50 protein-coding genes (2 of these 50 only partly in view) are annotated in these 56,731 nt (G+C 69.2%); 31 read left to right on the top strand and 19 right to left on the bottom strand.

Annotated features, from left to right (window positions below):
• The 12 genes from GNX95_RS12295 to cydD form a co-directional block, all read left to right on the top strand.
• Positions 1-1,823, top strand: partial view of a proton-conducting transporter transmembrane domain-containing protein gene (locus tag GNX95_RS12295; protein WP_163507222.1) — the 3' portion only. 187 nt of this gene lie to the left of the window's left edge; 1,823 of the gene's 2,010 nt are visible here — the last part of the coding sequence; its start codon lies off the left edge, out of view; its stop codon occupies positions 1,821-1,823.
• Positions 1,820-2,767, top strand: a complete 948-nt coding sequence (locus GNX95_RS12290; protein ID WP_163507221.1) for a respiratory chain complex I subunit 1 family protein — start codon at positions 1,820-1,822, stop codon at positions 2,765-2,767. Before GNX95_RS12295 ends, GNX95_RS12290 begins: the two co-directional genes overlap by 4 nt.
• Before the next feature lie 25 nt (positions 2,768-2,792).
• A complete protein-coding gene (locus GNX95_RS12285; protein WP_163507220.1) occupies positions 2,793-3,467 on the top strand; it encodes a hypothetical protein in 675 nt (224 codons plus the stop codon).
• A complete protein-coding gene (locus GNX95_RS12280; RefSeq protein ID WP_163507219.1) occupies positions 3,467-4,939 on the top strand; it encodes a proton-conducting transporter transmembrane domain-containing protein in 1,473 nt (490 codons plus the stop codon). The genes GNX95_RS12285 and GNX95_RS12280 overlap by 1 nt, the downstream gene beginning before the upstream one ends.
• Positions 4,936-6,408, top strand: a complete 1,473-nt coding sequence (locus tag GNX95_RS12275) for a hydrogenase large subunit (RefSeq protein WP_163507218.1) — start codon at positions 4,936-4,938, stop codon at positions 6,406-6,408. The genes GNX95_RS12280 and GNX95_RS12275 overlap by 4 nt, the downstream gene beginning before the upstream one ends.
• Positions 6,409-6,860: 452 nt before the next feature.
• Positions 6,861-7,280, top strand: a complete 420-nt coding sequence (locus tag GNX95_RS12270) for a pyridoxamine 5'-phosphate oxidase family protein (protein WP_246281577.1) — start codon at positions 6,861-6,863, stop codon at positions 7,278-7,280.
• A gap of 12 nt (positions 7,281-7,292) precedes the next feature.
• On the top strand, positions 7,293-9,047 hold the full coding sequence (locus GNX95_RS12265; RefSeq protein ID WP_163507216.1) for a GAF domain-containing sensor histidine kinase: 1,755 nt from the start codon (positions 7,293-7,295) through the stop codon (positions 9,045-9,047).
• 130 nt (positions 9,048-9,177) lie between these two features.
• Positions 9,178-11,541 carry a phosphoketolase family protein gene (locus GNX95_RS12260; RefSeq protein ID WP_163507215.1) on the top strand — a complete coding sequence of 788 codons (2,364 nt, stop codon included), beginning with the start codon at positions 9,178-9,180 and terminating at the stop codon, positions 11,539-11,541.
• A complete protein-coding gene (locus GNX95_RS12255) occupies positions 11,538-12,020 on the top strand; it encodes a DUF1003 domain-containing protein (RefSeq protein WP_222853534.1) in 483 nt (160 codons plus the stop codon). The genes GNX95_RS12260 and GNX95_RS12255 overlap by 4 nt, the downstream gene beginning before the upstream one ends.
• 107 nt (positions 12,021-12,127) lie before the next feature.
• Positions 12,128-13,519, top strand: a complete 1,392-nt coding sequence (locus GNX95_RS12250) for a cytochrome ubiquinol oxidase subunit I (RefSeq protein WP_163507213.1) — start codon at positions 12,128-12,130, stop codon at positions 13,517-13,519.
• A gap of 25 nt (positions 13,520-13,544) precedes the next feature.
• Complete coding sequence (cydB, locus tag GNX95_RS12245; RefSeq protein WP_163507212.1) at positions 13,545-14,552, top strand: cytochrome d ubiquinol oxidase subunit II; 1,008 nt, start codon at positions 13,545-13,547, stop codon at positions 14,550-14,552.
• Complete coding sequence (cydD, locus tag GNX95_RS12240) at positions 14,549-17,869, top strand: thiol reductant ABC exporter subunit CydD (RefSeq protein ID WP_163507211.1); 3,321 nt, start codon at positions 14,549-14,551, stop codon at positions 17,867-17,869. The genes cydB and cydD overlap by 4 nt, the downstream gene beginning before the upstream one ends.
• Positions 17,870-18,060: 191 nt before the next feature.
• On the opposite strand, the gene GNX95_RS12235 is transcribed toward cydD, so the two are convergent.
• Positions 18,061-20,484 carry a cation-translocating P-type ATPase gene (locus GNX95_RS12235; protein WP_163507210.1) on the bottom strand — a complete coding sequence of 808 codons (2,424 nt, stop codon included), beginning with the start codon at positions 20,482-20,484 and terminating at the stop codon, positions 18,061-18,063.
• A 205-nt stretch (positions 20,485-20,689) separates the two neighbouring features.
• Between GNX95_RS12235 and phoU the strand changes: the two genes are divergently transcribed.
• Entirely contained in the window at positions 20,690-21,346 is a 657-nt protein-coding gene (phoU, locus tag GNX95_RS12230; protein ID WP_163507209.1) for a phosphate signaling complex protein PhoU, read from the top strand.
• A gap of 54 nt (positions 21,347-21,400) precedes the next feature.
• Here the strand turns inward: phoU and GNX95_RS12225 are convergent, their stop codons facing one another.
• The 3 genes from GNX95_RS12225 to GNX95_RS12215 form a co-directional block, all read right to left on the bottom strand.
• A complete protein-coding gene (locus GNX95_RS12225) occupies positions 21,401-22,009 on the bottom strand; it encodes a DoxX family membrane protein (RefSeq protein ID WP_163507208.1) in 609 nt (202 codons plus the stop codon).
• A 12-nt stretch (positions 22,010-22,021) separates the two neighbouring features.
• A complete protein-coding gene (locus tag GNX95_RS12220) occupies positions 22,022-22,285 on the bottom strand; it encodes a DUF1876 domain-containing protein (RefSeq protein ID WP_163507207.1) in 264 nt (87 codons plus the stop codon).
• Positions 22,286-22,462: 177 nt separating this feature from the next.
• Positions 22,463-23,320, bottom strand: coding sequence for a universal stress protein (locus GNX95_RS12215; protein ID WP_163507206.1), 858 nt, complete (start codon positions 23,318-23,320; stop codon positions 22,463-22,465).
• A gap of 157 nt (positions 23,321-23,477) precedes the next feature.
• Between GNX95_RS12215 and GNX95_RS12210 the strand changes: the two genes are divergently transcribed.
• The 7 genes from GNX95_RS12210 to GNX95_RS12180 all read left to right on the top strand — a co-directional run bounded on the left by GNX95_RS12210 (position 23,478) and on the right by GNX95_RS12180 (position 30,743).
• A complete protein-coding gene (locus GNX95_RS12210) occupies positions 23,478-24,392 on the top strand; it encodes a universal stress protein (protein ID WP_163507205.1) in 915 nt (304 codons plus the stop codon).
• Positions 24,393-24,418: 26 nt separating this feature from the next.
• Positions 24,419-25,072, top strand: coding sequence for a response regulator (locus tag GNX95_RS12205; RefSeq protein WP_163507204.1), 654 nt, complete (start codon positions 24,419-24,421; stop codon positions 25,070-25,072).
• A gap of 117 nt (positions 25,073-25,189) precedes the next feature.
• Positions 25,190-26,218: an Acg family FMN-binding oxidoreductase gene (locus GNX95_RS12200; protein ID WP_163507203.1), complete on the top strand. Its 1,029-nt coding sequence runs from the start codon at positions 25,190-25,192 to the stop codon at positions 26,216-26,218.
• On the top strand, positions 26,218-27,099 hold the full coding sequence (locus GNX95_RS12195) for a universal stress protein (RefSeq protein WP_163507202.1): 882 nt from the start codon (positions 26,218-26,220) through the stop codon (positions 27,097-27,099). Before GNX95_RS12200 ends, GNX95_RS12195 begins: the two co-directional genes overlap by 1 nt.
• Positions 27,096-29,036 carry an ATP-dependent zinc metalloprotease FtsH gene (gene ftsH / locus GNX95_RS12190; protein ID WP_163507201.1) on the top strand — a complete coding sequence of 647 codons (1,941 nt, stop codon included), beginning with the start codon at positions 27,096-27,098 and terminating at the stop codon, positions 29,034-29,036. The genes GNX95_RS12195 and ftsH overlap by 4 nt, the downstream gene beginning before the upstream one ends.
• 43 nt (positions 29,037-29,079) lie before the next feature.
• Entirely contained in the window at positions 29,080-29,790 is a 711-nt protein-coding gene (locus GNX95_RS12185; protein ID WP_163507200.1) for an Rv1733c family protein, read from the top strand.
• Between the two features lie 35 nt (positions 29,791-29,825).
• On the top strand, positions 29,826-30,743 hold the full coding sequence (locus GNX95_RS12180; RefSeq protein ID WP_163507199.1) for a universal stress protein: 918 nt from the start codon (positions 29,826-29,828) through the stop codon (positions 30,741-30,743).
• Positions 30,744-30,787: 44 nt separating this feature from the next.
• Here the strand turns inward: GNX95_RS12180 and GNX95_RS12175 are convergent, their stop codons facing one another.
• Positions 30,788-31,663 (bottom strand): universal stress protein, encoded by an 876-nt coding sequence (locus GNX95_RS12175; protein WP_163507198.1) that lies wholly within the window; start codon positions 31,661-31,663, stop codon positions 30,788-30,790.
• Between the two features lie 163 nt (positions 31,664-31,826).
• On the opposite strand from GNX95_RS12175, the gene gap reads away from it, so the two are divergent.
• The 4 genes from gap to GNX95_RS12155 all read left to right on the top strand — a co-directional run bounded on the left by gap (position 31,827) and on the right by GNX95_RS12155 (position 36,928).
• Positions 31,827-32,825 carry a type I glyceraldehyde-3-phosphate dehydrogenase gene (gene gap, locus GNX95_RS12170; protein ID WP_163507197.1) on the top strand — a complete coding sequence of 333 codons (999 nt, stop codon included), beginning with the start codon at positions 31,827-31,829 and terminating at the stop codon, positions 32,823-32,825.
• A 14-nt stretch (positions 32,826-32,839) separates the two neighbouring features.
• Positions 32,840-35,509: a bifunctional acetate--CoA ligase family protein/GNAT family N-acetyltransferase gene (locus tag GNX95_RS12165; RefSeq protein ID WP_222853533.1), complete on the top strand. Its 2,670-nt coding sequence runs from the start codon at positions 32,840-32,842 to the stop codon at positions 35,507-35,509.
• Positions 35,510-35,525: 16 nt separating this feature from the next.
• Positions 35,526-36,002, top strand: a complete 477-nt coding sequence (locus GNX95_RS12160) for a universal stress protein (RefSeq protein WP_163507196.1) — start codon at positions 35,526-35,528, stop codon at positions 36,000-36,002.
• A 95-nt stretch (positions 36,003-36,097) separates the two neighbouring features.
• Positions 36,098-36,928, top strand: coding sequence for a universal stress protein (locus GNX95_RS12155; RefSeq protein WP_163507195.1), 831 nt, complete (start codon positions 36,098-36,100; stop codon positions 36,926-36,928).
• Positions 36,929-36,985: 57 nt separating this feature from the next.
• On the opposite strand, the gene GNX95_RS12150 is transcribed toward GNX95_RS12155, so the two are convergent.
• Positions 36,986-37,537 (bottom strand): CBS domain-containing protein, encoded by a 552-nt coding sequence (locus GNX95_RS12150; protein WP_163507194.1) that lies wholly within the window; start codon positions 37,535-37,537, stop codon positions 36,986-36,988.
• A 188-nt stretch (positions 37,538-37,725) separates the two neighbouring features.
• Between GNX95_RS12150 and GNX95_RS12145 the strand changes: the two genes are divergently transcribed.
• From GNX95_RS12145 to GNX95_RS12125, 5 genes are read left to right on the top strand one after another with little or no spacing between them, the layout of a single operon-like run.
• Positions 37,726-38,136 carry an Hsp20/alpha crystallin family protein gene (locus GNX95_RS12145; RefSeq protein WP_163507193.1) on the top strand — a complete coding sequence of 137 codons (411 nt, stop codon included), beginning with the start codon at positions 37,726-37,728 and terminating at the stop codon, positions 38,134-38,136.
• Positions 38,137-38,188: 52 nt separating this feature from the next.
• A complete protein-coding gene (locus GNX95_RS12140) occupies positions 38,189-38,461 on the top strand; it encodes a DUF1918 domain-containing protein (RefSeq protein WP_163507192.1) in 273 nt (90 codons plus the stop codon).
• Positions 38,462-38,472: 11 nt separating this feature from the next.
• Entirely contained in the window at positions 38,473-38,832 is a 360-nt protein-coding gene (locus tag GNX95_RS12135; protein WP_163507191.1) for an HPF/RaiA family ribosome-associated protein, read from the top strand.
• Positions 38,829-39,083 carry an SHOCT domain-containing protein gene (locus GNX95_RS12130; protein ID WP_163507190.1) on the top strand — a complete coding sequence of 85 codons (255 nt, stop codon included), beginning with the start codon at positions 38,829-38,831 and terminating at the stop codon, positions 39,081-39,083. The genes GNX95_RS12135 and GNX95_RS12130 overlap by 4 nt, the downstream gene beginning before the upstream one ends.
• A 38-nt stretch (positions 39,084-39,121) precedes the next feature.
• A complete protein-coding gene (locus GNX95_RS12125) occupies positions 39,122-41,785 on the top strand; it encodes a cation-translocating P-type ATPase (RefSeq protein WP_163507189.1) in 2,664 nt (887 codons plus the stop codon).
• Here the strand turns inward: GNX95_RS12125 and GNX95_RS12120 are convergent.
• Both GNX95_RS12120 and GNX95_RS12115 read right to left on the bottom strand, forming a co-directional pair.
• Entirely contained in the window at positions 41,756-42,652 is an 897-nt protein-coding gene (locus GNX95_RS12120; protein WP_163507188.1) for a carbamate kinase, read from the bottom strand. The two genes, GNX95_RS12125 and GNX95_RS12120, sit on opposite strands and share 30 nt — an antisense overlap.
• A 33-nt stretch (positions 42,653-42,685) precedes the next feature.
• Positions 42,686-44,044: an amino acid permease gene (locus GNX95_RS12115; protein ID WP_222853532.1), complete on the bottom strand. Its 1,359-nt coding sequence runs from the start codon at positions 44,042-44,044 to the stop codon at positions 42,686-42,688.
• Between the two features lie 307 nt (positions 44,045-44,351).
• Between GNX95_RS12115 and GNX95_RS12110 the strand changes: the two genes are divergently transcribed.
• Both GNX95_RS12110 and GNX95_RS12105 read left to right on the top strand, forming a co-directional pair.
• The gene (locus GNX95_RS12110; protein WP_163507187.1) at positions 44,352-46,058 is read left to right on the top strand and encodes a sensor histidine kinase; all 1,707 of its coding nucleotides are present in this window, start codon (positions 44,352-44,354) and stop codon (positions 46,056-46,058) included.
• A gap of 93 nt (positions 46,059-46,151) precedes the next feature.
• On the top strand, positions 46,152-46,604 hold the full coding sequence (locus GNX95_RS12105) for a pyridoxamine 5'-phosphate oxidase family protein (protein WP_163507186.1): 453 nt from the start codon (positions 46,152-46,154) through the stop codon (positions 46,602-46,604).
• On the opposite strand, the gene GNX95_RS12100 is transcribed toward GNX95_RS12105, so the two are convergent.
• The 11 genes in view from GNX95_RS12100 to ppsA are tightly spaced (at most 30 nt apart) and all read right to left on the bottom strand, a layout consistent with a single transcriptional unit that may run on beyond the window.
• Positions 46,578-47,048, bottom strand: coding sequence for a hydrogenase maturation protease (locus GNX95_RS12100; RefSeq protein ID WP_163507185.1), 471 nt, complete (start codon positions 47,046-47,048; stop codon positions 46,578-46,580). The two genes, GNX95_RS12105 and GNX95_RS12100, sit on opposite strands and share 27 nt — an antisense overlap.
• Positions 47,045-48,337: a Ni/Fe hydrogenase subunit alpha gene (locus tag GNX95_RS12095; RefSeq protein ID WP_187369625.1), complete on the bottom strand. Its 1,293-nt coding sequence runs from the start codon at positions 48,335-48,337 to the stop codon at positions 47,045-47,047. The genes GNX95_RS12100 and GNX95_RS12095 overlap by 4 nt, the downstream gene beginning before the upstream one ends.
• Positions 48,334-49,092, bottom strand: a complete 759-nt coding sequence (locus GNX95_RS12090) for an NADH-quinone oxidoreductase subunit B family protein (RefSeq protein WP_163507183.1) — start codon at positions 49,090-49,092, stop codon at positions 48,334-48,336. The genes GNX95_RS12095 and GNX95_RS12090 overlap by 4 nt, the downstream gene beginning before the upstream one ends.
• Positions 49,092-49,922, bottom strand: coding sequence for an FAD/NAD(P)-binding protein (locus GNX95_RS12085; protein WP_163507182.1), 831 nt, complete (start codon positions 49,920-49,922; stop codon positions 49,092-49,094). The genes GNX95_RS12090 and GNX95_RS12085 overlap by 1 nt, the downstream gene beginning before the upstream one ends.
• Positions 49,912-50,325 (bottom strand): Crp/Fnr family transcriptional regulator, encoded by a 414-nt coding sequence (locus tag GNX95_RS12080; protein WP_163507181.1) that lies wholly within the window; start codon positions 50,323-50,325, stop codon positions 49,912-49,914. Before GNX95_RS12080 ends, GNX95_RS12085 begins: the two co-directional genes overlap by 11 nt.
• Positions 50,318-51,388: a 4Fe-4S dicluster domain-containing protein gene (locus tag GNX95_RS12075; protein WP_246281576.1), complete on the bottom strand. Its 1,071-nt coding sequence runs from the start codon at positions 51,386-51,388 to the stop codon at positions 50,318-50,320. Before GNX95_RS12075 ends, GNX95_RS12080 begins: the two co-directional genes overlap by 8 nt.
• Positions 51,389-51,418: 30 nt before the next feature.
• Complete coding sequence (gene hypE, locus GNX95_RS12070) at positions 51,419-52,477, bottom strand: hydrogenase expression/formation protein HypE (RefSeq protein WP_163507179.1); 1,059 nt, start codon at positions 52,475-52,477, stop codon at positions 51,419-51,421.
• A 16-nt stretch (positions 52,478-52,493) separates the two neighbouring features.
• A complete protein-coding gene (gene hypD / locus GNX95_RS12065) occupies positions 52,494-53,576 on the bottom strand; it encodes a hydrogenase formation protein HypD (RefSeq protein WP_163507178.1) in 1,083 nt (360 codons plus the stop codon).
• Positions 53,573-53,824, bottom strand: a complete 252-nt coding sequence (locus GNX95_RS12060; RefSeq protein ID WP_163507177.1) for a HypC/HybG/HupF family hydrogenase formation chaperone — start codon at positions 53,822-53,824, stop codon at positions 53,573-53,575. The genes hypD and GNX95_RS12060 overlap by 4 nt, the downstream gene beginning before the upstream one ends.
• A gap of 5 nt (positions 53,825-53,829) precedes the next feature.
• Entirely contained in the window at positions 53,830-56,127 is a 2,298-nt protein-coding gene (gene hypF / locus GNX95_RS12055) for a carbamoyltransferase HypF (RefSeq protein ID WP_163507176.1), read from the bottom strand.
• Positions 56,124-56,731: the 3' end of a phosphoenolpyruvate synthase gene (gene ppsA, locus GNX95_RS12050; RefSeq protein WP_163507175.1), read on the bottom strand. It continues 1,663 nt past the right edge of the window; only the last 608 of its 2,271 coding nucleotides appear in the window; the start codon falls outside the window, past its right edge; its stop codon occupies positions 56,124-56,126. The genes hypF and ppsA overlap by 4 nt, the downstream gene beginning before the upstream one ends.

The raw sequence follows: 56,731 nt of genomic DNA, 5'->3' as shown, positions 1-56,731 counted from the left end.
CGGGATTGCTGCCGCTGGCCGGAGTGCGGCTGGGGTTGGATCCGCTGGGTGGGTTGTTCGTCGCGGTGACCGGTGGGGTGGCGGTGGCGGCCGCGGTGTACGGGATCTCGTACGCCGGTCACGGGGTGGACGGCCGGCCGGTGCAGGCGGTTTTCCCGTTGTTCGTGGCCTCGATGCTGGTGGTGCCGGCGGCCGCGAACGTGAGCACGTTGCTGGTCTGCTGGGAGTTGATGGCGCTGACGTCGCTGCTCCTGGTGCTGGCCGAGCATCGGCTGCGGCCGAGCGTGGCGCGTGCGGGCCTTTGGTATGCGGTCATGACCCAGCTCGGCCTGGTCGCGATCCTGGCCGGCCTGATGGTGCTGGTCGGCCGCGCCGGCGACGACTCGTACGCGGCGCTGCGGGTCGCCGGCCGGCAGCTGCCGCCCACGCTGGCGGCGATTGTCTTTGTCGCGACGTTGGCCGGGTTCGGGTCGAAGGCGGGGATCGTGCCGCTGCACGCGTGGCTGCCGCGCGCGCATCCGGAGGCGCCGAGTCACGTGTCGGCGTTGATGTCGGCGGCGATGGTGAATCTCGGGGTGTACGGGATCGTGCGGGTCGGGGTGGATCTGCTCGGTGGCGGGCCGGCGTGGTGGTGGCTGGTGGTGCTCGTGCTGGGTGCGGTGTCGGCGGTGTACGGGATCCTGCAGGCCGCGGTGAGTACGGATGTGAAGCGGTTGCTGGGATATTCGACGACCGAGAACCTCGGCCTGGTGCTGGTCGGGGTCGGTGCGGCAGGCCTGTTCGCGGCGACCGGACATCGCGAGTTGGCCGGCTTGGCGATGGCGGCCGCGCTGCTGCACGTGGTGAACCATGCCGCGTTCAAGACGTTGTTGTTCCTGGCGGCCGGTTCGGTCGTACGCGCCGCCGGCACGCGTGATCTGGATGCTCTTGGCGGACTGCGAACCGGGATGCCGGTCACGACGGCGGCTTTCGGGTTGGGTGCGCTGGCCGCGTCGGCGTTGCCGCCGGGTACGGCGTTCGTGAGCGAATGGCTGCTGTTGCAGGCATTGATCCACGGCCTGCCGTCATCCGGCGTGGCCACCGCGATCATGCTGCCGGTCGCGGTCGCCGCGGTGGCGCTGACCGCCGGGTTGGCGGTGGCCACGTTCGTCAAGGCGTTCGGCGTCGGCTTCCTTGCCAAGCCTCGAAGTCCGGCCGCCGCGGCGGCCTCGGAGAGCCCGCCGAGCATGCTCGCCGGGATGGCGCTGGCCGGCATCGGCTGTGTCGTACTGGCGCTGGCACCGGGCCTCGTACTTCCCGCGTTGGGGCCGGTCGCGGCGCCGGCCGCCGGTGGCCTGCTGACCCTGCGGTTGGCTGCGGTGGCCGGCTCACTTTCCCCGTTTCTGCTGGCCATCGCGCTGCTCGCCGGTGCGCTCGCGGTGGTCGGCGCCGTACGGTCGCTGACCGGTTGGCGGGCGCAGCGTCATCGTCGGGTAGCCGCGCGGTTGTGGGATTGCGGTGGCGGACCGTTGTCGGCGCGGATGGAGTACACCGCGACCTCGTTCGCGGAGCCGTTGCAGCGGGTGTTCGACAACGTGCTGCGGCCCGAGGTGGACGTGGACGTCACCCACCACCTCGAATCCGCGTATTTGGTGCGAGCGGTGGAGTTCCGGCGGCGCGTGCCGGACCGGATCGAGCATCGGCTGTACGAGCCGGTCATCGCCGCCGTACGCGCGTGGGGACGGGCCGGCCGGCGGTTGGCGACCGGCAGCGTGCACCGCTATCTCGGCTACGGGTTCTACGCGGTGACCGGGCTGTTGATCGTCCTGGCGGTCACCCGATGAGCGCGTTGGGGGTCCTCGGAGGAGTGCTGCAGGTGGCCGTCGTGGTCGCCGGCTCGCCGCTGCTGGTCGGGGTGATGCGTCAGGTACGGGCCCGGATGGAGGGCCGCGCCGGCGCCGGTGTAGGGCAGCCGTGGCGCGACATCCGGAAGCTGCTGGGAAAAGAGCCGATCCGGCCGCGCGGCACCAGCGTCCTGTTCGTCGCGGCGCCGGTGGTGTTGATGGCCAGCACGTTGGTGGTCGCGGCGGTGGCCCCGTTCGTGACGGTGGCCTCCGCGCTGGATCCGGTCGCGGACTTGTTCGCGGTGGTCGCGTTGCTGGCGGCTGGAACGGTCGCGCTGGCGCTGGCCGGGCTGGACACCGGCACGGCGTTCGGCGGGATGGGCGCCAGCCGGGAGATGACGATCATCGCGCTGGTCGAGCCGACCCTGTTGGTGGCGATTTTCGCGCTGTCCGTACGGATCGGGTCGACCAACCTGGCGACGATCGTGTCCGGGACGCTGGCCGACCCGGCCAAGGTGGTGTCGCCGGCCAGCCTGCTCGCCGCGGTGGCGCTGGTGGTGGTGATCATCGCCGAGACCGGCCGGCTGCCGGTGGACAACCCGGCCACGCACCTGGAGCTGACGATGGTGCACGAGGCGATGATCCTGGAATACGCCGGCCCCGATCTGGCGCTGGTGGAGCTGGCCTCGGCGATGCGGCTGACCGTCTTCCTGGGGCTGCTGGCCAATCTCTTCCTGCCGGCCGGTATCGCCACCGGTCTGGCGCCGCTGGCCCTGGTGGTGGGGATGGCCGCGTTCGCGGCCAAGGTGACCGCGCTCGGCGTGCTGCTGGCCGCGGCCGAGGTTTTCTGGGCCAAACTGCGGCTTTTCCGGGTCCCTGAGCTGCTGGCCGGGTCGTTCCTGCTCGCGCTGCTTGCCGTCGCCGCGTCGTTTTTCCTGACATGACCACGATCCTGAGGAGGAGCGCGCGGTGAGCGACGCGCTGTACGTGCAGCTGCTCGACCTGGCCTGCGGCGGGTTGTTGCTGACCGCGGTGCTGGTGCTCTGGCGCCGCGAGCTGCCGGTGATCATCCGGGTGTTCGCCGCGCAAGGCGTCGCGCTGGCCGGCGTCGTCGCCGTTCTGGCCGGCCGGCAGCGCTCGCTGGAGCTCGGACTTTTGGCCGCTGGCCTGCTGATTCTGCGCGCCGGCGTGCTGCCGTGGTTGCTCCGCCGCGCGCTGGTCACCGGTGACAGCAACCGCGACAGGGCCGCGCGCGAGACCCGGCCGCTGGTCAACGTGGCCGCCTCGCTGTTGGCCGCGGCGGTGCTGACGATGATCGCGTACGCGGTGTCGCAGCCGCTGGTCGCGTTGGCGCCGTCGCCTGCCACCCGCGCCGCTCCGGTCGGGCTGACCGTCGCGCTGATCGGGTTCTTCGTCCTGGTGACCCGCCGTCGCGCGCTGTCGCAGCTGGTCGGCTTTCTGTTGATGGACAACGGAATCACCGCGATCGGGTTCCTCACCACCAGCGGCGTGCCGCTGCTGGTGGAGCTGGGCGTCTCGCTGGACGTACTGATGGCCGTGCTGGTCCTGCAGATCCTGGCGACCCGGATGCGGGACACCTTCGGCGATACCGATCTGGACGAGTTGCGGGAGCTGCACGACTGATGATCAGCCTGCTGTATCTCGCCTTTCCGCTGCTGGGGTGCCTGACGTACGCCGCGGCGGGGTGGCGCCGGTGCACCGCGCCGGTCGGCGCCGTCGCCGCGGCCGGCATGCTGGCGACCGGAATCGCGGCCGCTGTGCTGGTCGCTCGGACCGGCCCGCGGATGGCGGTAGCGGGGTTGCTGCGGGTGGACGCGTTGAGCGCGCACATGCTGATCGTGATCGGCGCGGTCGCGCTGCTGGCCACCGCGGCCAGCCCGGCCTGGCTGCGAGCCGAGATCGCCGCCGGACGTGCCACGGCCCGTACGGCCAGCCGGCATTCGTTGCTGGTGCAGGCATTTCTGGCCGCGATGGCGCTGGCGGTGGTGGCGGCCAGCCTCGGCATGCTGTGGGTGGCGATCGAGGCGACCACCATCGTGACCGCGTTTCTGGTGGGACAGCGGCGAAGTCGGGCCGCGGTCGAAGCCGCGTGGAAATACGTGGTGATCTGCTCGGTCGGCATTGGCTTGGCGTTGCTGGGAATTATCCTGCTCAATTACGCCTCTGGGCACACCGGTCATCCGGCCGGACTGGACTGGGTCGGGCTCGCCAGCAGTGCGCATTCGCTGGATCCGGGGGTGACACGGATCGCGGCTGCGTTGCTGATCGTGGGTTTTGGCACCAAAGCCGGGTTGGTGCCGCTGCACGCCTGGCTTCCGGACGCGCACAGCCAGGCGCCGGCACCGGTGTCCGCGTTGATGTCCGGCGTCCTGCTGTCGGTCGCTTTTTACGCGATTCTGCGGGTAAAAGTCGTCGCCGACGGCGCACTCGGCGTCGCGTTCACCCGTACGCTGCTGGTGGTCATCGCGCTGCTGACGCTCGCCGTCGCCGCGTCGCTTTTGCTCGCACAGCGGGATTACAAGCGGATGCTGGCCTATTCCAGCATCGAACACCTGGCGATCCTCGCGCTCGGCGCGGCGGCCGGCAGCCAGCTCGCGTTGGCCGCCGTACTGCTGCACATTCTCGGACACGGGCTGGCCAAGTCGGTACTTTTCCTTGCCTCCGGCCACATTCTGCAGTCGACCGGCACCAGCCTGGTTGACCGCGTACGAGCATTGGCGGCCCGGCAACCGCTGGTCGCCGGTTGCGTCGGGCTCGGCGTGCTGGCACTGGTCGGGTTCCCGCCGTTCAGCCTGTTCGCCAGCGAGCTCGGCATCGTACGGGCCGGATTCGGCAGCGGCCTGGCCGTACCGATCGCCATCGCCTTGGTGCTCGTACTCGTCATCGCCGCGGCGCTTTTCGCTCACACCGGCCGAATGCTGCTCGGCGCCGCACCGGCCGGTCCCGGCGCGGCGACCCTACCCGTACGGACACCGGCTGGTACGGCCGTCCCGCTGGTCGCCGGCCTGCTCGCTTGCGCGGCACTCGGCATCGCCGCCGGACCGCTCGGATCGCTGCTGCGGCTGGCCGCCACGGTCGCCGGGGGCACCGGGTGACTCGCCTTGTATCGCAGGAAATCCGGCCGGACGACCTGGTCGGGACGGCCGGCGAGCTGCTGGCCGGCGGATTCCGGGTCGCCTTGATCGCCGGCCACGACGACGGTCCGTTCGGCCTGCGCGCGGTTTACCTGTTCACCGCGGCCGCGGGGGATCGGCGGGTCGAATTGCACGTACGGCTGGACCGTACGCACCCGCACCTGCCAAGCCTGGCCGCGCTGTCGTTTCCGGCCGGCCGGTTCGAGCGGGAGATGCACGACCTCTACGGGATCGTCCCGGACAACCACCCGCTTCCGCAGCGGTTGGTGCGACATTTCCATTGGCCGACCAATTGGCATCCGATGCTGGCCGACGCCGGCGAGCCACCGGAATTCGGCGACCAGGACGGTCCGTACCCGTTCCGGACGGTGGAAGGCCCCGGTGTCTACGAAATTCCGGTCGGTCCGGTGCATGCCGGGTTGATCGAGCCGGGTCATTTCCGGTTCTCCGTCGTCGGCGAAACCATTCTCAACCTCAAGGCCCGGCTCTGGTTCGTCCACAAAGGACTGGAGAAACTGTTCCACGGCCGCCGGCCCGAGCACGGCATCGAGATCGCCGAACGGGTCAGCGGCGACACCTCGGTCGGCCACACGCTGGCGTACTGCCTGGCCGTCGAGGACGCGCAAGGCATCCCGGTGCCGGTGGCGCATCGGCGGACCCGCGCGATCCTGCTGGAACTGGAACGCATTTACAACCACGTCACCGACATCGGCGCCATCTGCAACGACACCGGCCACGGCATTCTCAACGCACACGCCGGGCGGATCCGCGAACAACTGTTGCGGCTCAACGACACCGTCACCGGTCACCGGCTGCTGCGCGGCGCGATCCATCCCGGCGGCGCCACCGTCCAGCAATCGCCGGACGTCGCCGTCCTGCGGGCCATCGGCGCCGATGTCGCCGAGGTCGTCGACCTGGCGCTCGGTCACAGCGTCGTACGTGACCGGCTCGCCGGCACCGCCGTACTGACCGGCCAGCAGGCGGCCGACCTCGGCGCGCTCGGCTATGTCGCGCGGGCCAGCGGCCTGGCCGTCGACGCTCGTCGCGACCATCCCGTAGCCGGCCTGGAATTCCGGCCGGCGACGCACACCCAGACCGGTGGTGACGTGCTGGCCCGTTTTACCGTACGCGCCGAGGAAATCAGCGCCTCCATCGACTACATCGGGCAACTGCTGGACGAACAACCTCCAGACCTGGATCGCGCCGATCGGCCGGCACGGTCAGGAGTCGGAATCGTGGAGGGTTGGCGCGGCACCATCGTGCACCGCGTCGAACTCGACGAGGAAGGGACGCTGACCCGGGTCAAGATCGTCGACCCGAGCTTCTTCAACTGGCCGGCGCTGCCGGTCGCGCTGACCGACACGATCGTCCCGGACTTTCCGTTGACCAACAAGAGTTTCAACCTCTCGTACGCGGGGAACGACCTCTGACACGTTGCGGCGGCCCGACTCCTGCCGCGGAGTTGGTCGCTTCATTGACCGCGGACATGGTAGGTGCCCCATGACAAGGATCACGGTCGCGTACCGGCGGCGAGCGGGCGGTCGTCGCGATCCTCCGCGACCGGGCCGTTGCAAACACGCGCCGCGCATACCTTGTCGTATCGCTACCCGTCACCACATAGCATGACAGAACGCGTTGGCGCCGGCAGGCCGAGACGGACATCGCTGCGCACGTGTCGGTCGGGACGTGGGTCCCGGTGTCGTGGGACCACGTGCTCTGTCGTCCGTGATGGGGTTGGCGGATGGTGGTGGCAACGAAGTCGCGTCGCCGTCAGACGGTGGGAATTGTCATGGTGATCTTCGGGACCTTCGTCCCTGGCTGTCGGGATCGTGCTGTCCGAGACTCTGCTGACCGGATCGCCGTGACAGAAGGAGCGAGGCGGGTGCTCGACCCGAAAAGGTTGGAAGTGCTGGATAGGGCCGAGTGCATGGCGTTGTTGCGGTCGGTGCCGGTCGGTCGGATCGTCTTCACCGATCACGCGTTGCCTGCGGTTCAGCCAGTGGGATTTGTCGTCTACGACGACGCGATCGTCTTTCGTACGGCGGTGGACAGCCGGTTGGCCGCGGCGTCGCGCAACGCCGTCGTCGCCTTCGAGGTCGACGAGATCGACGCGGAACGCGCGACGGGCTGGAGTGTCGTGGTGGTCGGACACGCCAACGAGGTCGTGGACGAGATCGATCTGCGTATGCTGCGAGACACCGAGATGTCGTGGAGCCCGGCGACCGGCTGCTTCATCCGAGTGACGACCGAGAAGGTGACCGGTCGGCGGCTGGTCCCGGGTCTGGCTGGTGATGACGAATAGGAGTGGCTGGCGATGACCTCCGAACGGGATGGCTTGCCGCCGGAGAGCGACCGTGTCATCCCGGATCTGAGCCGGTTGCGGCTGGACACGCTGCTGCGTGAGCTGATCGATCGAGCCTCGGCGGTCATGCAGTCGGAGAGCCGTGTGCACCGGTTGCTCGATGCCGTTGTCGGTGTGGCGAGCGATTTGAGCCTTCCCGATGTGTTGCGCCGCATCGTGGAGTCGTCGTGTGAGTTGGTGGACGCCAAGTACGGCGCACTGGGCGTGATCGGGGACGACCGCAATCTGGCCGAGTTCATCACCGTGGGGATCGACGTCGAACGGCGCAAGCTGATCGGTGATCTGCCGACTGGGAAAGGGATTCTCGGTACGCTGATCGAGCATCCCACGCCGTTGCGGTTGCATGACCTGCGTGAGCATCCGGAGTCTTTCGGTTTTCCGGCCAATCATCCGCCGATGCGGTCCTTTCTGGGTGTTCCGATCCGCGTACGCGGCGTGGTGTTCGGCAACCTCTATCTGGCCGAGAAACGCGGCGGTGGCGATTTCACGGTCCAGGACGAGGACCTGTTGGTGGCGTTGGCGGCGGCGGCCGGCATCGCGATTGAGAACGCGCGGCTGTTCGAGCGTACGAGCAACAGTGAGATCTGGCTGCGGGCCTCCAACGAGCTGACCGCGGCGATGCTGACCGGTGAGACAGCGTCGCAGGCGTTGGTTTCGGTGGCCGAGCGAGCCCGCGCGGTGGCCAGGTCGCCACTGGTCTGCCTGGTCCTGCCGGACGAGGTGGACGGGAGCCTGGCGGTGCGGATCGCCGCCGGTGACACGTCCGGTTCGTTGGCCGGTCAGCAGCTGCCCGAGGAGGCGGCCGCGACGTATGAGGTTTTCCGCTCCGGTCGGCCGCAGGTGCTTGGTGAGTCAGGTCGCAACAGTCCGGTCTGGCTGGGGCGCGAGGTCGAGCTGCCGGCCGAGCTGGCGGACATGGGGCCGATGGTGCTGGTGCCCCTGACGGCCGGCGATGTCGTCCTCGGGGTGCTGCTCATCGCTCATCAGGCGGGGACGCGGCTGCCGTCCGGCGCGTACGTGGAGCTGCTGCAGGGTTTCGCGTCGCAGGTCGCGTTGGCGTTGGAGTTTTCCCGCGCTCAGGAGGATCAGCGGCGGCTGGCCGTCTTCGAGGACCGTGGCCGCATCGCGCGTGACCTGCACGACGTGGTGATCCAGCGGCTTTTCGCGGTGGGGCTGGGGATGGAGGGCCTGGTCAGGATGGTTCGGCCGGAGATCGGTGAGCGAGTCTCCGGTTATGTCGGGGATCTCGACGAGACGATCCGTGACCTGCGGCGCAGCATCTTCTCGTTGCAGCAGCCGGAGGAGCAGCCGAGGGTACGGGCAGACGTGGTGGCGGTCGTGCACGATGTCGCCGCTGGGCTCAGCTGTGAGCCGCGGGTGGTCCTGAGCGGGGCGGTGGACGCGCTGGTGTCGCCGGAGCTGGCCGCCGACCTGCTGGCGACGATCCGCGAGGCGCTGACCAATGTCGTACGGCACGCGAACGCCTCCGCCGTCGCGGTCGAGGTCACCGCCGACAATGCCGGCCGTACGCTCACCCTGGTCGTGACCGACAACGGTGTCGGGATCGGGCAACCGCCGCCGCGTACGAGCGGCCTGGCGAACATGGCTCGCCGCGCCGAACGCTGGAACGGTGCGTTCCGGGTCGAGCCCGGCGCGGACCGCGGCACCGTCCTGACCTGGACGGCCACGATCCGCGGATCCCGATAGCTGGGGACCTCCTGCCACGCAGGCGGGGACTTTTGGCCCCGTTGCGGCAACAGCGGCTCGGCGAGAGTGATGGCAGGACATCACATCGCGATTTGGAGGCCGGTGCCGTGAGTCGACGTCGGAGGCGGTCGTGACCGCCGCGAGTGCTCGCCTGTCGCCGGCCAGCGGCGAGCTCAGCCGGGTGGACGCGTGGTGGAGAGCGGCCAACTATCTGGCCGTCGGCCAGATCTACCTGCTCGACAACCCGCTGCTGCGCCGGTCGTTGCGACCGGAACACACCAAGCCCCGGTTGCTCGGTCACTGGGGGACGACGCCCGGTCTGACGTTTGTCTGGGCTCATCTCAACCGGCTGATCCGGCAGCGGCGACAGCGCATGCTCACCGTGATCGGACCGGGCCACGGCGGTCCAGCCGCACTGGCGGCTGCCTGGCTGGAAGGGACGTACTCGCAGCTGCATCCCGAAGTTTCCCTGGACGAGAACGGAATGCTCCGGCTGTTCCGCCAGTTTTCCTTCCCCGGCGGGGTTCCCAGTCATGTCTCGCCGCAGGTGCCTGGTTCGCTGCACGAAGGCGGTGAGCTCGGATACTCGCTGGCGCACGCGTACGGCGCGGCGTTCGACGACCCCGGCCTGGTGGTCGCGTGCGTCGTCGGCGACGGCGAGGCCGAGACCGGGCCGTTGGCGGCATCGTGGCAGGGGAACAAGTTCCTCGATCCGGTGCGCGACGGCACGGTGTTGCCGATCCTGCACCTGAACGGCTACAAGATCGCGAGCCCGACCGTGCTGGCGCGGATCCCCGAGCCGGAGCTGCGGTCGCTGCTGACCGGCTATGGCTATCATCCGCATTTCGTCACCGCCTACGCCGATGAGCCGCACGTCGACGTCCATGCCCAGATGGCGCTTGAGCTCGACTCGATATTCGAGGAGATCGGGCAGATCCGCGCGGAGGCGAAGCGGGGACGTTTCCCTCGCGCGCACTGGCCGCTGTTGGTGTTGCGTACGCCGAAAGGATGGACCGGGCCGTCCATTGTGGACGGTCGGCGTACCGAAGGGTCGTGGCGCTCGCATCAGGTGCCGCTGACCGAGGTGCGGACCAATCCCGAGCATTTGGCGATGCTGGAGGACTGGCTGCGTTCCTACCAGCCCGACGACCTGTTCGACCGCGTCGGCGCGCCGGTGCCGGAGGTGCTGGCGGCGGCGCCGGACGGCCAGCTGCGGATGAGTGCCTCGCCGGTGGCGATGGCCGGCGTACGCGAGGAGCTGGTGCTTCCCGAGGTGTTCGCGCATGCCGTCGATCCGCGTGACGACGCCAGTGCGACGGCGGTGTTGGGTGGTTGGCTGCGGGAGGTCGTGCGCGCCAATCCACACAACTTCCGGATCTTCGGGCCGGACGAGACGGCTTCCAACCGGTTGCAGGCGGTTTTCGAGGTGACCCACCGCGCGTGGTTCGCCGAGCGGCAGGCCAGTGACGACCATCTCGGTCCCGGTGGTCGCGTCCTGGAGGTGTTGTCCGAGCATCTTTGCCAGGGCTGGCTGGAAGGTTATCTGCTGTCCGGCCGGCACGGCCTGTTCAACTGCTACGAGGCGTTCGCGCACATCATCGACTCGATGTTCAACCAGCACGCCAAATGGCTGGAGACCAGCAGGGACATCGGCTGGCGTGGCCCGGTCGCCTCGTTGAACTACCTGTTGACATCACACGTGTGGCGGCAGGACCACAACGGATTTTCGCACCAGGACCCGGGTTTCATCGATCACGTGCTGACGAAGTCGCCGGCGGTCGTACGTGTCTACCTGCCACCGGATGCCAACACACTGTTGTTGACGATGGATCACTGCATGCGGAGCAGAGACCTGGTAAACGTTGTCGTAGCAGGGAAACAACCGGCGCCGCAGTGGCTGACCATGAGTGAGGCCGTCGAGCACTGTCGCCATGGCATCGGTGACTGGACGTGGGCCGGCACGGCCCGCGGCCGCCAGCCGGACGTGGTGTTGGCCTGCGCGGGGGATGTGCCGACGCTGGAGACATTGGCCGCGGCGGCGTTGCTGCGCGAGCACATACCGGACCTGAAGGTGCGGGTCGTGAACGTCGTCGACCTGACGCAGCTCCGTGACCGCCGGGATGACGACCGCGGGCTGTCCGACGAGGATTTCGACGCGCTGTTCACCACCGACCGGCCGGTCCTGTTCGCCTACCACGGATATCCGTGGCTCATCCACGAGCTGACCTACCGGCGGCACAACCACGACAACTTCCATGTCCGCGGCTACAAGGAAAAAGGCACGACGACCACGCCGTTCGACATGGTCATGCTCAACGACCTGGACCGTTTCCGGTTGGTCGCCGACGTGATCGACAGGGTGCCGTGCCTGGCCAGCGGCTACCCGGACGTACGCGAGGAGATGCTGCGCCGCCGACGAGAATGTCGTGACCACACCAGGAAACACGGGGTGGACGACCCGCGGGTCGTCGAATGGGTTTGGCCCTACCGATGACGATCGCGGCGCCGCGACGTAAAACCACCCGGCGGCACACCACGCGGCATCTGCATCCGGCGAACCGGCGCCGTCACGACAACCGTACGGTCGGCGAGCGGATCGCCGACCGGGTCACCGCCATCTTCGGTTCGTGGTCGTTCATCGTCGCGCAGTCCGTCGTGGTGACCTGCTGGATCGCCTTGAACGCGGCCGGATTCCTGTGGCACTGGGATCCGTATCCGTTCATTCTGCTGAACCTCCTGTTTTCCACCCAGGCGGCGTATGCGGCGCCGCTGATCCTGCTCAGCCAGAACCGGCAGGCCGACACCGACCGGATCAAGGCCGAGCACGACTATCGGGTGAACATGCTCGCCTTGGAGTATCTGGTCGCGCTGCACCGGAGCAGCCACGGCCCGGACTGCCGATGCGTGCCGGACGGCCTTCGCAACGCCGAAGGCCTGCTGAGGGACATCGCCGCCGAGCTGCCGGAGCGTTGATCGCAGGACGGGCCGTACGCCGGTCGTCGCGAGGACCTAAGTCCCTTTGGTCGGATTCCCCGCGCCGGCTTAATTGATGGCGTTCCCCTTCTCTCGGAGTGTGGCTGATGGACGCATTGGACCTGGCGCGATGGCAGTTCGGCATCACGACCGTCTACCACTTTCTGTTCGTACCGTTGACGATCGGCCTGTCGATGCTGGTGGCCATCATGCAGACCGGCTGGGTCGTCACGGGAAAAGAGCACTACCTGCGGATGACGAAGTTCTGGGGGAAGCTGTTCCTCATCAACTTCGCGATGGGGGTGGTGACCGGCATCGTGCAGGAGTTTCAGTTCGGCATGAACTGGAGCGACTACAGCCGGTTCGTCGGCGACATTTTCGGAGCGCCACTGGCGATCGAGGGTTTGCTGGCCTTCTTCCTGGAGTCGACGTTTCTCGGGTTGTGGATTTTCGGCTGGGACCGGTTGTCGAAGAAAGTCCATCTCGCGACGATCTGGCTGGCCTCGGTCGGCACGATGTTGTCGGCGTATTTCATCCTGGCCGCCAACTCCTGGATGCAGCATCCGGTCGGCTATGCCGTCAACACGGCCGCCGGTCGTGCCGAGCTGAAGGATTTCGGTGCCGTACTGACCAACTCGACCGTGCTGGCGACGTTCCCGCACACGATCACCGCGGCCTTCGTCACCGCCGGCGTGTTCCTGCTGGCGATCAGCGGCTGGCAGCTCGCGCGGCGCAGGCAAATCGAGGTTTTCCGACCGTCCATGAAAATGGCGCTCGTGACGGTGCTGATCGCCAGCATCGGCGTGGTCGTCAGCGGAGACCTGCAGGCACGCGTCATGACCCAGCAGCAGCCGATGAAGATGGCGGCCGCCGAGGCACTGTACGACACGGTGACGCCGGCGTCGTTCTCGCTGTTCACCATCGGAAGTCTCGACGGAAGCAGGGAGATCTTCAGTGTGCGCGTGCCGCGCGTGCTGTCGTTCATGGCCACCGGATCCTTCGACGGCAGGGTCGAAGGCATCAACGACGTGCAACGCGCCGAAGCCGCGGCCTACGGCCCAGGCGACTACAAGCCCAACATCCCGGTCTCGTACTGGTCGTTCCGGCTGATGATCGGCTTCGGCCTGCTGGTGATGCTGTTGTCGATCATCGGACTGTGGCTGTTCCGGCGCGGCCGTACGCCGTCGAGCAAATGGTTCTATGCGGTCGCCGTCTGGTCGTTTGCGTTGCCATTGCTGGCAAACTCCTTCGGCTGGATCTTCACCGAAATGGGTCGCCAACCGTGGGTCGTGTATGGCGTGATGGCCACCGCCAACGGTGTGTCGCCGACCGTCGGTGCGGGATATGTCCTGACCTCGATGATCGTGTTCACCGTCCTTTACGGCGCACTCGCCGCGGTGGATCTGGTGTTGATGATCCGCTACGCGAGGGCAGGTGCGCCGGAGCTCGAACCGGTCGAGTCGACCGATCCCGACAAGCCGCTGACATTCGCGTACTGACGACAAGACGAGGGAGTGAGTGGCGGTGCAGTTGACTGATATCTGGTTCGTCCTGATCGCGGTGCTGTGGACGGGATACTTCGTCCTGGAAGGCTTCGACTTCGGTGTCGGCGTATTGCTGCCGGTGCTCGGTCGGGACGAGACCGACCGGCGCGTCATGATCAACACCATCGGACCTGTGTGGGACGGCAACGAGGTGTGGCTGCTGGTCGCCGGCGGTGCGACCTTCGCCGCGTTTCCGTTGTGGTATGCGAGCCTGTTTTCCGGGTTCTACCTGGCGTTGCTGGTGATCCTGGTGGCGCTGATCGCGCGCGGGGTGGCTTTCGAGTTTCGCGGCAAAATGGCCGGCGCGCGATGGCGTACGGCCTGGGACACGGCGATCTGCGTCGGCTCACTGGTCCCGGCGCTGCTGTGGGGTGTGGCCTTCGGGAACATCGTGCAGGGCGTGCCGCTCGACCGGGCCGGCCACTACACCGGCACGTTCTTCACCTTGTTGAATCCGTACGCACTGCTCGCCGGCCTGACCACCCTGAGCCTGTTTGTCTTACATGGCGCGGTTTTCCTGGCGTTGCGGACGACCGGCGGGATCCGGACGCGAGCGAACAGGCTGGCGTGGCAGGTCGGGATGGTGACGGTGGTCGTCGCGGCGGCGTTTTTGGCTTGGACACAGTTGGCGCACGGGACGGTGGTGACCGGCGTGTTGGCGTTGGCCGCTGCGTTGGCGCTGGTCGGCGGTCTGATCGCCAACCGGCTCAAGCATGAAGGGCTGGCCTTCGCCGGCACGGCCGTGACGATCGTGCTCGCGACCGCGACATTGTTCGCCGCGCTGTATCCCGACGTGTTGCCGTCGACGACCAACCCAGCTTTCAGCCTCACGACAACGAATGCCGCGTCCACGCCGTACACCCTGACGATCATGACCTGGGTCGCCGTGGTCTTCACTCCGATCGTGCTCGCCTATCAGGCGTGGACGTACTGGGTCTTCCGGCGGCGGCTGGGTCGCGGCTCGATCCCCACCGGTGTGGCGCATTGAAACCGCTGGATCCACGGCTGGTCCGCGGCGTACGGCCGGCGCGTACGTTCGTCGTCGTGGCGGCCGTCGTCGGGATCGCGACCGGTGCGCTGATCATCGGCCAGGCCGGCCTGCTGTCGGCGCTGATCAGTCGCGGATTCGTCGCGGGAGCCGGCCTCGCGCAGCTCTGGCCGTTGCTGGTCGCGCTCGCCGTTGTGATCGGCGGCCGCGCGCTGCTGGGCTGGATGGCGGATTTTGCCGCACATCGCGCGTCGGCGGCCATCCGGTCTCACTTGCGCATCCAGCTGCTGTCCAGGATTTGCCAGCTCGGTCCGCGGTGGTCGGCGAGCCAGCACTCGGGCGAGTTGGCGACGCTCGCGACACGTGGTGTCGACGCGCTCGATCCCTACGTTTCGCAGTATCTGCCGCAACTTTTCGTCGCGGCGGTGGTGCCGGCGATGATGACCGGCTGGATTCTGCTCACCGATCCGGCGGCGGCGCTGATCGTCGTGGTGACCGTGCCGCTGGTGCCGGTTTTCATGATTCTGGTGGGCCTGCGGACCCAGGCACAGGCGCGCCGGCAGTGGCGCGGCCTGGCTCGGCTGGCGCACCATTTCATCGACGTGCTGGCCGGACTGCCGGTGTTGGCCGCGTACGGCCGCGCCGGCCGGCAGGCGGAGGTGATCCGGCTCGCGTCGGATCGTTATCGCTCCGCGACCATGCGTACGCTGCGGATCGCCTTTCTTTCCGCGCTGGTGCTGGAACTCATCGCCACGCTGTCGGTGGCGCTGGTTGCGGTGACGGTCGGCTTGCGGCTGGTGCAAGGACAGCTGGACCTGCGCACGGCATTGCTCGTGTTGATCCTCGCGCCGGAGGTCTATCTGCCGCTGCGAGCGGTCGGTGCGCAGTTTCACGCCAGCGCCGAAGGCTTGGCCGCCGCCGACGAGATTTTCACGATCCTGGAGGCGAAGCGGCCGGCCGGTGACGCCGACGCCGAGCCGAACCGGTCGATCCGGTTCGAGCGGGTTTCGGTGAACGCTCGCGGAAAACCGGTGCTGGACCGGCTGTCGCTGACCCTGCCGGCCGGTCGGGTGATCGGCCTGACCGGACCCAGCGGTGCCGGCAAGTCGACCGTGGTCGACCTGCTGCTGGGATGGCTGCGGCCGGATGACGGCATGGTGCGCGTAGGCGAGGAATCGTTGGCGTCGCTGGATCCTGACCGCTGGCGGCAACAGATCGCCTGGTTGCCGCAACGGCCACGACTGGTCACCGGCACGATCGCCGACAACGTACGGCTCGGCGCTCCAGCGGCGACCGACGAAGCTGTCGCCGCGGCGTTGCGCCTGGCATGCGTGGACCTGGATCCGTCGACCGACGCCGGCGAGCTCGGCGCGCGGCTGTCGACCGGCCAGCTGCGTCGGGTCGCGCTGGCCCGCGCTTTTGTCGCCGACCGGCCGATTGTCGTGCTCGACGAGCCGACCGAAGGACTCGACGCTGCGACCGAGCGACGTGTCGTGGCCAACCTGAAGGCGGCGTTGGCCGGACGTACGGTCCTGATCGTGTCGCACCGGCCGGCGCCGCTGGCCATCTGTGACAGCGTGGTGCGACTGGCCGAGCCGACGATCGTATCGCCTCTGCCGAAGGAAAAGCCGGCCGCGCCGGCGACCGCGAGCGAGGTCGCCGCGGTGTCCACTGTGGACACTCAGGCCAGCGGCGTACGGTGGCTGGTCGCGGCACTGCGGCCACGAGCCGGCCGGCTCTTGCTGGCCGTGCTCGCCGGTGCTGTCGCGTCCGGCGCTGGAATCGCGCTGATGGCGACCTCCGGACGGCTGATTTCCACGGCCGCGCTGCATCCACCCGTGTTGACGCTGATGGTCGCGATCGTCGCGGTGCGGACTTTTGGACTCGCGCGGCCGGTTTTCCGTTACCTGGAGCGCCTTGCCAGCCATGACGTGGCGCTGAGGCTGCTTGGCGACCTGCGCGTACGGATCTGGCGGCAGCTGCTCAGGATCGGCCCCGGTGGCCTGCGACTGTGTCGCGGTGACCTCCTCAGCCGAGTGGTGTCCGATGTGGACAGTCAGCAGGACGCCGTCGTACGGGCCGTCGTCCCGCTGACCTCGGCGGTCGTGACCGGCCTCGGCGCGGCCGCGTGTCTTTCCCCGCTGTCACCGCTTGCTGGCGTGGTCATGCTGCTTTTCGTTGTCGTGGCAGTCTTTCTCGTGCCGTCGATCGCGGTTTTCCTCGGCTCCCAGGCCGATCGCCGGCTTGCCTCCGCCCGCGGTGCGTTGTCTGCCGCGACCGTCGAGCTGGTGCAGGCCGGCGCGGACATCACCGCCTACGGCGCACACTCCGACACGCTCGACCGGGTGCGGCGGCTCGACGCGACGTTCACGCGGTTGCTCGGTCGAGCCGCGTCCGTACGCGGGATCGGCGCGCTGCTCAGCATTCTGACAACCGGAGCGGCGGTCATCGCATCCGCGGTCGTGGGCATCACCGCGTTGCGCGGCGGTCATCTCAACGGTGTCGACCTCGCGGTCCTGGTGCTGACACCGCTTGCCGCCGCGGAAATGTTCGCCGGGCTGCCAGCCGCGGCGCAACACCTGGCGGCGGCGCTGCCGGCCGCGCGACGACTCGCCGAACTGGTGGCGCGGCCCTCCGCCGCTGCCGAGCCGTCGACGCCGGCTCTGCTGCCGGCCGCCGACACGATGTCGGCTCAGCACCTGGCCCTGCGCTGGCCGCGACAGTCCGCCGACGCCGTACGCGACCTCTCACTGCAGGTGCGGCCCGGCCAGGTCACGGCCCTGGCCGGACCGAGCGGATCCGGAAAGAGCACCGTCGTGGCGGCGCTGATGCGGTTCCTGGATCCGGCCGCCGGCGCGGTGCACCTCGGCGACACCGACACCCGGCGGCTGGCCGGAAATGACGTACGTTCTCGCATCGCCTGGTGCGGCCCGGACAGCCATCTGTTCGACAACACCGTCCGCGCCAACCTGCTCCTCGCGCGGCCCGACGCGACGGATGACGAGCTGCGGACCGCGCTTGCGAGCGTACGGCTTCTGGACTGGGTCGACTCCCTGCCGTCCGGCCTGGACACTCCGGTCGGCGACGGCGGCGCCGCGATCTCCGGCGGCCAACGGCAACGTCTCGGCCTGGCTCGCGTTTTCCTGGCAGACCGCGACATCATGCTGCTGGACGAGCCGGTCGCCCACCTCGACCCGGCCACCGCCGACGCCGTAATGGACGACATTTTCGCGAATGCCGCGGGAAAATCCGTCCTGCTGGTCACTCACCGCCAACGCGATCTCGCCGCCGCGGACACCGTCGCCTCGCTGCACTGAGGCGTCTCGATGATCTCGGGGCCACGGCAGGAGCCGCGGTTGTCGCGCAATGGTCGAGACGGACATCGAGAATGGCCCGAGGACGCGCGACGGTTGACGGCCGCCGGCGGCGCGCCATCCGGTTCTGGCGGGTGGCCGGCAACTCGTTGACGAGGCGGATGTGCTGGCAACCCTCAAAAAAAGTTCCTGACCTAGGAGCGCGTGTCCAGGAGTGCGTGTAGCAATCCGGGGATGATGCCGGCGATGAGGCAGAATCCCAGCTGGGTCAGGTCGAGCGGCTGCGTGCCGAGCAGGAATCGCAGCGGTGGCAGGTAGATCCCGGCGAGCTGCAGGGTGAGTGACAGGCCGATCGCGGCCACCAGCCAGCGGTGCCGGCCGGCATGTGCGCGTGCGCGGCTCGACCAGGCGATGCCGAGCTGTCCGAAACACAGGGTGAGAAAAAGGATCGACTGCCACGGCCACGCCCACGCCGCCGCGACAACGGCGGCCACGAGCGACATCGCGGCGATGCAGCTGCCGGCGGCCAGCACCGTACGCCACAGACCGGCGGCGAGAATTGCCTCGCCAGCCGGTCGCGGCGGTTGTCGCATGGTCTGCGGATCGGCCGGTTCGACGCCGAGCGCGACGCCGGGCAGGCCGTGCGTCAGCATGTTGATCCACAGGATTTGCGCCGGCAACAATGGCAAACCGAGGCCGAGGAACGGTCCGACGATCATCACCGCGAGCTCAGCGAGGCCACCGCTCAGGCCAAAGCCGAGAAAGCGGCGTACGTTGGCATAGATCCGCCGGCCTTCCTCGATGGCGGCCGTCACCGTGCCGAGGTTGTCGTCGGCGAGCACCAGGTCGGCCGCCTGCCGCGCGGCCTCTGTGCCGGTTTTCCCCATGGCCACGCCAATGTCGGCGCGGCGCAGGGCCGGCGCGTCGTTGACTCCGTCGCCGGTCATCGCGACGATCTCGCCGCGTTCCTGGAGTGCACGTACGATGTCGAGCTTCTGCTCCGGATGCGTACGTGCGTAGACGCGCGCGATCCCGGTCCCGCCGCCGGTCGCAATGGCCCCCGGTGGCAGGCCGAGCTGGTCGGCGATCGCGGTCGCGGTGGCCGGATGGTCGCCGGTGATCAGCACTGGCCGTACGCCGGCGGTCAGAAACGATTCGACAGCGACCCGCGCTTCCGGCCGCAGCGGATCGACCAACAGCACCAGCCCCGCGAAGCGCAGCTTGGCATTGTGCGGATCGACTGTTCCGACCGGGAGCTCGCGGTCGGCGACGGCGAGTACGCGATAGCCGTCCGCGGCCAGCCGGTGTGCTGTCGCCGCCGCACTGGCCAGGATCGTGGGGTCGTCGACCAGCACCTCCGGCCTGAGTACGCTTTCCGGCGCGCCTTTACAGACGACGCGCAGGCCCCTTTGTCCACTGTGGACGGTGGTCATGCGCCGGTTGGTCGCCTCGAATGGGACCTCGGCGATCCGTGGCTGCCACTCGCGGACGCTGACCGGGACACCGCACTGTTCGGCCGCGGTGGCCAGCGCGACCTCCGTCGGATCGCCTATCGCCTGCGACGGGTCCGCGTCGTTGCACAGCTGGATGTCGAGCGCGAGCCGGTCGAGGATCACGCCGGCGTCGCTGGCCGGAGCGATGTCCACGCGCGTACCGGACGCCGTGACGAAGCCGGTGACCGCCATCCGTCCCTCGGTCACGGTGCCGGTTTTGTCCATGGCGAGTACGGTGACCGCGCCAAGCGTCTCGACGGCCGGAAGGCTGCGTGCGATCGCCGCGCGTCGCGCCATTCGCCGCGCGCCGATGGCGAGTGCGACAGTGATGACCGCCGGCAGCGACTCCGGCACGGCGGCGACGGTCAGGCTGACCGCCGCGATCACCATCTCGGCCAGCGGTTCCCCGCGCAGCAGCCCGGCCACCAGCACCAGGCCGGAGAGGGTCACCGCGACAACGCCGAGATACCAGCTCAGCGTGGCCAGCCGGCGCTGCAGCGGCGTACGCCGGATGGGTTCGGTCGCGACCAGCGTGGCGATCCGGCCGAGCGCGCTCGCCGCTCCGGTACGCGTGACGACGCCCCTGCCGCGGCCGGCGACCACGACGGTGCCGGCCGATGCCGCATCGCCGGCCAGCTTCGCCACCGGCGCCGGCTCGCCGGTCAGCGCGGCCTCGTTGACCTGCAACCGTACGGCTTCCACGACGTCGACGTCGGCCGGCACGATGTCCCCGGCCTCCAAGGCGACGAGGTCACCAGGCACCACCTCGCGCGTGGGGACGCGCTGGTCGAGGCCGTCTCTGCGCACGCGCGCGACCGGCGCGGCGAGGCTGCGCAGCGCGGTGACGGCGTGATCGGCGCGGATCTCCTGGATGGTGCCGACGGTCGTGTTGAGCACGATGACCAAAGCGATGACGATCAGGTCGGTGACGTCGCGCAGCGCCACGGTCAGCACCATCGCGGCGATGAGCAGCAGGCTGAGCGGGTCGGTCAGCTGGTTGACCACGCTGGCCAGGCCACGCCGGCGCGGCGGCTCGGCGGTGACGTTGGGGCCACAGGTCGTCATCCGCGCCGCGACCTCGGCCGCCGTCAGGCCGGAGGCCGACCGGATGTCCGGAACGGTCATGATCCCAGCTCACCGCCTCCGGACGCCGGCGGACAGGGCCGAGCGGCCCCGCGCCGGCGGGCCGTACGGCACTGGTTGCCTTGTGACAGGCCGAAAGTCCCGGTCGCGGCTCGACCTATGACGGTGCCGCGGACGGACGGAGATGGCTGCACTGGCGAGGATGGGCCAGCCGGCTCGTCGTACGACCAGGCAAAGGAGCGGGCGGATGCGTACGACCTATCACGAGGAACTGGCCAAACTCGGTGCGGAGCTGGCCGGCATGGCCCGTACGGTGGACCGCGCCATGCGGCGCGCCAGCACCGCGTTGCTCGACACCGACGGGGAACTGGCCGACAAGGTGATCGCCGAGGACGCCGAGATCGACGCTCTGCGCGACATGCTCGACGACCAGATCCTGGACATGCTGGCTCGCCAGCAGCCGGTCGCGATCGATTTGCGAACGCTGGTCGCCGGACTGCGGATCAGCGGTGACCTGGAGCGGATGGGAGATCTGGCGCGGCACGTCGCCGAGGTGGCGCGGCGCGACCGGCCCACCGCCATGCCACCGCGCCTGCGCGACGCCGTCGAGAAGATGAGTCAGGTGGCACACAAACTGGCCGGCAAGGTCGCTGCCGTACTGGAGTCTCGCGATGCCGAACGAGCGCTGGAGCTGGACCGGGATGACGACGAGATGGACCTCTTGCAGGACAGCCTCTACCGCGAGCTGCTGGCCGGCGACTGGGGCGAGGACGTCGAGGTGGCGATGGAGGCCACTCTGGTCGGTCGGTTCTACGAGCGGTACGCCGATCATGCCGTCGCGGTGGCCGATCGGGTCGCGTTCCTCGCCGGTGAACGGGGACTGGACGGCCAGCGCCTGCGTTGACGGCCACGACTCGGCCGCCGGATGCGCGTCCGGCGGCCGAGTGGCTTTCCGCGGTCAGAACAGCCAGGGGTTCTTCCTGACCAGCGGCAGGCTGGCCCACCACCGCCCGAAGCCGAAGGTGTTGCCGGCGTAGACGACGGCGAGCGTGATGAGCAGGAGCGCGTAGACGATGTGGTAGTCCAGCAGGGGGTTGGTCGAGCCGGTCGGCGTACCGGCCTCGGTGAACCGTGCCAGCGGCCATTCCGCGGCCCACATGAACACCATCATCAGCGCGCCGCTGCCGGCGGCGATGCGCATCGCGACGCCGGCGATGAGCGCGACTCCGATGGCGAGCAGGCCGATCATGAACAGCCAGTCGGCCCACGGCGCACCGGCCCAGCCGCGGAACATGCCGGCCAGCGGCCCGGCCTCGACGTGGCTGAGGAACCCCTTGGTCGGCGAGCCGCCGTTGATCCAGGCGGCTTTGGCGGTGGTGCTGTAGCCCAGCCCGAACAGCTTGTCGGCGAAGGCCCACAGGAACACCAGACCGGCGAGGATGCGGGTGACGCCGATGACCTTGGCGGCGGTGGTGGTCATGACCGCGCCGTGCGTCGTCGCGGTTTTGGTGGCCTCGTCGCCAGGGATCTGCATCGCACCGGTGATCGGCAGGTTGTGCGCGGACATGGAATCCTCCTGTTAGCGCTGTGCGCGTTGGTCGTGAATGCCTTCTATGTCTTCGGTCGCCGCGTGCAGGAGCTCGCGGGACAGGTTGGCCAGTGCTCGCGCGACGGCGATCTCGTCGTCGATCTCCGGCACGTTCACGTCGTCCGGATTCGTCGCGGCGACGCCGACGCCGACCAGGTGGGTGTTGTCGCAGGTGTGCAGGCGCACTTCCGCGTGTACGCCGTCGTCCTGCTCGTCGATGAAGATCTCCGTCGACCATTTTTTCGTACGCAACATGGCTTTCTTGCTTCCTAGTGGTGTGTTTCCGAAATGGCACGCCGGTTCCGGCGCCCAGAAGCCGCCTGGACGCACCGGGAAGGCGCCCGGATACGCCCCGGTATGAGGGCGCTTTCCCGGCACGCCCAGCCGCCTTCTGGATCACCGGACCCGGCATCCCATTTCAGCAACACACCACTAGCGGGTGTGACGCACGACGGCGAGCGGACACGGACAGCTGTAGAGCAGTGCCTGGCTGGTCGAACCGAGCAGCATTCCCTCGTAGCCGCCGCGGCCACGCGAGCCCACCACCAGCAGTTGCGCTCCGGCGGCGTGTTCGAGCAGGCTGCGTACCGGCCGGTCCTGGGTGACCACGCGCAGGACGTGCACGTCCGGATACTTTCGCTGCCAGCCGGCGAGGCGGTCGGCCAGCAGGAGTTTCTCCTCCTCACGGATGCGTTGCCAACTGCCGACGCGGCGGGCCACCGCGTGGTCGTCCTCCAGCGCCACGTCACTCCAGGTGTGCACCGCGACCAGCGGACAGTGCCGGAGTTTGGCTTCCTCGAAGGCGAAACCGGTGGCCTGTTCGCTGACCGACGACCCGTCGACGCCGACCACGACCGCGCCGTCCGGCGGCGCCGGACGGTCGTGTGGCACGGTGACCAGCGGACACTCGACGTGCCGAGCGATGGTGATCGCCGGAGAATCGGTCAGCGACTCAAGCGGCCGGCCGAATCCGCGGGTGCCGATGACGACCAACGCGGCGTGCGTGGACTGGTGGACCAGCTCGGCCTCCGCCGGACCGTCGCAGAGCCGCGCCGACACCGGAGCGCCCGGCCAGACGGCGCGTACGTCCGCGGCCGCCTGCTCGAGCCAGTCGCTGGCCAGCTTTTCCGGCTTCTTGTGGGAAGTCCCGGCGTAGTCGCCGGGGACCATCGCATGCAGGAGCAGGACCGGAGCACCGCGTCGCATCGCCTCGGCCGCCGACCATCGAGCCGCGTCCCGCGCTTCCATCGTGCCGTCGATGCCGACGACGATGGGCCTGTCGGTGCTCATCGGATCTCCTCCTCGCCGTTGCTGGCGAGGCCATCGTCAGGCCGGGGACGCGCCGCCGAGCAGTGCGTACCGTCCCGATCCGAGCCGGCAGTCGTCCCCGTCCGTCCGGGACGTTTGTCCCTGCAGCGGCGCGAGTCCGGTTCGTACGGTCAACGGCATGAACATCGCAAACCGCAGGCCAGACCGGCCGATCATCGTCGGCGTCGACGGATCCGACGGTGCAAACGAGGCGATCGCCTGGGGGACCGCGGAGGCCGTACGCCGTGACCTGGACCTCGAACTCGTCCTCGGCGCGCCGCCGCCACCACGGGTCGCTCTGCCGGACGGCCGGCTGATGAGGTGGGACAAGGCGGCGATGGACCGCGCGCACAGGCGCATCCTGGACGATGCCGCGGCACGTGCCAGATCAGTGCGGCCAAACGTGCGGCTGAGCGCACGCGTCGTCCACCGCGCAGGTGCGGCCGCGTTGCTCTCCGCCGCCGAGTCGGCCTCGATGGTCGTCATCGGTTCGCGCGGCATGGGACAGGTCACCGGCCTGTTGTTCGGCTCGACCGGTGCCACGTTGGTCGGCCGCGCCGGGTGTCCCGTGGTGATCGCGCATCCCAGCAAGCAGGACGAATCCGACAAGCTGCCGGTCGTGCTCGGCGTCGACGACAGGCCGGCCGACGAACTGGTCGGGTTCGCGTTGGAGGAAGCGGCGGCACGCGAGGTGCCGATGGTCGTGCTGCACGCCTGGAACGACATCCTGGTCGACCCGGCACCGGGATTCTATCCGCCGCCGCTGCTGGAATGGAGCGCGATCGAGGAGCACGGCCGGCTGCTGGCCGAACGGCTGATCGGACCGTGGAGGGCGAAGTTTCCGGACGTGCCGGTCGACGTCAAGATCGTACGTGACCGGCCGGGGGTGGCACTGGTGCACGTTTCGGCAAGCGCGCAGTTGGTCGTGGTCGGCTCGCGTGGCGGCGGTGGACTGGCCGGTCTGCTGCTGGGGTCGGTGAGTCGGCAGGTGGCGCACTACGCGCAGTGTCCGGTCGCGGTCGTGCGTACCGTCCACGAGCAGGATGAGCAGTGAGCTCGCCGGATGCGGTAGAAACAACTATGGCCGACGGCGAACCGATTCGGGTGTTCCTGCTGGACGACCACGAGGTGGTGCGTCGAGGCGTACGCGAGATGCTCACCGACGCCGGCATCGAGGTGATCGGTGAGTCCGGGTCGGCGGAGGAGGCGGCGCGGCGGATTCCGGCGTTGCGGCCGGACGTGGCGGTGTTGGACGCGCGGCTGCCCGACGGGTCGGGGATCGACGTGTGTCGGGAGATCCGGGCGCGAGATCCGCGGATCAAGGCCATCATTCTGACCTCCTACGACGACGCGGATGCGCTTTTCGCGGCGATCATGGCCGGCGCGGCCGGTTATGTGCTCAAGCAGATCCGTGGCACGGACCTGGCCGAGGGGATCCGGATCGTGGCGAAGGGTCAGTCGTTGCTGGATCCGGCGATGACCGGTGAGGTGTTGGCGCGGTTGCGTGAGCCACCCAAGGAAGACAAGCGGTTGGCGTCGTTGACGGCTCAGGAGCGGCGGATTCTGTCGCTCATCGCGGATGGCCTGACCAACCGGCAGATCGCCGAGACGATGTTCATCGCGGAGAAAACCGTGAAAAACTACGCGTCCAACCTGTTCGCCAAGCTCGGCGTCGAACGACGTACGCAGGCCGCTGTCTACGGCGCGAGACTCCGCGACAAGAACACACCGTAAGGCAGAAGGATCGAGGGACCCGGGCTTCGGCCCGGGTTTCCGTTGTCCGCGGATGTCCCGGCTGACCGGGGACTTTCGGCTCTGCGTCGCGCAACGGCCGGCTCATAGCGTCGGGGAATGACAGAAATCCAGCGAGCGCGGTTTCGCTCGCAACTCGACGAGCAACCGCCGTTCAGTCCCGAGGAGGTCGCGGCACTGGCCGAGGCGGCGGGGCTGGCACCGTCCGTGCTGAACACCCAGCCGTGGGCCATCCGCGCTGTGGCCGACGGGATGGACGTTTTCCAGGACCCGGTCCGCGACCTTCCGCACATCGATCCGGCCGGTCGGGAACGGATGATCTCCTGCGGTGCCGCGGTGTTCAACGTCGAGGTCGCGATGCGGCGGCTCGGCTGGACCGTGCACACCGAGCTGCTTCCCGTGCCGGCCATGACCGGCCTGGTCGCGCGGATCCGGCGCGGCGCGCGGCAACGGGCCGGTGAGGTGGACCTCCGGATGTACGCGGCGATGCGCCAGCGGCGCACCTACCGGCAGGTGTTCGGACCGGGGACCGTCCCGCCGCGACTGCTGGAGGCGATCGAGGTTGTCGCGGCCGCGCACTCGTGCCGGCTGCATGTCGTGGCCGACACCTATGAACGCCAGCGGATCGCCGAGCTGATGGTGGGTGCCGCCACGATGCAGGCCACCGACCCGGATTTTCAGGCAGAGCTGGGAAACTGGATGCGTCAGCGCGGCGATGACGCGGGCCTGACGAGCGCGTCCGTGGGACACGCGCCATACCCGTACGACGGGATCGTCCACCGGCCGACTCTCGGTGGCGTGGACGCCCGCCAGGTGGAGGACGCGCTGGCCCGTAGCACCGTCGCGATCCTCACGACCCGTGAAGACCGGCCCATGGACTGGCTGCGCGCCGGCATGGCGTTGCAGCAGATCCTGCTCACCGTCACCCACCACGGCCTGGTCGTCGGACTGTCCGAACAGGTCATCGAGGTCCCGCGGACCCGCGCCGAGTTGGCCACCCGACTGTCCACAGTGGACCACCCGCAGATGTTGCTCAGGATCGGCCACCCGCTGCTGAACATGCCGCCGACCGGCCGCCGCTCGCTGGCTGACCTCTTCGTCGCCGACACACCTGGACAGGCGCGGTGATGAGAAACCGTTACCGCGTCGCGGCGCGGCCGGTCACCGTGGGGGTCGACGGCTCGGCCGAAGGACTGGACGCGGTTCGCTGGGGTGCCGCCGAGGCGCTGTCGCGCGGCATTCCGTTGCGCCTCGCGTACGCCGCCACCGAGCCGTCCGGCACCGCCGGAATCGGGACCGCCGCACAGAAAGCACTGGACAAGGCGGTCACGGTCGTCGCGGATGCGGTGCCGGCCGTCTACGTCTATCCGTCGGTGTTGCATTCCAACCCGATCGACGCGTTGGTCGTCGCCAGTGGCACCTCGGAGCTGGTCGTCGTCGGCCGCAGCCACCGGCGAAGCGGCGCGTGCGGTTCCGTGCCGGCCGCCGTCGCCGCACGCGCCGAGTGCCCCGTGGTCGTCGTACGAGGTGAGGACTGGTCGGCGCGCGAGCGGTCGCAGGCACCGGTCGTACTCGGCGTTGACGTCGGTGTCGCCCCCGACGTCGATGCCGTGATCCGGCTCGCGTTCGAGATGGCCGACCGGCGCCACGCGCCGCTGTCGATCCTGCGAGCGATCAGCACGGAAAACGCGCGGCTTGTCCCGACGACAACGGTTTTCCCTTATCGTGATTGGCGTTCCGCTGCGGCAGCAGAGCATGCGGCGATGGCCGGCCGGCTGGAACCCTGGCGCGACTCCTTCCCCGGCGTCATCGTCTCCGAGGAGATCGTCGAGGAACTGCCCGCACCGGCACTGCTGGAGGCCTCCACCAGCGCTCAGCTGGTCGTCGTCGGCAGCCGTCGTCGCGGCGGCCTCGCGGGGTTGGTGCTCGGCTCGGTCAGCCAGGCGCTCATGCGGCAGGCGAGCTGTCCGGTGGTCGTCGTTCCGACGCACCGCGAGGCCCACCGGTGACACGTTCTGCGGCGGCGACGCGGCATTTCACCGCTCGGGCGAAATCCGGTCCGCCGCCTGACAGTCCGCCGCCGAAACCCGAACCCCGGCCGGCGCCGTGGTGGCAACACGTGCTGTTGCCGCTGGTGGTGCTCGGCATCGGCGGCCTGGTGGTGTGGATCGTGGCGGCCGGCGGACCGCCGGCCTCGACGTCGCTGTCGTACTCCGATCTGGTGGCGAACGTGACCGCCGGCAAGGTGGCGTCGGTGACGATCGGTGGCGACGGCTCGGTCACCGGCACGTACAAGACCGGCGGCGCGTTCACCAGCCAGCTGCCGACCGCACTCGGGACCGGCCAGTTCGGTCAGCTCCTGCAGGCCAGGCACGTCAGGGTCGAGGCGACCGCCGGCGGCGGCTCGACCTGGATAACCATCCTGAGTTTCCTGCCGTTCATGGTGATCATCGGGTTGATGTGGTGGGCCGCGCGGGCCGCCGGCCGGACGATGACCGCTGGTGGAGGTCTCGGCGCCGGCACTTTCGGCCGCTCCAAAGCCAAACTCATCGACGCGCAGCGTCCGCGGACCAGATTCGCCGATGTCGCCGGCTACGACGGAGTCAAACAGGAGGTCAGCGAGATCGTCGACTTTCTGCGCCAGCCGGAGCGTTATGCGGCCGCCGGCGCACGTGGGCCGCGCGGTGTCATCATGGTCGGTCCACCTGGCACCGGGAAAACGCTACTCGCGCGAGCGGTGGCCGGACAGGCCGAGGTGCCGTTCTTCTCGGTCACCGGCTCCGCCTTCGTCGAGATGTTCGTCGGCGTCGGCGCCTCACGCGTACGGGATCTGTTCGAGGAAGCCAGAAAACGCGCGCCGGCGATCATCTTCATCGATGAGATCGACGCGATCGGCAGCCGCCGCAGCGTACAGCCGACCGGCGGTCATGAGGAGCGCGAACAGACGCTCAACCAACTGCTCGCCGAGATGGACGGTTTCGACGAGCGCAGCGGCATCGTCGTGCTCGCCGCCACGAACCGGCCGGAAACCCTCGACGCAGCCCTGTTGCGACCGGGCCGGTTCGACCGGCAGGTGACCGTACCGTTGCCGAACCAGGCCGAACGCGCGGCGATCCTGGCCGTACATGTCAAGGGAAAACACCTCGCACCCGAGATCGAGCTCGGCACGATCGCCCGCGCGACCCCCGGCTTTTCCGGGGCCGACCTGGCAAACCTGGTCAACGAGGGAGCCATCAACGCGGTACGCGATGGCCGAACGACCATCACCGCGGCGGATCTGGACGCCGCTCGCGACCGCGTGCTGCTCGGTCGCCGCGAGACCTCCAACGCCTTGCTGCCGGAGGAAAGACGCGCCGTCGCCGTGCACGAGTCCGGACACGCGTTGCTGGCCACCCTGTGCGAACACGCGGATCCGGTCGCGAAGGTGACGATCCTGCCGGCCGGTGTCGCGCTCGGGGTGACCGAACAACTGCCGGAGGCCGAGCGCCATCTCTACAGTGAGGGCTATCTGCACGACCTGCTCGCGGTCCGGCTTGGCGGCCGCGCGGCCGAGCTGGTCGTCTTCGGCGAAGGCTCGACCGGCGCCGCGAGCGACCTGGCCGGCGCGACGCAGATCGCCATCCGGATGGTCCGCGAGTTCGGCCTGTCCGCCGCGCTTGGACCGGTCGGCTATTCGGACGGCGACGGCGCCGCCGCTGAGCTCGGCGACGTCGGAGTCAGCCCGGTGCGGTGGGCCTATTCCGAGCAGACACAACAAAAGATCGACCTCGAGGTGTCGAGATTGTTGCGCAGCGCCGAAGAACGCGCGGTCCAGCTCCTGCGAGATCACCGCACCGCACTCGACCGGCTGGCCGAGCGGTTGATCGAGGCCGAGACCGTCGACGGCGACGCGGTGCTGGCCGCGCTGGCCGATCCGGTGCCGGCAGGCGAGAAGTCCCTGGTCTAACGTCCCGAAAACACGGGCCCTCACGCGTCCGGTCAGGGGACCGATGACCCGGTGGCCGGCCACCGGACCGGACCAGACTTGGGACAACGGAAAAGCGCTGGAATGCAGCAAATCCGATGCCGGGAGGGTTGTCGTGATGTTCCTGTTCCGCATTCGCCGGATGCCGGCGATCGCGCTGCGGCGGCTCGGTTTCGGTGCCAACCCGATGCGTCGCCGGTCCGACCGCGTCGAAGGCATCGCGTACGGCGTGGCACTGCTCGGTGCGATGGCCACGATCGGACTCGCGCCGTCGTTCGCCGTCAACACCTATCAGCAGGAGTCCCGTACGGCCGCCGTGCAGCGCACCGAACGACACCAGACGCAGGCCACCCTGCTGGAGGCGGCGATCCCCTCCGGCACCAGCACGACCGGTGTTCGCGGCACGTCTTTCGTTCTGGTGGCGTGGAAAACACCGGACGGTGCGCGCCACACCGACCGCGCCAAGATCGACACGGACCTGCCCGCCGGTGCCACGACACCGGTGTGGGTCGACCGCGACGGCAAGCTGGTGACCGCTCCGAAGACACCGACCGGAGTCTTCTTCGCGGCACTCACCGCCGGGGTGTGGCTGTCGTTCGTCGGCGTTGTCGCCGCCGCGCTTTTCTATTGGACCGTACGGCTGATCCTGGACCGGTCACGGCTGCGGGATTGGGATCGCGAATGGGCCGGCATGGAGAACGGTTGGCCGCGGCAGGTCCGCCCCAACGACACGTAGAAATTCGTCCGAGCGCTCATCTGGAGGTGTCACAAATGACCAACGGCCACCCCGTGGTTGTCGGGTATGACGGATCGGCGGAGGCGCTCAAGGCGGTGACCTGGGCCGCGCACGAGTCCGCCGACCGGCATCTGCCGATGCGGATCGTGCACGGTTCACCGCGACCTGTCTTCACCAGCACACCGGAGGCGGCCGCGTACGAATGGGACGACGAGACCATCGACCGGGCCTGCCAACAGCTGCTGGACAAAGCTGTCGAACACGTCCGGTCGATCGAGCCGAACGTACGCGTGCACAGTTCGCTGATCCACCTGCGGCCGGCGCACGCGCTGTTGACCGCGGCGAAGTCGGCGTCCATGGTCGTGGTCGGCTCCAGCGGTCACGGCGCGGTGGCCAGCGCGCTGCTCGGGTCGACGGCCGCCCCCGTCGCCGCGCATTCACCGTGCCCGGTCATCGTCGTACACGACCACGAGCTCAACGGATCCGAGCCGGTTGTCGTCGGCCTGGATCCGTATCCCGCGGAGCCCGGCCGCACCTGCTTCGACGACGTACTGGAATTCGCCTTCGAGGCCGCCTCGCGCCGGCGCGTCCCACTGGTGGCGATCCGAGTGTGGAGCGACACGGCCGCCGATGTCGCGCCGGGCATGGTGTTGCCGCAGTTCATCGACTGGGACGCGGTCGAGGAGGACGAACGCATCACTACCTCGGAGTTGTTGGCCGGCTGGCGGGAGAAGTTCCCGGACGTCGAAGTGCGGCCGACCCTCGTACGCGGACGTGCTGTCGGGACGCTGCTGAACGCGTCCAAGGACGCGCAGTTGCTGGTGGTCGGATCCCGCGGACGCGGCGGATTCGCCAGCCTGTTGCTCGGATCGGTGAGCCGCGCCATGGTGCACCGCGCCAGCTGCCCGGTCGCGGTCATCCGCACCGGCCGCGAGATCGACGAGTTCGCCTGACCGCGTCACGAAACGGCCGGCCGCGATGGCCGGCCGTTTTCGGTTCACGGAACGAGTACGCCGGTTGCCTGCGTGGCGAGTGCGTGGGTGACCATCGCCGGACAGGCGGCGCGGCGGAGGACGGACTGGCTGACGGATCCGAGCAGCAGTCCCGATCCCTGGCCATGACCGCGTGACCCGACCACCACCAGACGCGCCGACCGGGACAGCGTGACCAGAGTGTCCGCGGCTCGCGCGGCTCGGATACACGCACGCATCGGTACGGATGGATGCCGCCGGGTCAGCTCGAGTGCGGTCTCGTTCACCAGTTGCTCGGCCTTCGCCGCCTCGGCGTTCAGGTCGGACATGTTGTGTGACGGGAAAACCTGCCAGGCGGAGACGATCTCCAGTGCCACGCCGCGAGATTCGGCGTAGGCGGCGGCGAGTTCGGCGGCACCGGCGGCCTCCAGCGATCGGTCCACACCGACCACGACCGGAGCGCCGGCGGCCGGCGACGCTCCGCCAGGTGGCACCACGACGACCGCGGTGGACGCGTCGCCGGCGAGACGAGCGCCGACGGAGCCGGACAGCAGCCGCTGCACGACATTGCTGGAGTTGCGGCCGATGACGACGAGGGCGCCGTCGGCGGACTCGTCGAGCAGCACGCGCGCAGCGTGACCGACGACGGCCTTGATCGTGAGCCGAGCATACGGTGCGATCGCGTGCACGATCGCCGCCGCGGATTCCAGTGCGGATTCGGCGACGTCGAGTTGCCGGCCGGGTTCGGCGATGGCCGGAATCGCGACCGGCGGCTCGAGCGCGTAGGCCAGGGTGACCTGTTGACCGGTGACCGCGGCTTCTCGCGCGGCCCAGCGAATGGCCGGCTCGCTCTGTGGACGGCCGTCCACCCCGACGACGATATGCGCGGATCTCTCCTCCATACCACGACGATCCTCGGTGCTCATTTGCCGCGACATGGCCGAAAGTCCCGCCTTCCGATGGTGCCTGGGACAGCACAGCCCGGTCATTTCGGGACGTTCGTCCCTGCATTCGTACGGCTGCCGAGGGTCGGATGGAGATGCCGACGAGGTTGAGGAGGGTCGCATGACCGTGCGCATAGGGATCAATGGTTTTGGCCGCATCGGACGCAATTTCTTGCGCCAGACGCTGGATTCGCAGCTGAAGGTGGTCGCGGTCAACGACGTGACCGGACCCGCGACGTTGGCGCACCTGCTCAAGTACGACTCGACGTACGGCACGTTGGACCGGCCGGTCGACCACACGCCGACCTCGTTGCTGGTCGACGGCCGGGAAATCGCCGTCACCGCCGAGCACGAGCCGAGCCGGCTCGACTGGGGTGACCGTGGCGTGGACGTGGTCATCGAGTCGACCGGCAGGTTCCGGACCTACGAGGCCGCGAGTGCGCACCTGAAGGCCGGCGCGCGCAAGGTCCTGCTTTCCGCGCCGGGCAAAGGTGTCGACCTGACGGTCGTGATGGGGGTCAACCATCACGCGTACGACCCGGATCGCCACGACATCGTTTCCAACGCCTCCTGCACGACCAACTGCGTGGTCCCGATGATCCACGTGATGCACGAGAGTTTCGGTGTCGGCAAAGGCCTGATGACGACGATCCATGGCTACACCAACGACCAGTCGCTGTTGGACGGTCCGCACAAGGACCTGCGCAGAGCGCGCTCGGCCGCGGTGAACGTCATTCCGACCAGCACCGGAGCGGCCCGCGCGGTCGGCCTGGTCATCCCCGAACTCGACGGCGCGGTCGACGGCATCGCCGTACGCGTGCCGGTCGAGGACGGATCGCTGACCGACCTGACGCTGTTGCTGGACCGGCCGGCGACCGCCGACGACATCAACGAGGCCTTCGAAAACGCCGCCGGAGGACGGTTGGCCGGCGTGCTCCGGTACGCGACCGCCCCGATCGTTTCCCGTGACGTCATAGGCGATTCGGCATCGTGCGTGTTCGATTCGTTGCTCACGCAGGCAAACGGCGACTTCGTGAAGATTTTCGGCTGGTACGACAACGAATGGGGCTACACCGCGCGGCTGGCCGACCTGGCCGGCTATGTCGGTGCGCGGCTCTGACCCGGAGGACGACGATGATCGCGACCGAACCGATGCGGGTCCTGCTGGTCGACGGCGCGGTGGCGACCATCCGGCCGTACGCGCGAAGTGACCAGGACGCCGCACTGGCGCTGCACCGGGATTTGACCGAACGCAGCACATATCTGCGTTTCTTCAGCGTCGGTGGCCGTACGGCCGAACAGTACGTGCGGCACGTGACCGAGGAGATCGACCATCCGGGATGCGGCGCGCTGGTGGTCGAGCTGGCCGGGGAGCTCGTGGCGCTCGGCAGCTATTCCGCGCTCGGCGACCGGCAGGTGGCCGAAGTGGCCTTCACCGTCGCCGACGACGTGCATTCGCGTGGTGTCGGCACGCTGTTGTTGGAGCATCTGGCCTCGGCCGCGCGGCGCGACGGCATCGGCCGGTTCGTCGCCGAAGTCCTGGCGGAGAACGCGAAAATGCTCAAGGTGATCGCCGACGCCGGCCTGCAGGTCCGCGGTCATCGCAACGGCGTCGAAACCGACTTCGAGATCCCGCTGGAGCCCGACGACGGTTACTTGGAGGCGATCGCCGGTCGTGAGTCGGTCGCCGACATCGCCAGCCTCGGAGCGTTGTTCCGGCCGTCGACGGTCGCGGTGGTCGGCGCCAGCCGCCGCTGCGACACCGTCGGCCACGCCGTGCTGCGCAATCTGAGCCGCGGCGGCTTCAACGGCCGCGTCTATCCGGTGAACCCGCACGCGGCGGCGGTGGCCGGGCTGCCGGCGTACGCCTCGATCGGTGACCTGCCGGAGGTGCCCGACCTGGCGGTGATCTGCGTGCCGGCCGCGGCCGTGCCAGTGGTGGCCGAAGAATGCGGCGCGCGCGGCGTACGCGCCCTGGTCGTCCTGACCTCCGGCATCACGGCCCAGCCGGAGTTGGCCGACCGGTTGAAGGCCGCGGTCGGCCGCTATGGCATGCGGATGGTCGGTCCCAACTGCTTCGGCGTCATCAGCGCCGGCGACGGTGGCATCCTGAACGCCACTTTCGGCCACGCGCAGGCGATCCCCGGTGGTGTCGGGCTGGTGACCCAGTCCGGTGGCATTGGCATCGCGGTGCTGGAGGAGCTGGCCAGGCTGCGGATCGGGCTGTCGACCTTCGCCTCGACCGGTGACAAGTACGACCTGAGCAGCAACGACCTGCTGATGTGGTGGAGCCGCGACCCGGCGACCCGGTTGTGCGTGCTCTACATGGAATCCTTCGGCAACCCACGCAAGTTCTCCCGGCTCGCGCGCCGGCTCTCGGCGCGCAAACCAGTGATCGCGTTGCGCGCCGCCACCTCGGAGACCGGACAGCGCGCCGCGGCCTCGCACACAGCCGCCAGCGCGTCGTCGGCCACGATCCGCGACGCCCTGTTCCGGCAGGCGGGCGTGGTGGCGGTCGACACGCTCGGCGAGCTGACGGCGCTCATCGCAGCGCTGGCCAGTCAGCCGCTGCCGGCCGGCCGGCGGTTGGCGATCGTCAGCAACGCCGGCGGTGGTGGAGTGGTGGCCGTCGACGCTGCGGCGTCGGCCGGCCTGGTCGTCCCGGAGTTCTCCGCGCAGACTCGCGCGGACCTGCGGGATCTGCTGCCGGCCGGCGCCAGCGTCGCCAATCCGGTCGACACCACGGCGACCGTCGACGCGCGTACGTTCGGCGCTGCCATCCGGACGGTTCTGGCCGACGATGCCGTCGACGGTGTCATCGCGATCTCGGTGCCGACGGCGCTCGGCGATCCCGGCGCGGGAGCCGCCGTGCCGAGCGGTGGCGACAAACCGGTGTTGGCCGTACGGCTCGGCCAGGCCGAGGCCGTCGCTCTCCCCAGCATCGGCGGTCGGCAGTGGCGTGTCCCGCGATTCAACGACCCGGCGGTGGCGGTCGCCGCGTACGCGCGGACGTGCGCGTACGCGGAGATTCGCGAGCGTGCCTGGGGTGAACAGCCAGACCTTCCCGATGTCGATCTGCCGGCCGCGCGGCGAATCGTCGCCGGGATGCTGGACGAGCACGCCGGCGGTGGTTGGCTGCCACCTGACCTGACGGTCCGGCTGCTGCGGTCTTTCGGCGTACCAGTGGCCGAAACCGTCGTCGTCACCTCCGCCGACGCGGCGATCCGCGCGGCCGAGAGCCTCGGTGGCGGCGCCGTGGCCATGAAGGCCGTCGTCGACGGCATGACGCACAAATCCGACGCCGGTGGCGTGCTGCTCGGTCGCGACGGTGCAAGCAAAGTGCGGTCCGGTTACGAACAGCTGGCCGCGACGTTCGGTGAGCGGTTGCGCGGAGTCGCCGTGCAGGCGATGGCCGAGCCAGGCGTGGAGACCCTGGCCGGCGTGGTCAGCGACCCGGTCTTCGGTCCGCTGGTGGTCTTCGGCGCCGGTGGGGTGACCACGGACCTGCTTGCTGACCGTGCCGTCCGGCTGGCGCCGGTGACCGATGTCGACGCAGCGGAGATGGTTGGCGGGTTACGGGTTTCTTTGCTGCTGTCCGGTTATCGGGGTGCCGCGCCGGCCGACACCGCGGCGGTGCGGGACTGCCTGATCCGGATCGGACGGATGGCCGAGCTGCTGCCGGAGGTCGCCGAACTCGATCTCAACCCGCTGGTCGTACGGCCGGACGGGTGTGTCGCGGTCGATGCGCGGGTCCGGATTTTGCCGCGCGTACAACAGGATCCGCTGCTGCGCCGGCTGCGCTAGGAGAGAGGACGGAGCCATGTCGAGTGCGTTTGGGCAACGCCGTGGTGTCGACGGGACGATCGTGGTCGGCGTCAGCGGCTCGCCGGCCAGCATCGGCGCGCTGCGCTGGGCCGCGCGGCTCGGTGGTCCCGTCCTGGCGGTCTTGGTGTTCCGGCCGGTCACCATCGCCGCCGGACCCGCGCCGGCGGTCACCATGGCGAGCGGCGAGTACGCCGGCCTGCTCGCCGACATCGTGCGCGCCGAGGGCCTGACCTCGGTCGTACGCGCTGTCGTCGCGGAAGGCGCGCCGGGGGAGAAGCTGGTCGAGATGACCGGTCAGGCCGCGATGCTCGTACTCGGCCAGCCGGCGCGTCACGGGCCGGGCCTGTCCTCGCCGGACTCGGTCGCCGCGCACTGCGCGCGGCACGCGTCCTGTCCGGTGTTGATCGTGCCGGCCGCCAGGGATCTCGGGGCGATCGATCCGCGGGCCATGGTGCGGATCGGTCGCGGCTGACTTTTTCCAGTGCCGGCAGGACATTCGTCCCTGCTGGCGGCGAGGAGCGGCTGCGTACGGTCGAGGTGGAGCCAACCACCGAGAGGACTGGACCGATGATCAGCAGGGATAGCTCGACCACCACCGCGATCGTCGTCGGTGTGGATCCGGACGCCAACCCGTGGGGTGCCGTCCGGTGGGCCGCGACCGAGGCGGCGGACCGCGGCCTGCGGCTGCGCCTGGTCCACCTGGTCGACACTGTCCGCGCCGCCGATGACCTGGCGGACTTCCCGAGTGGCCAGGCGGCGTTCCATGCCGGCGGCAGGTTCCTGGAAAGCGCGCAGGCGCATGCCGCCTTCGTCGCGCCGGGAGTCGAGGTGTCCTGGGAACTGCTGCGTGCGGACGACACGGTGGCGATCGGCCAGGTGGCCGCGGACGCCTACTTCGTGGTCACCGGGACGGCCGACGCCGAACCGCGGCCGGATGTCTTCGGAGCCACCGGTTACGCGCTCTTCCGGCACGGCCGGTGCGTCGTCGTGGCCGTACCGGGCCTGCCGCACCTGGACCGGCGTACCAGCTCGCCGATCGCGCTGGTCTTCGCCGGCGCGCACGGCACAGCGACGACTGAGAACATGATCGGCTTCGCCTTCGAGGAAGCCGACGTGCGGGGTGCGCCGATCCTCGCGGTCAGCACCGGTCCTGATCCGGGTCGCGCCGAGATTTTCCAGCGCTGGCGGGCGAAGTTCCCGGACCTGCCGGTGCTTTCCAGGAGTGTGAAGGACGCGGCACACCTGCTCGACGCGATCGGCGACGCGCAGCTGGTGGTGATCGGCTGCCACGACGGCGAAGGAAACGACGGCTTCGACTCGCAGTCGTTCGTACGCCGCGCCGCCGGTGCGATCGACGCGCCGTTCGCCGTCGTACGCTCCTGCTCCGACCTGACCTGACAGACAAACGCCGGCGGCGGGTGACACGTCCCCGCCGCCGGCGTCTGTCGTGAAACCTCAAGCAGGTGCCGCGGAGTCGGCATGGAATCCAGGTGGACACGGCCGGTGCCGCGGGTCCGCCGCTGGCGCAGGCTCCACCGCGATGGTGGTGGCCGCGCCGGTCCATGGCGTGCGCGTACCGGCAGGTCGCTGTCCGGCCAGGCAGCGCAGCAGATCGCCGGCGGTGATCAGGCCGACGACTGTGCCGGCGTCATGCACCAGCACGGCGCCGGCCGGTGCGTGCAGCAACGCGGCGGCGACCATCGACACCGGAGCGGCCGCCGGCACGCGCGGACCGCGGCCGGCGGCGACGGCGCCGATCACCGGATCCTGGCCGGCGCTCAGCGCGCGCAACAGTTCCTTCCGTACGGTCCGCTCGTTGACGACCCGCACCGGGACGCCGTCAACGAGGACGAGGACCACGCCGGCGCCGGTGCGACGCAGCGCCGCGGCGACGTCCAGGAGTTTGGCGCGCTCGTCGACAGCGAACAACGCCGTACGCATCATGTCCTGTGCGGTTGGCTCGCCGAGTACGGCGTCCGGTGGTGTCGGTCGGATCGCGGTCTTCATGTCGGCGCCTCCTTTCGGTGTCAGCACAGCAGATTCACGCCGGGTGTGGCAGGGCTGTCCGGCCCCTGACGATCGCGGTGCGGCAGGACTTGTCCCGCCGGGATAAGGAAGTTGGTCCCTGTTCCGCCTTTTCGCGTCGGTGTTTTGTTGACCGTGTAGGGGAAATGTGGACGACGAAAGGAGTCAAGATGGCGACTCTCATCCGGCCGACCGGCCGACCGTTCCTGCCGGACGTCTTCGACCTGTTCGACGCCGCCTGGCCGTTCGGAGACCGTCATCCGGTGCACATCGAGGAGGTGACGGACAAGGATGGCACGCTGATCCGCGCCGAGTTGCCGGGCCTGGACCCGTCCGACATCCACGTCACGACCTTCGACGGTCGGCTGGCGATCGCCGCCGAACGCAAGGAGACGGCGCAGGAAGGCAAGCGCTCGGAGTTTCGCTATGGCTCGTTCTATCGAGAGGTGGCGCTGCCCGCCGGCATCGACACCGCCGGTGTGACAGCCAAATACCGCAACGGAATTCTCGAGGTGCGAGTGCCGATGGTCGAAAAAGCCGAGCAGAAGCCGGTGGAGGTCAGGATCGAGACCGGCTCGTGACGGCTCGCCGGACCGGCCGTGTCGCGGCCGGTCCGGCGACGAAAGGAAGCTGATGCACGCGAAAACCGGCGACTGGCTGGTCGTGTACGGACCAAAAGTCGACCACCGAGGTAAGCGCGGCCGCATTCTGGAAGTGCGGTCCGCCGACGGAACGCCGCCCTACCGGGTCAAATGGCTGGACGGCAACGAAGCGCTGGTTTTTCCGGGACCGGACGCAGAGATCATCGACACCGCGGTGCTGCGCGAGATCGACGAGAACGAACGGGAACGGCTGGACTTCGTGCAACAGGCAGTCCACCGACAGAAGAACAAGCACACCACCTGAGGACGGCGGCGATGACCAGGCTGATGGACAACTCGACGCCGGCGATCCAGGTCGCGGTCGGATCAGGAATCGCCACCGACATCGCCAGCTACGCGCGGCGCAAACTGCGGGTCGCGATCAAACACGTCCACGGCAGCGTCATCAGCGCGCGTGTTCGCCTCACCAGGTCGATGAATCCCTCGGTCACCGAACCGTTGCGAGCGCAGGTGAATCTCGACATCGCCGGTGCTCCGATACGCGCACAGGCCACCGCTGGCACCGCCGTGGCGGCGGTCGACCTGGTGATGGCCAAGATCGCACGCCAGGCGGCGACCGTCGGCGGCCGGCGGCTGGACCACCGCTGCGCACGAGTGGAGGAGAGATCGTCATGATGTGGTGGGGAAACGGGATGAACTTCTGGGGCATGCTCGCCATGGGTGGCGGGACGTTGCTGTTCTGGGTCGTGGTCATCGCGGCCATCCTGGCCCTCGTCGGCTATCTGGGGCGCGGCACCGGCCGGCCGTTGGGCCGGCTGGCCGGCCCGACACCGGACCAGATCCTGGCCGAGCGGTTCGCGCGCGGCGAGATCGACGAGAAGGACTACCGGGAACGGCTGCGCGTGCTGCACGGGACCGACCAGTAGCGAGTTTCTCCGAGACCAAAGGGAAAACCGTGGTGACGATGCCGGACCGGGTCGAGCCCGAGTCGTTGGAGGCACTGCTGGTCCGGCTCGGCACCCAGCGGGACGGACTCAGCGGCAGGGAAGCGCGGCGCCGGCTGATTCGCTACGGTCCCAACAGCCTGCCGCGGACGCGCGGTCTGCGCTGGCCGGCCGAACTGCTGCGCCAGGTCGTGCATCCGCTCGCGCTGGTGCTGTGGTGTGCCGCGGCCCTGGCCTGGATCGCCGGCACACCCGTGCTCAGCGGGGCGATCGTCGCCGTGGTCGTCCTCAACGCCGGGCTGGCGTTTTTGCAGGAACGGCATGCGGAAAGGGCCGTCGAGGCACTTGCCGCGTACGTCCCGGAACGCGCTCTGGTGTGGCGCGACCGGCGGCTGCTGGACATCGACACCACCGAGGTCGTGCCTGGCGATGTCGTGGAGATCACCGAAGGCGCCAAGGTGCCGGCGGACGCGCGCGTCGTCGATGGTGCGGTCGAGGTGGACACCAGCGCGCTGACCGGCGAGTCGGTGCCGGTGTTGCGTACGGCCGCGGACGGCTGCGTCGACGGCGGTTCGCTGACCGCCCCGTACGCGGTTTTTCGTGGCACCACTTGTGTTTCTGGTCAGGCGAAGGCGGTCGTGCGGGCCACCGGTGCGGCCACCGAGCTGGGCCGGATCGCCGCGCTGACGCACCGGGTCGGACGTGACCTGAGCCCGCTGGAGAAGCAGGTGCGGCGAGTGGCCTGGCTGATCGCCGCGGTCGGCGTCGGCGTCGGCGCGCTGTTTCTGCCCGTCGGCGTGCTCGCCGGGCTTTCGCTGGCGGCCGCGTTCCTGTTCGCCATCGGCCTGCTGGTCGCCAACGTGCCGGAAGGCCTGCTGCCGACCATCACGCTCGCACTGGCGGTCGGCGTTCGCGTGCTGGCTCGCCGTGGTGCCGTGGTCAAGCGGATCAGTGCCGTCGAGACGCTCGGCTCCACCACGGTGATCTGCACCGACAAGACCGGCACCCTGACCGCGAACCGCATGCGGGTGGAGCGGATCTGGTCGTACGCTGGCGAAAACAGCGCGGAGCCGCCGGAGGGTCTCCTGCTCGCGCTGGCGCGGTGCAGCGAGGCGACCGCGAACAAAGGCGATTCGACCGAGATCGCCCTGCTGCGATACGCCGCCGACTCAGGCGCCCGCGTGGACCCGTCCAGCCGTGAGCGTGACAGGAAGACGGTCCACCGCTTCGATCCTCGGCTCCGCCGGATGTCGACGGTGGACCTGCTCGATGGCGTCGCGTACGTCCACACAAAAGGTGCGCCAGAGGCGGTCGTGCCGCGGTGTACGCGCATCATGACGCCAGACGGTGTGCGCGGTCTCGACGAGCCAATCCGGTCGCGGGTCGACACGGCGGTCGACGAACTCGCGTCGCGCGGTTTGCGCGTGATCGCGGTGGCCCGCAAGGCGCTCGGGGACCAGCCGACCGGAGATCGCGACGGGCTCGAACGCGAGCTGTGCCTGCTCGGCCTGGTCGCGCTGGTGGATCCGGCGCGTCCGGAGGTCGCCGACGCGGTGGCGACCTGCCATCTCGCCGGCCTGCGCGTCCATGTCGTGACCGGCGACAATCCGCTGACCGCGGCGGCCATCGCGGCGAGCGTCGGCATTGGCCGGCCGCCGGGCGGTGGCGGACTGCGCCGCATCACCGGCGACGAACTCGCGGCGATGCCGGAGAAGGATCTCGACGAACTGCTCGCCGGCCGCGACGAGCTGGTGTTCGCTCGTACGACACCGGAGGACAAGCTGCGCATCGCCGACGCGTTGCGCGGTCTCGGCGAGGTCGTCGCGATGACCGGTGACGGCGTCAACGACGCGCCGGCCCTGCGGCGCGCGGATATCGGCGTGGCGATGGGAAGGAACGGCACGGACGTGGCGCGCGAGGCGGCGACGATGGTGCTCACCGACGACAACTTCGCCACCATCGTGACCGCCATCCGCGCCGGCCGTCAGGTCTACGACAACGTACGGAAGTTCATCCTCTACATCTTCGCGCACGCCACCCCGGAAATCGTGCCGTTCCTGGTTTTCGCGCTGTCCGGCGGACTCGTACCGCTGCCGCTGACCGTGTTGCAGATCCTCGCCATCGACCTGGGCACCGAAACCCTGCCGGCGCTGGCCCTCGGCCGCGAACCGGCCGAGCCAGGCATCATGCGCCGGCCGCCACGTGCGCGCTCGGAAGGCGTGATCCGCGGCCGCGAGCTGTGGCGCGCGTGGGGGCTGCTCGGCCTGATCTCGGCGGTGCTCACGATGGCGGCGTTTTTCTTCGTACTGGCGCGGCACGGCTGGCATCCAGGCGCGCCGGTCGGTGCTGGCACGCCGCTGCACGCCGGCTATCTCGAGGCCACCAGCGCCACCTTCGCCGGCATCGTCGCGTGCCAGATCGGAACGGCGTTCGCCGCTCGATGCGAACGGGCTTCGCTGCGTGCCGTCGGGCCGCTCAGCAACCCGCTGCTGCTGTGGGGGATCGGGTTCGAGCTCGTCTTCACCGCGGCGCTGTTGTACGTGCCGTTTCTCCGGGACGTGTTCGGCACCGCTCCGCTGGACTGGCCGACGCTCGGCCTGCTCGCGACTTTTCCTTTCGTCGTCTGGGGTGTCGATGAGCTCTATCGTTGGGTTCTACGTGCCCGTGACGGTCGTGCCGGCTGAGCCGTCCAGCGCGGCGGCCGCATCCTCGAGCCGACCGATCACCGCCACACGACCGGTCTTCTCGGCAAACCGGCAGGCCGCCTCGACCTTCGGTCCCATCGATCCCTCGGCGAACGAACGCGAACGCAGGTCGCGCACCGTCGTGCGGTGTAGTGGCCGTGCGGCGGGGGTGCCGTAGTCGGTGTAGACGGCGTCGACGTCGGTCAGCAACAGCAACGCATCCGCGTCGACGGCGACCGCCAGCAGACTCGCCGTCAGGTCCTTGTCCACGACCGCCTCGACTCCGTCGAGCTGGTCGCCGTCCTGCCGCACCGGGATCCCACCACCGCCGGCGCACACCAGGACGGTGCCGGTCGCGGCGATCGTACGGATGAGCGGCAGCTCCAGAATGCCGATCGGATCCGGCGAGGCGACGACTCGGCGCCAGGCGTCGCCATCCGGCCGCACGGTCCAGCCGCGCTCAACCGCCAACCGACGCGCGGTTTTCTCGTCGTACACCGGTCCGACGAACTTGGTGGGACGCAGGAACGCCGGATCGTCCGGACGTACCACCGTGCGGCACAGCAGGCACGCGGCGGACAGGCCGGCGTTTTCCAGGCCCTGTACGAGCAGATAGCCGATCATTCCCTGCGTTTCGGCACCGAGAACGTCGAACGGATAGGGCCGGCTGAGCGCGCCGTCCTGCTCGCTTTCGGCGGCCAGCAGGCCGACCTGCGGACCGTTGCCGTGCGTGACCACCAGTTGATGTCCGGAAAGCGCGGCAAGCGCCGCGGCCGCCCGCGCCACATGGCCACTCTGCACGCGAAAGTCCGGATGTTCGCCGCGCCGGAGCAGCGCGTTGCCGCCGAGAGCCACCACGATTCGCATGGCGTCAGGCTACAAACCGTCGTGGCCGGACCGTCATCGCGTGCCGAGTCTGGCCGGCCCGGCGCGACGCGCTTTGAGGAAGGCGTAAAGAACCACGCCGGCCAGCACCATGACCAACGCCTGATAGACGGCCAGCGAACCGGCGGCGAGTGTGACCCACAGCGAGAACAACACACTCAGGCCGCTGATCAGCAGGTCGCGGGTCAGCCGCCAACCGTGCACGCCGCGGCGCGAGAGCAGAAAGGTCAGTTGCGCGCAGGCGGAGAAAAAGTATGGAATCGCGACCGTCACGACCGACAGGTTCACCAGGAAGGTGAAAACGGCGAGACCGGAATCGCTCAAATATCTCCACAACATCAGCAACGACGGCAGCAGCGCGGTCAGCAGGACGCCGAACCATGCCGTTCCTTTCCGGTCCGTACGAGCGAAGATGCTCGGAAAGAGTCCATCCTGTGCGGCGGCCCGGGAGACCTCGGCGGTGACCAGCGTCCAACCGTTGAGCGCGCCGAGCCCGGAAACCACCGCGACGGCGGCGACCAGCGTGCCGGCCCAGCCCGCCTGACCGAAAATCGTCTCGACAGCCGGTACGAACGGCGCGCCGGTGCCGACCAGCACGTCGTGGCGGACCAGACCCATCACCGCGCCGGCGGCAAGCAGGTAGAGCACGGCGCTGGCGGCTGTTCCGAGCAGTGACGCGCGGCCGACATTGCGCCGCGGATCGCGTACGCGGCGTGCCGTCACGGCCGCGACCTCGATGCCGATGAAGGAGAACAACGCCACCCCGGCCGCCGCCGCGATCGCACCGGACAAGCTGCCGCCCGAGGAGTTGAAGGCGCCGAAGTTGCCGTATGACACGAAAAACCAGCCAATGACGCCGACGAACAGCAATGGAAGGAATTTCAACACGACGGTGAGGTTTTGCAGCCAGGCCATCTGCCGCAGGCCGGCCAGATTGACCGCCGCCGGGATCCACAGGCCGAGCAACGCTATTCCCCAGTTGAGCCAACCGGACGGTTTCGTCACGCCGAGCAAAGCCTCGACGTAGAAAACCCAGGACGCGACGATCGCCGCGTTTCCGGCCCAGGCCGAAATCCAGTAGCACCAGCCGGTGAGATAGCCGGCGAAGTCGCCGAACTCGTGTCGCGCGTACGCGTACAGACCGCCGTCGCCGTTCGGGATCCGGTGGCTGAGCTGACCGAACAACGCGGCCAGCAGCAACGCGCCGACCGCCACGACGGCGAGCACTATCAGCGAGCTGGTGCCGGCACCGGCCAGTACGGCCGGCATGGTGAAAACACCGGTGCCGATGACACTTCCGACGACCAGGCCGGTCGCCGACGTCACCCCCAGGCCACCGGACTCCGGCCCCGGGTTCGTTTCCTTGACTGACACGAAATTCCTCCTCGCCGCGGCGATGGACCGGACCCGGCGCGTACGCGGGACTGTCCTGTCAGCAGACCGGACGCACTCGTGGGCGCACAGAGCCGATCGGCCTTGCGGATCGAGGACCAAGGTTGGGCTCGGCAAAGCGACACGACGACTTTTCAATATTTCGCTCGTGATGCCGGATTACCGTTGTTGCTGGCGGAAGTAACGGCAAAGGCGGGAAATGCCGCACGGGAAAGTGTTCTCAGGTGGCGGCGGCGACGCTATCGTGGTGTCGGTCTTGGTCAGCGCAGGCAACAGGTGGGGAAGGACTATGACCGACTCGCCTGACAACGAGGAGGCCTCCGGCCTGACCTTTCCGGAGCTGCCGAAGATGCGGTTGGAGGAGTTGCTTGAGCAGCTCGGTGACCGCGCGCGCGACGTGCTGAAGGCACAGGGCCGGCTCCGCGCGCTCATCCGGGCGAATTCCCTGGTGGCTGGAGAGCTGAGCCTGCGTTCGGTGCTGCGGCACATCCTGACGGCGGCGCGTGAGCTCGTGGGTGCCAACTACGCCGCGTTGGGTGTCATCGGGCAGGATGGCGTGCTTGAGGAGTTCCTTCACGTGGGGATGGACCAGGAGGTGGTCGACCGGATCGGCGACCTGCCGAGGGGCCAGGGGATCCTGGGGCTGCTGATCCGCCATCCGGTGCCGGTCCGGATCCCTGACCTGCGTGACCATCCGGCCGCGGTCGGGTTTCCGCCGCACCATCCGCCGATGGGGAGCTTTCTCGGCGTCCCCATCCGGATCCGCGAAAAGGTGTTCGGCAATCTCTACCTGACCGAGAGCGCACATGGCGAGTTCACCCTTGAGGACGAACAGTTGGTCGTCGCGCTGGCCGGCAGCGCCGGCGTCGCGATCGACAACGCGCGGCTGTATCAGGAGGTGGAGCAGCGCGGACAGTGGCTGGCCGCCTCCACCGACGTGACCCGGCAACTGCTCACCGAAGGCGACGAAGCGCCGTTGGAGCTTGTCCTGCGATACGCGGCCCAAGGCGCTGACGCCGACGTCGCGAGCCTCATCCTGCCGGAGGACACCGGCGAATGGATCGTACGGGCTTCGTCGGGGGTTTATGCGGACGAAGTGGTCGGCCAGGTCGTCGACCTTGACCGTACGCTGGCCGGACGGGTCATCAGGTCCGGCAAACCGGCGATTGTCACCGACTATCAGCGAGACGTGCATCCGGCCGGCGCCATTTCCGTCCACACCGCGCTTGCCGTGCCGTTGCTGGCCGAGGACGACGCGGTGATCGGTGTGATCACCGTCGCTCGTACGCCGGATCGGCCGCCGTTCACCCCGGCGCAGTTGGAGCAGCTCGCCGGCTTCACCGGCCACGTGGGGATGGCCATGGCGCTGGCGAGGGCTCGCGCCGACCAGGACGTCCTGCGTACGGTCGAAGACCACGACCGGATCGCCGCGGACCTGCACGATCACGTCATCCAGGAGCTGTTCGCCACCGGCATGGGACTGCAGAGCCTCGCGCCGCGCATTCGTGACGCCGACGTGCAGAGCCAGGTGCTCGGCTACGTCGACTCGCTGGATGCCACCATCCGGCGCATCCGCACGACGATCTTCCAGCTGCGGTCCGGAAAGGTCGGCGCGGACGGTGTCCGCAGACGCCTGCTGGAGGTCATCAGCGAGCAGTCCACCGCGCTCGGCTTCGCACCTGACACCGACCTCGCCAGCTTCGGCGGCGACCTGCCGGACGCTCTCGCCGACGACATCGTCGCCGTCGTACGAGAGGCGCTCTCCAACGCGGCACGCCACGCCGCCGCGAGCACGGTCGGCGTCCACGTGGCGGCCGACGCGGCCACGATCGTCGTCGAAGTGATCGACAACGGCCGGGGGATCGGCGACACGTCGCGGTTGAGCGGGTTGTCCAACCTGCGACAACGCGCGGAACGACACGGCGGCAGCCTTGACATCGGCTCGCCGCCAGGCGGCGGAACGCACCTGCACTGGACCGCTCGCAACAGACCCTAGATCAGCCAGGGTCCAACGTCGCGGTGTGATCGGGTCATTCGGCGCTATGGCGGTGATCGGGCAACTCCTATCGTGAAAGCCGAGGAGGTTGCCGTGTACGACGCCGCAGGGATGGAGATGCTGGACCGCGCCGAATGCCTCCGGCTGTTGTCGACAGTGAAGGTCGGCCGCGTTGTCGCCGGTGGTCGCATCCGGCCGGTCAACTTCGCCGTACACGGCGACTTTCTCTTGATCCGTACGGTTTCCGGTCCGACGTTGGCGGCGATGTTACGGTCGGCTGTCGAGTTCGAGGCCGACCAGCTGTTGGACGGGCCGCATCGAGGCTGGAGCGTGATCGTTTCCGGCCGCGCCGAGGAAATCACCGATCCGCGGGCTCTGGCGGCGTATCCGTGGACCGAGCCGTGGACGCCCAACCCGCGCGATCGATACGTACGCGTCAGCATCGACGACATCAGCGGCCGGCGGATCCGACCGCCGGCGACCGGCGACGTCAGCCGTCCAGCGCATTGGCGACGCCAGTCAGTCTTCGACGCCGACTTCTTCTGACCGCGCCAGGCCGAGTTCGGCGACGACCGCCTCGACCAGGTCCGGAAGCGCGTCGCGGACCGGCGCGGACAGCTCGGTGCCGAAGTTGAGGTCTGCGGCCTCGACGGCATAGACCACCAGTCGTGCCGGCGTGCGGTCGAGCGCTTCGGCGAGCCGAATCGCTTCCGGTACGCCAAAACTGTGCGAGCTGGCCGTTCGGCCGCTGACCAGACCGGTGGCGTCGGTGCGGTGGATCCGTCCCGGTGTGGACGGCTCGCAGGACACGGCGTCGATGACGACGGCCAGGTCAGCGCCGGTCCAGGCGTCGAGCAGCTGGCTGGGTTCGCCGTCGGAGACCACCAGCCTGGTGTCCGGCAGCTCGCGGCACGCCAGCCGCGCGATCGCGACCGGACCGACGCCGTCGTCGCCTCGGTAGGAGTTGCCGATGCCGATGACGGTTTTCATCCGCGGTCCATGGTGAGCTCCAGAAAATGCGCCGAGCAGGAAATGCAGGGGTCATAGTTGCGGATCGCTCGCTCGCACAGTGCGGTCAGCGGATCGTCGTCGAGGTCGAGGTTGCCGGCGACCAGCCGGCGCAGGTCGTCCTCGATCGCCGCCTGGTTCTGCGAGGTCGGTGGAACGATCGTGGCGGCCTCGATGGTCCCGTCCGCGGCGATCGTGTAGCGGTGGTAGAGCAGGCCACGCGGTGCCTCGGTGACGCCATGGCCGGTCCCGGCGCGCGGCGGCACGTCCACGCACGGGCGGTCGGGCCTTTCGTACGCGTCGATCAACCGCAACGACTCCTCGACGGCGTAATACGTCTCGACCGCTCGCACGACGATGCTCTGGAACGGATTGCGGCATTGCGGTCCCAGGCCGGCCTCCGTGGCCAGCTGCCTGGCGGCCGGTGAGAGTTGCCGGAAATTCAGCGAATATCGCGCGAGCGGGCCGGCCAGGTAGCGGTGGCCGTCGAGCGTGGCGTGCAGCGCGGTGGAATGCGGCACCTGGTGCTCGACGACGTGTCGGGAGAATTCGTTGACTGGAAAGGAAAGTCCGCTGGCCGAATGCAGGCTGCCCGACTCGATCGGATATCGCTGCTCATGCTGCATCGCCAACAGGTCGTGGTCGAGCAGCAGATGCGGAAAATCGAAGGTCGACACCAGCCGGACGGTCGCCAGTGCGGCGTCCAACGCGTGCCGGAGCTGCTCGGCCAACGGTCGGAGGTCGGTGCGCGTTGGCGTGTGGTAAAACCCGCCGACACGTATGTTGATCGGATGGATCGCTCGGCCGCCGACGATCTCCAGGATCGCGTTTCCGGCCTTCTTCAACGCCAGACCGCGCTCGACGAGCTCACGGTGATCCTTCGCCAGCGCGACCGCGTCCGGATAACCGAGGAAATCCGGCGCGTGCAGGAGATAAATGTGCAACGCGTGGCTGGAAATCCATTCACCGCAGTAAAGCAGACGGCGCAGCCGCTCGATCGGTTCCGGCACGCGTACGCCACAGGCGTCCTCGATCGCGTTGCAGGAGCTGAGCTGGTAGGCGACCGGACAGATGCCGCAGATGCGCGCGGTGATGTCCGGTGGCTCGGTGTGTTTGCGTCCGCGCAGCAAGGCCTCGAAAAACCGCGGCGGCTCGTAAATCTGCAGCGCGGCACGTTCGACCTCGCCGTCCCGGACGCTGACGTGTAACGCGCCTTCGCCTTCGACCCGCGCCAACGCGCTGACCTTGAGTTGCCGGCTCCGGTGCGTCACGATGTCGTCCTCTCCTCGGCAAAAGCGGCCGTGTTGAAGGTGGTGAACACCAGATCCACCGCCTGGTCGTCCATGCCGAGCACCTTGAGCTGGCGGGTCAGCGCCGGCACGTTGGGGCCGGTCATCGGCCCGAAACAGCCGAAGCAGCCGCGCCGGTAGGCCGGACACAGCGCGCCGCAGCCGGCGTGTGTGACCGGACCGAGGCACGGCGTACCGTCGGCGACCATCACGCAGGTCAGGCCGCGGCGCTTGCATTCGGTGCAGACGCTGGTGTCCGGCAGGTCTGGCTTGCGGCCGGTGAGGTAGGCGGTCAGCAACTCCAGCAGTTGGCGTTTGTCGATCGGACAGCCGCGCAACTCGAAGTCGACCGGCACGTGCGCGGCGATCGGTGTCGAGGTGGCCAGCGTGTCGATGTAGTCGGGCCTGGCGTAGACGACCGAGCGGAATTCGTCGATGTCGCGGAAGTTTCGCAGTGCCTGCACGCCGCCGGCCGTCGCGCACGCGCCGATGACGACGAGCACCTTGGACTCCGCACGGATGCACCGGATACGGTCCGCGTCGGCGGCCGTGGTGATCGACCCCTCGACCAGTGAGATGTCGTACGGTCCCGGCCGCACGTCGCTGGAGGCTTCCAGGAAATGCGCGATCCGCACCGCGCCGGCGATGGCCAGCAGCTCGTCCTCGCAGTCGAGCAGGGTCAGCTGGCAGCCGTCGCACGAGGCGAACTTCCAGACAGCGAGCGTCGGGATCGTCATCACAACTCCGGTACGGTCAGCAGCGGCTCGGCGACGGAGTAGTCGACGACCGGCCCGTCGCGGCACACCAGGAGTTCGCCGAGCTGGCAGTGGCCGCACAGCGCGACTCCACATTTCATGTTGCGTTCCAACGAGACTCGGATGTCCGTCGCGGCGACGCCGGCTCGCTGGAGCACGCGCGCGCTGAACCGCATCATCGGTTCCGGGCCGCACAGAAACGCGGTCGTACGCGCCGGATCCAGGTCGAGCGACGCGAGTGGTTCGGTGACGAATCCGACCGGTCCGGACCAGCCGGCCGCCGGCCGGTCCACGGTCAGGTGCACCTCGAGGTCCGGGTTGCCGGCCCAGCCGGTGAGCTGGTCGCCGAACAGGAAGTCGGCCGGCGTACGTGCGCCGGCGATCAACACGACGCGACCGTATGCCGCGCGACGCGCGAGTGCGCCGAGTACGATCGGCCGCAGTGGCGCCAGCCCGACCCCGCCGGCCACGATGACCAGATCGCGGCCGGCGGCCGAGTCGAGGTCCCAGCCGGTCCCGTACGGACCCCGGACACCGAGCACGCTGCCGGGCCGGGCCTGGCTGAGTGCTCGGCTCACCGCTCCGACGTTTCGGATGGTCTGCACCACCGTGCCGTCCACTGTGGACGGATCGCCGCTGATCGAGATCGCCACCTCGCCGACTCCCGGCGCGTACAACATGGTGAACTGACCGGGCGCGAACGCCGGCAGCGGGTCGCGCAGTGGCTCCAACCGGATCGTGGCGCAGTCCGCGGTCTCCGGCCAGCGGTGGCTGACACGGTGCCGCGCCGGCAGCATCAGGTCACCGGTCATGCGGCACCGCGTAGAGGTCGAGCAGTCGCGCACGAGTGTGTTGGAGCCGGTCCAGCAACGCGGCGAGCAGCTTTTTCGCCATCGCGTAGCCGAATTCGGGGTCGGCATCGGAGATGTCCCGCAGCCGCGCAGCGTCGACGGCGCTCGCGCGGGTCTCGATCGTCGCCACCGCGCCGAAATGCCAGCGGTACGGCGGCACCAGCCACGACCAACCCAGCAGGTCGCCGGGACCGAGCGTCTGGACGACCAGCGTGCCGCGTCCTGGTGCCACGGTGTCCAGCGCCACCAAGCCGTCGCGGATCATCCAACACGTCGTCGCCGGCTCGCCTTCGGCGAAAATCCGTTCACCAGCGGCAAAAGTGACGTCCTCGATGAGGTCCACGTCGGTGAAGATGTCAACCATCGGTCCGTTCTCCCAGCCGTGCGACCTCTTCGGTGATGTCGATGCCGACCGGACACCAGGCGACGCACCGGCCGCAGCCGACGCAGCCGGAGCCGCCGAACTGGTCGTGCCAGCTGGACAGCTTGTGGGTCAGCCACTGGCGATAACGGCTCGCGCCGGACGTACGCACGCTGCCGCCGTGGACGTACGAGAAGTCCAGCTCGAAACAGGACGACCAACGTTCCCACCGCTCGGTGTGGTCGCCGGCCAGGTCGGTCAGGTCCTCGGTTGTCGTGCAGAAGCAGGTCGGACAGACCATGGTGCAGTTGCCGCAGGTGAGGCACCGGCCCGCGACGTCGTCCCAGTGAGCGGATTCGCGCGCGTCGCGCAGCAGCGTACGAAGGTCGCCGGCCGGCATCTCGCGGCCCATCTTCCCGGCCGCGTCGGCCACCGCCCGGCGCGCCGGCCCGATCTCCGCATCGGTCGCCGCGGCGGTGTCGAGGCTCGAGAGGATCTTCGCGCCTTCGGACGTGCCGACCTCGACGACGAAGCGGTGGCCGCGCTCGTCGACCTGTTCGGTGAGCGCGAGGTCGTAGCCGGCGCCGACCTCCGGCCCGGTGTGCATCGAGGCGCAGAAGCACACGCCGCCAGGCTCGGTGCAGTTCACCCCGATCACGAAGAGATCCCGACGGCGGCGCGCGTAGGGCCGCGACCTCGCCAGGACGCCGTCGAGTACGCGGATCGCGGCCAGATCGCAGCCTCGTACGCCGAGCAGCGCGTAACGGCTCGGGTCCGGCTCTGCTGGTTGGTACGTGCCGTCCGCCGCCGTCGACCACAGCTGCTGCCGAGATGGATGCAGGAACCGCTTCCACGCCTGCGGTCCGGCGGAGTGCGCGAAGACCATCGGGTCGGCGCGGCGGTGCAGCCGGTACGAGCCCGGTGCGGTGGTCACGCCCCAGCCGGACGGCAGATCGGCGACGGACCGCAACTCGTCGAGCACGATCGCGCTGTCGCGTACGGTCGGACCGACGACCCGATAGCCGGCCGCGGCCAGCGCGTCGATCAGCGCCCCGAGCCCGGCCATCCCGATCACCTGACTGTCCATTGTGGACACTCAGCAGATCCGTGGCAGCTGCTCGCCGACCAGCATGTCGACGATCCGCGTGGAGCCGACCAGCGTGTGCGCCGTGACGCGTCCGGCCGGGCCGTGCGTGACGGTGCCGATCCGCCGCGCCGAGGCGCCTTCGGCGAGGCTGTGCATCGCCGCGGTGACCGCCGGTCCGACCGCCGGGTCGACGAAAGCCACCAGGCAGCCTTCGTTGGCGACGTGCAGCGGGTCCAGTCCGAGCAGCTCGCAGGCCGCCGCGACCTGAGCCGGCACCGGGATGTCGGACTCGAAGAGCTCCACGCCGACGCCGGATGCCGCGGCGAGCTCGTTCAGCGCACTGGCCAGCCCACCGCGCGTGGGATCCCGCAACGTTCGTACGCCACCGCCGCCGGCCGCGACCATGGCCTCGACCAACCGGTGCAGTGGTTGCGAGTCGGACCGGATCTCGGTGTCGAAGCCGAGATCCTCCCGCGCGGACAGGATGGCGACGCCGTGTTGTCCGATCGGACCGGACAGCAGGACCCAGTCGCCTGGCTGTCCACCGGCCGCCGACGGCCACGCGTTCGCCTCGGTGACGCCGATGCCGGTGGTCGTGATGTAGATGCCGTCGCACGCTCCGCGGCCGACGACCTTCGTGTCGCCGGTGACGATCGTGACGTCCGCCGCGCGAGCCGCCGCCGCGGCCGAGGCGGTGATCCGCCGCAGCTCGTCCAGTGGCAGGCCCTCCTCCAGGATGTAGGAGAGGCTGAGCGCGAGCGGCCGAGCGCCGCGCATCGCCAGATCGTTGACGGTGCCGTAGACGGCCAGCGAGCCGATGTCGCCACCGGGGAAGAACCGTGGAGTGACAACGAAACTGTCCGTGCTGAAGGCCAGATTCGCGTCGCCGACCCCGATGATCGCCGCGTCTTCGAGTACGTCGTGGCCGCCGAGCGGTGGCGTGATCACGTCCTCCAGCAGCTCGGCCATCAGCTGGCCGCCGGAGCCGTGGCCGAGCAGGACGCGCTCGGTCTCGGCGTGCGGCACGGGACAACTCGCGTGTACCGGATCCAGGCTCAGGTCGGTCATCGTTCCTCCATGGTGTTCAGCGACCGGCGTTGTAGAAGGCGGCACAGGTGCCTTCGCTGGACACCATCGGCGCGCCGAGCGGATTGCGTGGTGTGCAGCGCGTGCCGTACGCCGAGCACGCGGTCGGCAGTGCGGTGCCGCGCAGGATCGCGCCGGCGATGCACGCCGGGTCTTCCTGGACGCTGGCACGGTCGACGGCGAACCGGCGTTGCGCGTCGTACGCGGCGAAGTCGGCACGCAGCCGCAGGCCGCTGGCCGGGATCGGGCCGATGCCACGCCAGGTCCGCGGCGCGATCTCGAAGACCTGGCGGATCACCGCCTGCGCGTGCTCGTTGCCGCTGCGGCGTACGGCTCGGACGTACTGGTTCTCCACCTCGGCGCGGTCTTCCTCCAGCTGCCGGGTGGCCATCAGGATGCCTTCGAGCAGGTCCAACGGCTCGAATCCGGTGACCACGATCGGCACGCGGTACCTCGCCGCGATCGGTTCGTACTCGGTCCAGCCCATCACCGCGCAGACGTGGCCGGCGGCCAGGAACGCGCGCACCTCGTTGTCAGGTGAGTCCAGGATCGCCGTGATCGCCGGTGGTACGAGCACGTGGCTGGCCAGCATGCTGAAGTTCGGCAGGCCGAGGCGGGACGCGTGCACCACCGCCATGGCGTTGGCCGGTGCGGTGGTTTCGAAGCCGACGGCGAAAAAGACGACCTGGCGGTCGGGGTTGCGCTGCGCGATCGCGACCGCGTCGAGCGGCGTATAGACCACGCGTACGTCCGCGCCGCGCGCTTTCAGGCCGAGCAGGTCGCCGCGGCTGCCGGGGACGCGGAGCATGTCGCCGTAGCTGGTGAAGATCACCTCCGGCCGCGAGGCGATCGCGATCGCGTCGTCGACCAGCTCCAGAGGGGTCACGCACACCGGACAGCCGGGGCCGTGGATCATCCGGATGCCGGCCGGCAGCAGCTCGTCGATGCCCTGCCGCACGATGGTGTGCGTCTGGCCGCCGCAGACCTCCATGATCGTCCACGGCCGGGTCGCCACCGCGCGCAGTTCGGCGAGCAGCTTTCTGGCCAGCGCCGGGTCGCGGTATTCGTCGAGGTATTTCATCGGCGTGGTCCCAGCTCGGCGTCCAACGCGTCCGGAATCGCCTTCAGCACGGCGAAAGTGCGGGCCGCCTCGGCCTCGTCTACCCGGCTGATCGCGAAGCCGACGTGCACGATGACGTAGTCGCCGGCGCCGGCCTCCGGTGTGTAGGCCAGGCACACCGTACGTTCCAGACCGTCGAAGTCGACCACGGCCGTCCGCAGGTCGTCGTCGGTGACGCGTACGATCCGGCCGGGAATTCCGAGGCACATGGCGCTCACCTGCCGCGCAGCCGGGCAGCGGCGACCACGGCCTGTCCGTAGCTGATGCCGCCGTCGTTGACCGGTACGCGCTCGCCGATGTGCGCCACCAGGCCGGCGCCGGCGAGTCCCTCGAGCAGGCCGGCGGCCAGCCGTCGGTTGGCGAAGACGCCGCCGCCGAGGCAGACGGTGCGGACGCGGTGGCGTCGCGCCGCCTCGGTGACCATCGCCAGCGTCGCCTCGACCAGCGTGCGGTGGAACCGAGCGGCCACCGACCCGACGGGCTCGGTCGTGGCGAGTTCCAGCGCGTGGTGGATGGTCGACACCGGGTCGAAGATGTGCAGGCCGTCACGGCGGACCAGTCGCCAGTGCAGCGTCGGACCGTCCGGGAATCCGGCCGCCGCGGCCTCCAGCAACACCGCGGCCTCGCCTTCGTACGACACGTCGTCGCAGACGCCGAGCAGCGCGGCCATCGCGTCGAACAGCCGGCCGACGCTCGACGCGCGTGGACTGTTGACCTGTTGGGTGACCATCTGGCGGATCGTGGCCACTTCGCTGCGCGGCAACCGGTTGACGAAGCCGGCCGCCGCACCGTGGATCGGTGGCCGGTCGCAGAGCTCCTCGGCGCCGTACAGGTAGCCGAGCGCCATCCTGGCCGGACGGCGTACGGCCGCGCTGCCGCCTGGCAGCGGTGCCGTGCCGACCCGGCCGATCCGGCGATAACCGGTGTAGTCGGCGAGCAGGATCTCGCCACCCCACAACGTCCCGTCGTCCCCCATGCCGAGGCCGTCGTACGCGATGCCGATGAACGGACCGGTCACGCCGTGCTCGGCGGCCGTGGCGACGACGTGCGCGTGGTGATGCTGGATCACGATCCGCCGGTCGGCCGGCCAGCGCCTGGCATACGCCGTGGACAGGTAGCCCGGATGCAGGTCGTGCGCGTAGTACGACGGTTCGACCCGATGGACGCGCAGCAGCCGGCTGATCGACGACTCGAACGCGTCGAACGTCGCGGTGTTCTCCAGGTCTCCGAGGTGCGCGGTGAGCATCGCGTTGTCGTCGATCGCCAGTGCCGCCGTGTTCTTCAGCTGCGCACCGACCGCAAGGATCGGCCGACGGGCTGGCACCGGCAGCGGCAGCGGCTCTGGTACGTGTCCGCGAGCGCGGCGTACGGTCATCGGCCGACGGTCGATGATCCGGACGACCGAGTCGTCGGCACGCGACCTGATCTGCCGGTCGTGGTCGAGCGTGCCGTCCACCAGCGGATGCAACATCCGGCTCGCGCCGGCGCGGTCGACGGCGATCGGCTCACCCGCGGTGTTGCCACTGGTCACCACCAGCGGCCGGTCGAGGTCGTGCAACAGGAGATGGTGGAGCGGGCTGTACGGCAGGAAAACGCCGATCTCGGTGCGGCCCGGCGCGACCAGCGGCAGGTCGGTCCGGCGCGGCAGCAGCACGATCGGAGCTGCCGCGCTGGTGAGCTCCGCCGTCGCGGCCTCGTCGAGCACGGCGAGCTGGTTGGCGGCGGCGACGTCCGACACCATCACCGCGAACGGCTTGCTCGGCCGGCGCTTGGCCGCACGGAGCCGGGACACCGCGCCGGCGTCGGTCGCGTCGCAGACGAGCTGGTAACCGCCGATGCCTTTGACCGCGATCAGCCCGCCGGCGGCGATGACCCGCACGGCCTCGGCCAGCGAACGACGATCGCCGCGGACCGCACGTCCACGCGTGTGCCAACGCAGCCGTGGGCCGCAGTCGGCGCAGGCGATCGTCTCGGCGTGGAACCGGCGGTCGCCCGGGTCGTGGTACTCGGCCGAGCACCGTTTGCACATACGGAAACGCCGCATCGAGGTCCGCGCGCGGTCGTACGGCGGTGTGTCCACAATGGACTCGCGCGGTCCGCAGTCGGTGCAGGTGATGAACGGATAGCGATAGCGGCGGTCGGACGGGTCGAACAGCTCGGCGCGACAGGACCGGCAGGTGGCCAGGTCCGGCGGGGTCGCCACCGAGCCGCCGGCCGGCGTGCCACTGGTCAGCACGTGAAACCCGGCCGGCAGCGGATCGGCCAGCGGCTCGACGCGTACGCCGTCGACGCGAGCGTGTTGGGGAGCCCGGTCCACCAGTGCGGCCTGGAACCGGTCGACCAGCGCCGGCGGGCCCGCCGCGCGGATCACCACCGTGCCGCCGTCGTTGCGTACGTCGCCGTCCAGGCCAAGCTCAGCGGCCAGCCGGAAGACGAACGGCCGGAAGCCGACGCCCTGCACCGTCCCGGAAAGCTCGATCCGCCGCGTCGTGATGGCATCCAGCGTGGTCATGTGGCCCGCCTGGCGCCGGCCAGCAGTAGCCGGCGCTCGGCCGAACCGATCGCCGCGCGGGCGGCCGGTACGGCGTCCGGGTTGACGGAGATCGAGGTGATGCCGGCGCGCACCAGGTGCTCGGCGAACTCCGGCCGGTTCGACGGTGCCTGACCGCACAGCGACGAGGTGATGCCGGCATCCTGGCAGGCGCCGATGATCCGGGAGATCGCGTCCACGACGGCCGGGTCGCTCTCGTCGAAGAGCTCCGCACAGATCTCGGAGTCGCGGTCGACCCCGAGCATCAGCTGCGTCAGATCGTTGCTGCCAATGGAAACACCGTCGATGCCGAGGTCGGCGTAGGCCGGGATCCGGTAGGCGACCGACGGCACCTCGGCCATCACCCACCTGCGCAGGCCGCGCTGTTTGCCGAGCAGCCCCCTGTCGATGATCGCCAGGCAGGCCTCGAGCTCCCACAGCGTACGGACGAACGGGATCATCAGGTGCAGGTTCGGCGTCTGCTCGCGGACCCGCGCCAGCACCTCCAGCTCCAGCTCGAACAGGTCGGGTTCGCGTACGTACCGGTAGCAGCCGCGATAGCCGATCATCGGGTTGTGCTCCGGCG

The organism is Fodinicola acaciae, assembly GCF_010993745.1.
Lineage (GTDB): Bacteria > Actinomycetota > Actinomycetes > Mycobacteriales > HKI-0501 > Fodinicola > Fodinicola acaciae.
This window is presented reverse-complemented; position numbering and strand designations above follow the sequence as displayed.

What these genes read in the sequence shown, in the direction of transcription:
- GNX95_RS12290 (WP_163507221.1), top strand. Translation starts at nt 1,820, where the DNA reads ATGAGCGCGTTGGGGGTCCTCGGAGGAGTGCTGCAGGTGGCCGTCGTG.
- GNX95_RS12280 (WP_163507219.1), top strand. Translation starts at nt 3,467, where the DNA reads ATGATCAGCCTGCTGTATCTCGCCTTTCCGCTGCTGGGGTGCCTGACG.
- GNX95_RS12265 (WP_163507216.1), top strand. Translation starts at nt 7,293, where the DNA reads ATGACCTCCGAACGGGATGGCTTGCCGCCGGAGAGCGACCGTGTCATC.
- GNX95_RS12255 (WP_222853534.1), top strand. Translation starts at nt 11,538, where the DNA reads ATGACGATCGCGGCGCCGCGACGTAAAACCACCCGGCGGCACACCACG.
- GNX95_RS12250 (WP_163507213.1), top strand. Translation starts at nt 12,128, where the DNA reads ATGGACGCATTGGACCTGGCGCGATGGCAGTTCGGCATCACGACCGTC.
- GNX95_RS12235 (WP_163507210.1), bottom strand. Translation starts at nt 20,484, where the DNA reads ATGACCGTTCCGGACATCCGGTCGGCCTCCGGCCTGACGGCGGCCGAG.
- phoU (WP_163507209.1), top strand. Translation starts at nt 20,690, where the DNA reads ATGCGTACGACCTATCACGAGGAACTGGCCAAACTCGGTGCGGAGCTG.
- GNX95_RS12225 (WP_163507208.1), bottom strand. Translation starts at nt 22,009, where the DNA reads ATGTCCGCGCACAACCTGCCGATCACCGGTGCGATGCAGATCCCTGGC.
- GNX95_RS12220 (WP_163507207.1), bottom strand. Translation starts at nt 22,285, where the DNA reads ATGTTGCGTACGAAAAAATGGTCGACGGAGATCTTCATCGACGAGCAG.
- GNX95_RS12215 (WP_163507206.1), bottom strand. Translation starts at nt 23,320, where the DNA reads ATGAGCACCGACAGGCCCATCGTCGTCGGCATCGACGGCACGATGGAA.
- GNX95_RS12210 (WP_163507205.1), top strand. Translation starts at nt 23,478, where the DNA reads ATGAACATCGCAAACCGCAGGCCAGACCGGCCGATCATCGTCGGCGTC.
- GNX95_RS12205 (WP_163507204.1), top strand. Translation starts at nt 24,419, where the DNA reads ATGGCCGACGGCGAACCGATTCGGGTGTTCCTGCTGGACGACCACGAG.
- GNX95_RS12200 (WP_163507203.1), top strand. Translation starts at nt 25,190, where the DNA reads ATGACAGAAATCCAGCGAGCGCGGTTTCGCTCGCAACTCGACGAGCAA.
- GNX95_RS12195 (WP_163507202.1), top strand. Translation starts at nt 26,218, where the DNA reads ATGAGAAACCGTTACCGCGTCGCGGCGCGGCCGGTCACCGTGGGGGTC.
- GNX95_RS12185 (WP_163507200.1), top strand. Translation starts at nt 29,080, where the DNA reads ATGACCCGGTGGCCGGCCACCGGACCGGACCAGACTTGGGACAACGGA.
- GNX95_RS12180 (WP_163507199.1), top strand. Translation starts at nt 29,826, where the DNA reads ATGACCAACGGCCACCCCGTGGTTGTCGGGTATGACGGATCGGCGGAG.
- GNX95_RS12175 (WP_163507198.1), bottom strand. Translation starts at nt 31,663, where the DNA reads ATGGAGGAGAGATCCGCGCATATCGTCGTCGGGGTGGACGGCCGTCCA.
- gap (WP_163507197.1), top strand. Translation starts at nt 31,827, where the DNA reads ATGACCGTGCGCATAGGGATCAATGGTTTTGGCCGCATCGGACGCAAT.
- GNX95_RS12165 (WP_222853533.1), top strand. Translation starts at nt 32,840, where the DNA reads ATGATCGCGACCGAACCGATGCGGGTCCTGCTGGTCGACGGCGCGGTG.
- GNX95_RS12160 (WP_163507196.1), top strand. Translation starts at nt 35,526, where the DNA reads ATGTCGAGTGCGTTTGGGCAACGCCGTGGTGTCGACGGGACGATCGTG.
- GNX95_RS12155 (WP_163507195.1), top strand. Translation starts at nt 36,098, where the DNA reads ATGATCAGCAGGGATAGCTCGACCACCACCGCGATCGTCGTCGGTGTG.
- GNX95_RS12150 (WP_163507194.1), bottom strand. Translation starts at nt 37,537, where the DNA reads ATGAAGACCGCGATCCGACCGACACCACCGGACGCCGTACTCGGCGAG.
- GNX95_RS12145 (WP_163507193.1), top strand. Translation starts at nt 37,726, where the DNA reads ATGGCGACTCTCATCCGGCCGACCGGCCGACCGTTCCTGCCGGACGTC.
- GNX95_RS12140 (WP_163507192.1), top strand. Translation starts at nt 38,189, where the DNA reads ATGCACGCGAAAACCGGCGACTGGCTGGTCGTGTACGGACCAAAAGTC.
- GNX95_RS12135 (WP_163507191.1), top strand. Translation starts at nt 38,473, where the DNA reads ATGACCAGGCTGATGGACAACTCGACGCCGGCGATCCAGGTCGCGGTC.
- GNX95_RS12130 (WP_163507190.1), top strand. Translation starts at nt 38,829, where the DNA reads ATGATGTGGTGGGGAAACGGGATGAACTTCTGGGGCATGCTCGCCATG.
- GNX95_RS12125 (WP_163507189.1), top strand. Translation starts at nt 39,122, where the DNA reads ATGCCGGACCGGGTCGAGCCCGAGTCGTTGGAGGCACTGCTGGTCCGG.
- GNX95_RS12120 (WP_163507188.1), bottom strand. Translation starts at nt 42,652, where the DNA reads ATGCGAATCGTGGTGGCTCTCGGCGGCAACGCGCTGCTCCGGCGCGGC.
- GNX95_RS12110 (WP_163507187.1), top strand. Translation starts at nt 44,352, where the DNA reads ATGACCGACTCGCCTGACAACGAGGAGGCCTCCGGCCTGACCTTTCCG.
- GNX95_RS12100 (WP_163507185.1), bottom strand. Translation starts at nt 47,048, where the DNA reads ATGAAAACCGTCATCGGCATCGGCAACTCCTACCGAGGCGACGACGGC.
- GNX95_RS12090 (WP_163507183.1), bottom strand. Translation starts at nt 49,092, where the DNA reads ATGACGATCCCGACGCTCGCTGTCTGGAAGTTCGCCTCGTGCGACGGC.
- GNX95_RS12085 (WP_163507182.1), bottom strand. Translation starts at nt 49,922, where the DNA reads ATGACCGGTGACCTGATGCTGCCGGCGCGGCACCGTGTCAGCCACCGC.
- GNX95_RS12080 (WP_163507181.1), bottom strand. Translation starts at nt 50,325, where the DNA reads ATGGTTGACATCTTCACCGACGTGGACCTCATCGAGGACGTCACTTTT.
- GNX95_RS12075 (WP_246281576.1), bottom strand. Translation starts at nt 51,388, where the DNA reads ATGGCCGGGCTCGGGGCGCTGATCGACGCGCTGGCCGCGGCCGGCTAT.
- hypE (WP_163507179.1), bottom strand. Translation starts at nt 52,477, where the DNA reads ATGACCGACCTGAGCCTGGATCCGGTACACGCGAGTTGTCCCGTGCCG.
- hypD (WP_163507178.1), bottom strand. Translation starts at nt 53,576, where the DNA reads ATGAAATACCTCGACGAATACCGCGACCCGGCGCTGGCCAGAAAGCTG.
- GNX95_RS12060 (WP_163507177.1), bottom strand. Translation starts at nt 53,824, where the DNA reads ATGTGCCTCGGAATTCCCGGCCGGATCGTACGCGTCACCGACGACGAC.
- hypF (WP_163507176.1), bottom strand. Translation starts at nt 56,127, where the DNA reads ATGACCACGCTGGATGCCATCACGACGCGGCGGATCGAGCTTTCCGGG.